This window comes from Arthrobacter paludis (genome assembly GCF_056782315.1).
Genome location: NZ_JBXAEW010000016.1, coordinates 44,681 through 94,151, shown reverse-complemented (window position 1 = coordinate 94,151; position 49,471 = coordinate 44,681). Strand labels below are relative to the sequence as shown.

44 protein-coding genes, 1 tRNA gene, 1 rRNA gene and 1 pseudogene are annotated in these 49,471 nt (G+C 73.4%); 31 read left to right on the top strand and 16 right to left on the bottom strand.

From position 1 onward, the window contains the following. Window positions 1–28 precede the first annotated feature (28 nt). The 9 genes from rrf (at window position 29) to AC1Q5D_RS14050 (ending at window position 10,785) form a co-directional block, all read left to right on the top strand. Window positions 29–145, top strand: a 5S ribosomal RNA gene (rrf, locus tag AC1Q5D_RS14090). Window positions 146–248: 103 nt separating this feature from the next. Then, window positions 249–2,660 carry a phosphoketolase family protein gene (locus AC1Q5D_RS14085; RefSeq protein WP_481739089.1) on the top strand — a complete coding sequence of 804 codons (2,412 nt, stop codon included), beginning with the start codon at window positions 249–251 and terminating at the stop codon, window positions 2,658–2,660. A 149-nt stretch (window positions 2,661–2,809) separates the two neighbouring features. Continuing rightward, window positions 2,810–4,795, top strand: a complete 1,986-nt coding sequence (locus AC1Q5D_RS14080) for a M13 family metallopeptidase (protein ID WP_481739088.1) — start codon at window positions 2,810–2,812, stop codon at window positions 4,793–4,795. Window positions 4,796–4,956: 161 nt separating this feature from the next. Then, window positions 4,957–6,471 carry a lysine--tRNA ligase gene (gene lysS / locus AC1Q5D_RS14075; protein WP_481739087.1) on the top strand — a complete coding sequence of 505 codons (1,515 nt, stop codon included), beginning with the start codon at window positions 4,957–4,959 and terminating at the stop codon, window positions 6,469–6,471. A gap of 5 nt (window positions 6,472–6,476) precedes the next feature. After that, window positions 6,477–6,794 carry a hypothetical protein gene (locus AC1Q5D_RS14070; RefSeq protein WP_481739086.1) on the top strand — a complete coding sequence of 106 codons (318 nt, stop codon included), beginning with the start codon at window positions 6,477–6,479 and terminating at the stop codon, window positions 6,792–6,794. 9 nt (window positions 6,795–6,803) lie between these two features. After that, entirely contained in the window at window positions 6,804–7,100 is a 297-nt protein-coding gene (locus tag AC1Q5D_RS14065) for a histone-like nucleoid-structuring protein Lsr2 (protein WP_481739085.1), read from the top strand. Window positions 7,101–7,188: 88 nt separating this feature from the next. Next, window positions 7,189–9,723 (top strand): ATP-dependent Clp protease ATP-binding subunit, encoded by a 2,535-nt coding sequence (locus tag AC1Q5D_RS14060; protein ID WP_481739084.1) that lies wholly within the window; start codon window positions 7,189–7,191, stop codon window positions 9,721–9,723. A 114-nt stretch (window positions 9,724–9,837) separates the two neighbouring features. Next, window positions 9,838–10,350 (top strand): amino-acid N-acetyltransferase, encoded by a 513-nt coding sequence (locus AC1Q5D_RS14055; protein WP_481739083.1) that lies wholly within the window; start codon window positions 9,838–9,840, stop codon window positions 10,348–10,350. Window positions 10,351–10,563: 213 nt separating this feature from the next. Further along, complete coding sequence (locus AC1Q5D_RS14050) at window positions 10,564–10,785, top strand: antitoxin (protein ID WP_481739082.1); 222 nt, start codon at window positions 10,564–10,566, stop codon at window positions 10,783–10,785. Between the two features lie 160 nt (window positions 10,786–10,945). Here AC1Q5D_RS14050 and AC1Q5D_RS14045 read toward each other — a convergent pair whose 3' ends face one another. After that, window positions 10,946–12,007: an HhH-GPD family protein gene (locus AC1Q5D_RS14045; protein ID WP_481739093.1), complete on the bottom strand. Its 1,062-nt coding sequence runs from the start codon at window positions 12,005–12,007 to the stop codon at window positions 10,946–10,948. A gap of 103 nt (window positions 12,008–12,110) precedes the next feature. On the opposite strand from AC1Q5D_RS14045, the gene AC1Q5D_RS14040 reads away from it, so the two are divergent. Continuing rightward, a complete protein-coding gene (locus AC1Q5D_RS14040; protein WP_481739081.1) occupies window positions 12,111–12,797 on the top strand; it encodes a hypothetical protein in 687 nt (228 codons plus the stop codon). Window positions 12,798–12,806: 9 nt separating this feature from the next. Here the strand turns inward: AC1Q5D_RS14040 and disA are convergent, their stop codons facing one another. The 3 genes from disA to AC1Q5D_RS14025 are packed head-to-tail and all read right to left on the bottom strand — an operon-like array spanning window position 12,807 to window position 16,485. Further along, window positions 12,807–13,883 carry a DNA integrity scanning diadenylate cyclase DisA gene (gene disA, locus AC1Q5D_RS14035; RefSeq protein WP_481739080.1) on the bottom strand — a complete coding sequence of 359 codons (1,077 nt, stop codon included), beginning with the start codon at window positions 13,881–13,883 and terminating at the stop codon, window positions 12,807–12,809. A gap of 43 nt (window positions 13,884–13,926) precedes the next feature. Further along, window positions 13,927–15,306, bottom strand: coding sequence for a DNA repair protein RadA (gene radA / locus AC1Q5D_RS14030; RefSeq protein ID WP_481739079.1), 1,380 nt, complete (start codon window positions 15,304–15,306; stop codon window positions 13,927–13,929). Between the two features lie 51 nt (window positions 15,307–15,357). Next, a complete protein-coding gene (locus tag AC1Q5D_RS14025; protein WP_481739078.1) occupies window positions 15,358–16,485 on the bottom strand; it encodes an FUSC family protein in 1,128 nt (375 codons plus the stop codon). Between the two features lie 282 nt (window positions 16,486–16,767). Here AC1Q5D_RS14025 and pstS point away from each other — a divergent pair, with 282 nt between their 5' ends. From pstS to pstB, 4 genes are all read left to right on the top strand, one after another. Next, entirely contained in the window at window positions 16,768–17,877 is a 1,110-nt protein-coding gene (pstS, locus tag AC1Q5D_RS14020; protein ID WP_481739077.1) for a phosphate ABC transporter substrate-binding protein PstS, read from the top strand. A 138-nt stretch (window positions 17,878–18,015) separates the two neighbouring features. Next, window positions 18,016–18,966, top strand: a complete 951-nt coding sequence (gene pstC / locus AC1Q5D_RS14015; protein WP_481739076.1) for a phosphate ABC transporter permease subunit PstC — start codon at window positions 18,016–18,018, stop codon at window positions 18,964–18,966. Further along, on the top strand, window positions 18,966–20,135 hold the full coding sequence (pstA, locus tag AC1Q5D_RS14010; protein WP_481739075.1) for a phosphate ABC transporter permease PstA: 1,170 nt from the start codon (window positions 18,966–18,968) through the stop codon (window positions 20,133–20,135). Before pstC ends, pstA begins: the two co-directional genes overlap by 1 nt. A gap of 32 nt (window positions 20,136–20,167) precedes the next feature. After that, on the top strand, window positions 20,168–20,947 hold the full coding sequence (gene pstB, locus AC1Q5D_RS14005) for a phosphate ABC transporter ATP-binding protein PstB (RefSeq protein WP_481739074.1): 780 nt from the start codon (window positions 20,168–20,170) through the stop codon (window positions 20,945–20,947). Window positions 20,948–21,103: 156 nt separating this feature from the next. Here pstB and AC1Q5D_RS14000 read toward each other — a convergent pair whose 3' ends face one another. The 3 genes from AC1Q5D_RS14000 to AC1Q5D_RS13990 all read right to left on the bottom strand — a co-directional run bounded on the left by AC1Q5D_RS14000 (window position 21,104) and on the right by AC1Q5D_RS13990 (window position 23,643). After that, entirely contained in the window at window positions 21,104–22,117 is a 1,014-nt protein-coding gene (locus AC1Q5D_RS14000) for an inorganic phosphate transporter (protein ID WP_481739073.1), read from the bottom strand. Window positions 22,118–22,125: 8 nt separating this feature from the next. Continuing rightward, on the bottom strand, window positions 22,126–22,743 hold the full coding sequence (locus AC1Q5D_RS13995) for a hypothetical protein (protein WP_481739072.1): 618 nt from the start codon (window positions 22,741–22,743) through the stop codon (window positions 22,126–22,128). A gap of 240 nt (window positions 22,744–22,983) precedes the next feature. Further along, entirely contained in the window at window positions 22,984–23,643 is a 660-nt protein-coding gene (locus AC1Q5D_RS13990; protein WP_481739071.1) for a hypothetical protein, read from the bottom strand. A 96-nt stretch (window positions 23,644–23,739) separates the two neighbouring features. Here AC1Q5D_RS13990 and AC1Q5D_RS13985 point away from each other — a divergent pair. Further along, window positions 23,740–23,812, top strand: a tRNA-Lys gene (locus tag AC1Q5D_RS13985). A 204-nt stretch (window positions 23,813–24,016) separates the two neighbouring features. Then, window positions 24,017–25,312 (top strand): endonuclease/exonuclease/phosphatase family protein, encoded by a 1,296-nt coding sequence (locus tag AC1Q5D_RS13980; RefSeq protein WP_481739070.1) that lies wholly within the window; start codon window positions 24,017–24,019, stop codon window positions 25,310–25,312. Window positions 25,313–25,339: 27 nt separating this feature from the next. Here AC1Q5D_RS13980 and AC1Q5D_RS13975 read toward each other — a convergent pair whose 3' ends face one another. Next, window positions 25,340–25,588, bottom strand: a complete 249-nt coding sequence (locus AC1Q5D_RS13975; protein ID WP_481739069.1) for a DUF6458 family protein — start codon at window positions 25,586–25,588, stop codon at window positions 25,340–25,342. 184 nt (window positions 25,589–25,772) lie between these two features. Here AC1Q5D_RS13975 and AC1Q5D_RS13970 point away from each other — a divergent pair, with 184 nt between their 5' ends. Both AC1Q5D_RS13970 and AC1Q5D_RS13965 read left to right on the top strand, forming a co-directional pair. After that, window positions 25,773–26,234, top strand: a complete 462-nt coding sequence (locus AC1Q5D_RS13970) for a DUF2871 domain-containing protein (RefSeq protein WP_481739068.1) — start codon at window positions 25,773–25,775, stop codon at window positions 26,232–26,234. Between the two features lie 133 nt (window positions 26,235–26,367). Beyond that, window positions 26,368–27,207 (top strand): hypothetical protein, encoded by an 840-nt coding sequence (locus tag AC1Q5D_RS13965; RefSeq protein ID WP_481739067.1) that lies wholly within the window; start codon window positions 26,368–26,370, stop codon window positions 27,205–27,207. A gap of 46 nt (window positions 27,208–27,253) precedes the next feature. Here the strand turns inward: AC1Q5D_RS13965 and AC1Q5D_RS13960 are convergent, their stop codons facing one another. Continuing rightward, window positions 27,254–28,534, bottom strand: coding sequence for a DUF445 domain-containing protein (locus AC1Q5D_RS13960; protein WP_481739066.1), 1,281 nt, complete (start codon window positions 28,532–28,534; stop codon window positions 27,254–27,256). 186 nt (window positions 28,535–28,720) lie between these two features. Between AC1Q5D_RS13960 and AC1Q5D_RS13955 the strand changes: the two genes are divergently transcribed. Both AC1Q5D_RS13955 and AC1Q5D_RS13950 read left to right on the top strand, forming a co-directional pair. After that, window positions 28,721–29,455, top strand: a complete 735-nt coding sequence (locus AC1Q5D_RS13955; RefSeq protein WP_481739065.1) for an AzlC family ABC transporter permease — start codon at window positions 28,721–28,723, stop codon at window positions 29,453–29,455. Continuing rightward, window positions 29,455–29,766 (top strand): AzlD domain-containing protein, encoded by a 312-nt coding sequence (locus AC1Q5D_RS13950; RefSeq protein ID WP_481739064.1) that lies wholly within the window; start codon window positions 29,455–29,457, stop codon window positions 29,764–29,766. The genes AC1Q5D_RS13955 and AC1Q5D_RS13950 overlap by 1 nt, the downstream gene beginning before the upstream one ends. A gap of 67 nt (window positions 29,767–29,833) precedes the next feature. On the opposite strand, the gene AC1Q5D_RS13945 is transcribed toward AC1Q5D_RS13950, so the two are convergent. Next, window positions 29,834–30,076, bottom strand: a complete 243-nt coding sequence (locus AC1Q5D_RS13945; protein WP_481739063.1) for a DUF2630 family protein — start codon at window positions 30,074–30,076, stop codon at window positions 29,834–29,836. A gap of 256 nt (window positions 30,077–30,332) precedes the next feature. On the opposite strand from AC1Q5D_RS13945, the gene AC1Q5D_RS13940 reads away from it, so the two are divergent. The 3 genes from AC1Q5D_RS13940 (at window position 30,333) to AC1Q5D_RS13930 (ending at window position 34,080) form a co-directional block, all read left to right on the top strand. Beyond that, window positions 30,333–32,018 carry an ABC transporter substrate-binding protein gene (locus AC1Q5D_RS13940; RefSeq protein ID WP_481739062.1) on the top strand — a complete coding sequence of 562 codons (1,686 nt, stop codon included), beginning with the start codon at window positions 30,333–30,335 and terminating at the stop codon, window positions 32,016–32,018. 74 nt (window positions 32,019–32,092) lie between these two features. After that, window positions 32,093–33,097: an ABC transporter permease gene (locus AC1Q5D_RS13935; protein ID WP_481739061.1), complete on the top strand. Its 1,005-nt coding sequence runs from the start codon at window positions 32,093–32,095 to the stop codon at window positions 33,095–33,097. Beyond that, window positions 33,094–34,080 carry an ABC transporter permease gene (locus AC1Q5D_RS13930; RefSeq protein WP_481739060.1) on the top strand — a complete coding sequence of 329 codons (987 nt, stop codon included), beginning with the start codon at window positions 33,094–33,096 and terminating at the stop codon, window positions 34,078–34,080. Before AC1Q5D_RS13935 ends, AC1Q5D_RS13930 begins: the two co-directional genes overlap by 4 nt. A gap of 91 nt (window positions 34,081–34,171) precedes the next feature. Here AC1Q5D_RS13930 and AC1Q5D_RS13925 read toward each other — a convergent pair whose 3' ends face one another. Both AC1Q5D_RS13925 and AC1Q5D_RS13920 read right to left on the bottom strand, forming a co-directional pair. Then, entirely contained in the window at window positions 34,172–34,618 is a 447-nt protein-coding gene (locus AC1Q5D_RS13925) for a hypothetical protein (RefSeq protein WP_481739059.1), read from the bottom strand. Window positions 34,619–34,631: 13 nt separating this feature from the next. Continuing rightward, the gene (locus AC1Q5D_RS13920; protein ID WP_481739092.1) at window positions 34,632–36,284 is read right to left on the bottom strand and encodes a dipeptide ABC transporter ATP-binding protein; all 1,653 of its coding nucleotides are present in this window, start codon (window positions 36,282–36,284) and stop codon (window positions 34,632–34,634) included. A 251-nt stretch (window positions 36,285–36,535) separates the two neighbouring features. Between AC1Q5D_RS13920 and AC1Q5D_RS13915 the strand changes: the two genes are divergently transcribed. Then, on the top strand, window positions 36,536–37,357 hold the full coding sequence (locus AC1Q5D_RS13915; RefSeq protein WP_481739058.1) for an aldo/keto reductase: 822 nt from the start codon (window positions 36,536–36,538) through the stop codon (window positions 37,355–37,357). Between the two features lie 197 nt (window positions 37,358–37,554). Next, a pseudogene (locus AC1Q5D_RS13910) lies at window positions 37,555–38,867 on the top strand (APC family permease). Here AC1Q5D_RS13910 and AC1Q5D_RS13905 read toward each other — a convergent pair. After that, on the bottom strand, window positions 38,864–40,027 hold the full coding sequence (locus AC1Q5D_RS13905; protein ID WP_481739057.1) for an acetate/propionate family kinase: 1,164 nt from the start codon (window positions 40,025–40,027) through the stop codon (window positions 38,864–38,866). The pseudogene AC1Q5D_RS13910 and the gene AC1Q5D_RS13905 sit on opposite strands and share 4 nt — an antisense overlap. A 116-nt stretch (window positions 40,028–40,143) precedes the next feature. After that, window positions 40,144–41,589 carry an amino acid permease gene (locus tag AC1Q5D_RS13900; protein WP_481739056.1) on the bottom strand — a complete coding sequence of 482 codons (1,446 nt, stop codon included), beginning with the start codon at window positions 41,587–41,589 and terminating at the stop codon, window positions 40,144–40,146. A 146-nt stretch (window positions 41,590–41,735) separates the two neighbouring features. On the opposite strand from AC1Q5D_RS13900, the gene AC1Q5D_RS13895 reads away from it, so the two are divergent. Genes AC1Q5D_RS13895 through AC1Q5D_RS13880 form a run of 4 tightly spaced genes read left to right on the top strand, consistent with a single transcriptional unit; the run spans window position 41,736 to window position 44,149 of the window. Continuing rightward, entirely contained in the window at window positions 41,736–42,047 is a 312-nt protein-coding gene (locus AC1Q5D_RS13895; protein ID WP_481739055.1) for a thiamine-binding protein, read from the top strand. A gap of 1 nt (window position 42,048) precedes the next feature. Then, a complete protein-coding gene (locus AC1Q5D_RS13890; protein ID WP_481739054.1) occupies window positions 42,049–42,738 on the top strand; it encodes an O-methyltransferase in 690 nt (229 codons plus the stop codon). A 45-nt stretch (window positions 42,739–42,783) separates the two neighbouring features. Then, entirely contained in the window at window positions 42,784–43,299 is a 516-nt protein-coding gene (locus tag AC1Q5D_RS13885; protein WP_481739053.1) for an N-acetyltransferase family protein, read from the top strand. A 1-nt stretch (window position 43,300) separates the two neighbouring features. Further along, window positions 43,301–44,149, top strand: a complete 849-nt coding sequence (locus tag AC1Q5D_RS13880; protein ID WP_481739052.1) for a spermidine synthase — start codon at window positions 43,301–43,303, stop codon at window positions 44,147–44,149. Window positions 44,150–44,181: 32 nt separating this feature from the next. Here the strand turns inward: AC1Q5D_RS13880 and AC1Q5D_RS13875 are convergent, their stop codons facing one another. Next, the gene (locus AC1Q5D_RS13875) at window positions 44,182–45,126 is read right to left on the bottom strand and encodes a LysR family transcriptional regulator (protein ID WP_481739091.1); all 945 of its coding nucleotides are present in this window, start codon (window positions 45,124–45,126) and stop codon (window positions 44,182–44,184) included. A gap of 212 nt (window positions 45,127–45,338) precedes the next feature. Here AC1Q5D_RS13875 and AC1Q5D_RS13870 point away from each other — a divergent pair, with 212 nt between their 5' ends. Continuing rightward, the gene (locus AC1Q5D_RS13870) at window positions 45,339–46,712 is read left to right on the top strand and encodes an MFS transporter (protein ID WP_481739051.1); all 1,374 of its coding nucleotides are present in this window, start codon (window positions 45,339–45,341) and stop codon (window positions 46,710–46,712) included. Window positions 46,713–46,806: 94 nt separating this feature from the next. On the opposite strand, the gene AC1Q5D_RS13865 is transcribed toward AC1Q5D_RS13870, so the two are convergent. Beyond that, window positions 46,807–48,255, bottom strand: coding sequence for an NCS2 family permease (locus AC1Q5D_RS13865; RefSeq protein ID WP_481739050.1), 1,449 nt, complete (start codon window positions 48,253–48,255; stop codon window positions 46,807–46,809). A 142-nt stretch (window positions 48,256–48,397) separates the two neighbouring features. Between AC1Q5D_RS13865 and AC1Q5D_RS13860 the strand changes: the two genes are divergently transcribed. Then, complete coding sequence (locus AC1Q5D_RS13860; RefSeq protein ID WP_481739049.1) at window positions 48,398–49,384, top strand: universal stress protein; 987 nt, start codon at window positions 48,398–48,400, stop codon at window positions 49,382–49,384. Window positions 49,385–49,471: the final 87 nt, after the last annotated feature.

Genomic DNA, 49,471 nt, shown 5'->3' with positions numbered 1-49,471 from the left:
GGTTGCCACGACAGGGCGGTGAAAGGGTTACGGCGGCCATAGCGTGGGGGAAACGCCCGGTCCCATACCGAACCCGGAAGCTAAGACCCACAGCGCCGATGGTACTGCACCCGGGAGGGTGTGGGAGAGTAGGACACCGCCGGACAACCATTACCAGGACCCCCAACCCCCACCAGGGTTGGGGGTCCTGACGCTTAACCACCCGGCACCCTTTCCGGCCGCGGCCGGTCCCACCTAGGGTCTGGGCCATGGACACCGCAGCGACCCCACCGGCCCGCCCCACGGCCGGACCGCTCGACACCGACGCCCTCGAGCGGTGGTGGCGGGCCGCGAACTACCTTTCGGCCGGCCAGATCTACCTGCGCGCCAACCCGCTCCTGCGCGAACCCCTCGCCCCCGAGCACATCAAAAGCCGGCTCCTCGGCCACTGGGGCACCACGCCCGGCCTCAACTTCGTCTACGCCCACCTCAACCGGGCCATCCGCGAGCGCGCCCAGCCGATGCTCCTCGTGACCGGGCCCGGCCACGGCGGCCCCGCCAACGTCGCCAACACGTACCTCGAGGGCACCTACACCGAGACGTACCCCGACATCAGCCGCGACGAGGCCGGCCTGGCCCGGCTCTTCCTGCAGTTCTCCTACCCGGGCGGGATCCCCAGCCACGCGGCGCCCGAGACGCCCGGCTCCATCAACGAGGGCGGCGAGCTCGGCTACTCCCTGGCCCACGCCTACGGCGCGGCCTTCGACAACCCGGACCTCGTCGTCGCCTGCGCCGTCGGCGACGGGGAGGCCGAGACGGGAGCCCTCAACGCGTCCTGGCACTCGACGTCCTTCGTGGACCCCGTCCACGACGGCGCGGTCCTGCCGATCCTGCACCTCAATGGCTACAAGATCGCCAACCCCACCGTGCTGGCGAGGATGCCGCGGGCCCGGCTCCGCAGCTACCTCGAGGGCGTCGGCCAGGAGCCGCACTTCGTCGACATCGAGGACCCCGACGACCACGCCGGCGCCCATGCCGCCTTCGCCCGGGCCCTGGACGCGTGCCTGGACCGGATCGCCGAGATCCAGGCCGACGCCCGCGCCGGAGCCCGGGACCCGGGACGGGCGGCCCCCGCCTGGCCCGCCCTCGTGCTCCGGTCCCCCAAGGGGTGGACCGGGCCCCGCGACGTCCACGGCAAACCCGTCGAGGGCACGTGGCGCTCCCACCAGGTCCCGCTCTCCGGGGTCCGCGACAACCCGGAGCACCTCGGGCAGCTCGAGGAGTGGCTGCGCAGCTACCGGCCGGACGAGCTGTTCGACGCGCGCGGCGCCGTCCGCCCCGCCGTCGTCGAACTCAACCCGCCGCCCGGGCTCCGGCTGGGAGCCACCCCGCACGCCAACGGCGGCCGGCTTCTCGCCGACCTCGCCCTCCCCGACCCCGCCGCCCACCTGGTCGACGTCCCCGCGCCGGGCACCGAGCGCGCCGGGGCCATGGGCCACCTTGGCGGATGGCTGCGTGAGGTCATCGAGCGGAACCCCGACACCTTCCGCCTGTTCGGGCCCGACGAGACCGCGTCCAACCGCCTGCAGGACGCCTACGAGGCGACGGACAAGGTCTGGCAGGGAAGGATCGAGCCCACCGACGAGCACCTGGCCCGGGCCGGGCGGGTCATGGAGGTCCTCAGCGAGCACCTGTGCCAGGGCTGGCTCGAGGGCTACCTCCTGACCGGAAGGCACGGCGTGTTCAACAGCTACGAGGCGTTCGTGCACGTCGTCGACTCCATGTTCAACCAGCACGCCAAGTGGCTCGAGGCCAGCCGCCGCCTCGACTGGCGCGCCCCGGTGGCGAGCCTGAACTACGTGCTCTCCTCGCACGTCTGGCAGCAGGACCACAACGGGTTCTCGCACCAGGACCCCGGCTTCCTCGACCTCGTCGCCAACAAGCGGGCCGAGGTCGTGCGCGTCTACCTCCCCGTCGACGCCAACACGCTCCTGCTCACCATGGACCACGCCCTGCGCTCCCGCGACTACGTCAACGTCGTCGTCGCCGGGAAGGCCCCGGCCCTGCAGTGGCTCGGTCCGGAGGAGGCCGCGGAGCACTGCGCGGCCGGCGTCGGCGTCTGGGACTTCGCGGGCAGCGAGGAGCCGGGGCAGGAGCCCGACGTCGTGCTCGCCTGCGCGGGCGACGTGCCGACCACGGAGACCGTCGCCGCAGCCGCCCTGCTGCGCCGCGACGCCCCGGGCCTGCGCATCCGCGTCGTCAACGTCATCGACCTGATGCGCCTCCAGGACGACCGCACCCACCCGCACGGGTTGTCCCGCGCCCGGTTCGACGAGCTGTTCACCCGCGACAAGCCCATCGTGTTCGCGTTCCACGGCTACCCGTCCCTGGTCCACAGGCTCGCCTACCGGCACACCAACCACGCGAACCTGCACGTGCACGGCTTCATCGAGGAGGGCACCACCACGACGCCCTTCGACATGGCCATGCTCAACCGGATCGACCGGTACCACCTGGCGCTCGACGTCCTGGCCCGCGTCGACGGCCTCGGGGCCCGGCACCCGGACCTGCGCGGACGCTACGAGGCGGCGCTGGACCGCGCCCGCGACCACACCCGGCGCCACGGGGACGACGCGCCGGAGATCTCGGAGTGGACGCTCGGCGCGCCCCTGGGTGAATGAACGACGGCGGCGCCCGCGCGCCGGGCGTTCGCGGTGAGGCGAACCCGCCTCGCCCCCGTGTGGGGCCGGGCCCGCGGGCAGTAGGGTGTGGTGCACAGTGCAGCGCGCGCCACACCCGCCGGCGCCCCCGAGACGAATGCGCAGGAGCCATGACCGCCGAACCCACCGCCCTGTCCTCCGGCCAGACGCCGGACCACCGCGACCACGCCGTCCGCCCGCAGGACGACCTCTACCGGCACGTCAACGGGGCCTGGCTCGCGACCGCCGAGATCCCCGCCGACCAGGGCAGCTACGGCTCGTTCATGGCGCTGCGCGACGAGTCCGAGGCCTCCGTGCGCGCGCTCATCGAGGACGCCCAGAGGGACGCGGCGGAGGGGACCGGGGACGCGCGGAAGCGCCGCATCGCCGCCCTCTACACCAGCTTCATGGACGAGGAGGCGATCGAGGCCAAGGGCATGAACCCCATCCGCGCGGACCTCGCCGACGTCTACGCCGTGGACTCCGTCGAGGGCCTCGTCCGCCTCACCGGGGCACTCCAGCGCCGCGGGGTCTCCGGCTTCTACCAGGCCGGGGCCAGCAGCGACCCCGGCGCCCCCGACCGGAACCTCCTCACGTTCCTGCAGTCCGGCCTCGGCCTGCCCGACGAGTCCTACTACCGCGAGGAGTCCTTCGCGCAGCTGCTCGGCGAGTACCGCGAGCACCTCGGCCGCCTGCTCGCCCTCGCGGAGGTCCCGGACGCGGAGGCCGCGGCGGAGGCCGTCGTCGGCCTCGAGACCGCGCTGGCCGCACACCACTGGGACCGGGTCAAGTGCCGCGACGCCCAGGCCCGCTACAACCTGCTCACCGCGGAGCAGCTGCTCGCGCTCCACCCGTCGATCGCCCTGTGGCTCGAGGGGGCGGGCATCGAAGCGAAGTACTACGCCGAGGTCGACGTCTGGCAGCCCGACTACCTCGAGGGCCTCGAGCGGGTCCTGGCCGCGCAGCCGCTCGACGCCTGGCGCCACTGGCTCGCGGTCCAGGTCGTCCGCTCCAACGCCCCCTACCTCTCCGGGGCCTTCGTCCGCGAGAACTTCTCCTTCTACTCCGCCAAGCTCGCCGGCACGACCGAGCTGCGGGAGCGCTGGAAGCGCGGGGTCGCGTTCACCGAGGGCGCCGTCGGCGAGGACATCGGCCAGCTCTACGTCGAGCGGCACTTCCCGCCGGCCCACAAGGAGCTGATGGACCGGCTGGTCGCCAACCTCATCGAGGCCTACCGCCAGTCGATCGCGGGCCTGGCCTGGATGGGGCAGGAGACCCGCGAGCGGGCGCTGGAGAAGCTGTCCATGTTCCGGCCCAAGATCGGCTACCCGGTCAAGTGGATCGACTACTCGCCGATCGAGGCGGACCCGGCGGACCTGATCGCCAACGTCGCGGCCGCCAACGCGTTCGAGTTCGCGCGGGAGCTGCAGAAGATCGACGACGGCGTCGACCGGGACCTGTGGTTCATGTACCCGCAGACGGTCAACGCCTACTACCACCCGCTGCTGAACGAGATCGCGTTCCCGGCCGCCATCCTGCGCCCCCCGTTCTTCGGCGCGGACCGCGACGCGGCCTCCAACTACGGGGCGATCGGCGCCGTGATCGGGCACGAGATCGGGCACGGGTTCGACGACCAGGGCTCCCAGTTCGACGGGACCGGCCAGCTGCGCAACTGGTGGACGGACGAGGACCGGACCGCGTTCGAGGCCCTCACGGCCCGGCTGGTGGAGCAGTACGACGCGCTGGTCCCGCCCGAGGCTCCGGAGCACCACGTCAACGGCCGGCTCACCCTTGGTGAGAACATCGGCGACCTCGGTGGCCTGGGCATCGCGTACAAGGCGTACCGGCTGGACCTGGCCTCCCGGGGCGTGGAGGAGGACCCCGTCGTCGGCGGGCTCACCGGCGACCAGCGGTTCTTCCACGCGTGGGCCGAGGTCTGGCGCACCCTGACCCGCCCGGAGACCATGGTCACCCGCATCACCACGGACCCGCACTCCCCGGGCGAGTTCCGCTGCAACCAGGTCCCGCGCAACATGGACGCCTTCCACGCGGCGTTCGGCACCAGGCCGGGCGACGGGATGTGGCTGGACCCGGCCGAGCGCGTCGCCATCTGGTAGGGCGGGCAGTCGACGGCGGCCGAAGGCCCGGACGCCGCCGTCGTCCGCTTCCGTCCGCCCCGGGCGCGCGCCCGCCCGGGACGGGCGGCGCCGGGGGGCGGCCCGTGGTCCCCGCCACCGGCAGGCCCGCGCCCGGGCCGCCACCGGTAGAATCGGATACCGTGACTGCCGATTCCCCCACCGCCACGACCACCGACACCAACGACCAGCGCCAGGTCCGCCTGGATAAGCGCGCCGAGCTGCTGGCGTCCGGACGCGAGGCGTACCCGGTCGGCGTCGAGCGCACGCACACCCTGACCGAGGTCCGCGAGCGCTGGGCCCACCTCGAGGCCGGCGAGGAGACCACCGACGAGGTCGGCGTCGTCGGCCGCATCGTCTTCCAGCGCAACACCGGCAAGCTCTGCTTCGCGACGCTGCAGGAGTCCGGCCCGCACGGCGAGGCCGTGCGCCTGCAGGCCATGCTCTCCCTGGCCAACGTCGGCGAGGAGGCGCTCGCCGACTTCAAGCGCCTCGTCGACCTGGGCGACCACGTCCACATCCGGGGCAAGGTCATCTCCTCCCGCCGCGGCGAGCTCTCCGTCATGGCGGACGAGTGGCAGATGGCGTCCAAGGCCATCCGGCCCATGCCGGTCCTGCACGCCGACCTGAACGAGGAGACCCGGGTCCGGCAGCGCTACGCCGACCTGATCGTGCGCGACGAGGCCCGCGAGATGATCTACAAGCGCGACGCCGTCACGCGCGCCGTCCGCGACACCCTCTACGGCCACGGCTACGTCGAGGTCGAGACGCCCATGCTGCAGCTGATCCACGGCGGCGCCTCCGCCCGGCCGTTCCACACGCACCTGAACGCGTTCGACCAGGACATGACCCTGCGCATCGCGACGGAGCTGTACCTCAAGCGCACCGTCGTCGGCGGCATCCCGCGCGTCTTCGAGGTGGGGCGCCTCTTCCGCAACGAGGGCGTCGATTCGACGCACTCCCCGGAATTCACGACGCTCGAGTGCTACGAGGTCTACGCCGACCAGTTCGTCATGGCCGAGCGGATCAAGGAGATCATCCTCAACGCCGCCGACGCCCTCGGCGCCGGGCGCCTGCTCGAGACGGCCAAGGGCACCATCAACCTCGACGGCGAGTGGCGCTGGCTCGGCGTCTACCCCGGGCTCTCGGAGGCCCTCGGCGAGGAGATCACGCCCGAGACCCCCGAGTCCCGCCTGCGGGAGATCGCGGACGGGCGCGGCATTAAGACGGACCCGAAGTGGAACGCCGAGAAGCTCGTCATCGAGCTGTTCGGCGAGATCGTCGAGCCCACCCTGATGGACCCGACGTTCGTCTACGACTACCCGCCGGCCGCCCAGCCGCTGGCCCGCCCGCACCGCTCCAAGCCGGGCGTCATCGAGGCGTGGGACCTGATCATCGGCGGCATGGAGCGCGGCACCGCGTTCTCCGAGCTCATCGACCCGGTCATCCAGCGCGAGCGCCTCACGGAGCAGTCGCGCCTGGCCGCCGGCGGCGACGACGAGGCCATGCAGCTCGACGAGGACTTCCTGCGCGCGCTCGAGTACGGCGCCCCGCCGATGGGCGGCATCGGCCTGGGCATCGACCGGCTGGTCATGCTCTTCACCGACGTGGGCATCCGCGAGACCATCCTGTTCCCGCTGTTGAAGCCGGAGGCCTGAGCCGGGTGGAGTACGTCGAGGTCCTGACGCCCACCATCGTCGTCGCGCTGATCTTCTGGTTCGTCGTGCGCACGCTGTTCCGCGTGGACCGGAACGAGCGGCGCGCCGAGGCGGAGGCCGAGCGGCGCGTCGCCGAGGGCGGCCAGCGCGGGCAGGGGCCCGACGGCGGCGCCGCGGCCGCGGTGCCCGGCGGGGAAGCGCCCGACGGCGGCGCCCCGGCGCGGGACCCCCACGCCGCCGAGCGGGCGGCCGAGGCCGAGAGCCGGGCCGCGGAGGAGAACCGCCGCCGCGGCGGAACCGACGGGCCCGCCCCCACCGCTTAGACTGGCGCCGTGGCACGGAAAGTCGAAATCACCTACGTCGACGACCTCGACGGCACCCCGGCGGCGGAGACCGTGCACTTCGGGCTCGACGGCAACCACTACGAGATCGACCTCTCCGAGGCCAACGCGGCGCGCCTGCGCGAGGCCCTGGCGCCCTACACGGCGGCGGCGCGGCGCTCGAACGCCTACTCCGCGGCGGAGGCCCCGGCGATCCGCGCCTGGGCCGCCGAGCACGGGTTCCACGTCAGCGAACGCGGCCGGCTCAACACGGAGGTCATCGAGGCCTACCGCGCGGCCCACCCCTGAGCCCGGGTTATCCCGACGGCGAACACGCCCCACAAGCGGGGGCGCGGTGCGTAGCATCGTCAGTACGTGCTAGCGAGGAGTGTGCCGCATGTTTGAGAGATTCACCGACCGTGCCCGTCGCGTTGTCGTGCTCGCCCAGGAGGAGGCGCGCATGCTCAACCACAACTACATCGGCACCGAGCACATCCTGCTCGGCCTGATCCACGAGGGGGAAGGCGTCGCCGCCAAGGCCCTCGAATCGCTGAGCATCTCGCTGGGCGCCGTGCGCGAGCAGGTGCAGGAGATCATCGGCCAGGGCCAGCAGGCCCCGTCCGGCCACATCCCCTTCACCCCGCGTGCGAAGAAGGTGCTGGAGCTGTCGCTGCGCGAGGCGCTGCAGCTCGGCCACAACTACATCGGCACGGAGCACATCCTGCTCGGCCTGATCCGCGAGGGCGAGGGCGTCGCCGCCCAGGTCCTCGTGAAGCTCGGCGCCGACCTGAACCGGGTGCGCCAGCAGGTCATCCAGCTGCTGTCCGGCTACCAGGGCGGCAAGGAGACGGCGGGCGCCGGCGTCAGCCAGGGCGGCCAGTCCGAGGGCACCCCGGCCGGCTCGGTCGTGCTGGACCAGTTCGGGCGCAACCTCACCCAGGCCGCCCGCGAGGGCAAGCTCGACCCCGTGATCGGGCGCGAGTTCGAGGCCGAGCGCGTGATGCAGGTGCTCTCCCGCCGCACGAAGAACAACCCCGTGCTCATCGGCGAGCCCGGCGTCGGCAAGACCGCCGTCGTCGAGGGCCTGGCCCAGGCGATCGTCCGCGGCGACGTGCCGGAGACCATCAAGGACAAGCAGCTCTACACCTTGGACCTCGGGTCCCTGGTGGCCGGGTCCCGCTACCGCGGCGACTTCGAGGAGCGCCTGAAGAAGGTCCTCAAGGAGATCCGCACGCGCGGCGACATCATCCTGTTCATCGACGAGATCCACACGCTCGTCGGGGCGGGCGCCGCGGAGGGCGCGATCGACGCCGCCAGCATCCTCAAGCCGATGCTGGCCCGCGGCGAGCTGCAGACCATCGGCGCGACGACGCTCGACGAGTACCGCAAGCACATCGAGAAGGACGCGGCGCTCGAGCGCCGCTTCCAGCCGATCCAGGTCGCCGAGCCGTCCGTGGAGCACACCACGGAGATCCTGCGCGGCCTGCGCGACCGCTACGAGGCCCACCACCGCGTCTCCATCACGGACGGCGCCCTGGCGGCCGCGGCGCAGCTCGCGCACCGCTACATCTCCGACCGCTTCCTGCCGGACAAGGCCATCGACCTGATCGACGAGGCCGGCGCGCGCCTGCGCATCCGCCGGATGACGGCCCCGCCCGCGCTGAAGCAGATGGACGAGCAGATCGCCGACGTGCGCCGCGAGAAGGAGGCCGCGATCGACTCGCAGGACTTCGAGGGCGCCGCCTCGCTGCGCGACAAGGAGCAGAAGCTCCAGGAGGAGCGCGCCGAGAAGGAGAAGGCCTGGCGCAACGGCGACATGGACGAGATCGCCGAGGTCGACGAGGACCTGATCGCCGAGGTCCTCGCGAACTCCACCGGCATCCCGGTCGTGAAGCTCAACGAGGAGGAGTCCACGCGGCTGCTCAACATGGAGGCCGAGCTGCACAAGCGGGTCATCGGCCAGGACGAGGCGATCAAGGCGATCTCCACGGCCATCCGCCGCACCCGCGCCGGCCTGAAGGACCCGAACCGCCCGGGCGGATCGTTCATCTTCGCCGGCCCCACGGGCGTGGGCAAGACCGAGCTGGCCAAGGCCCTCGCGGAGTTCCTCTTCGGCGAGGAGGACGCCCTGATCACCCTGGACATGTCGGAGTACTCGGAGAAGCACACCGTCTCCCGGCTCTTCGGCGCCCCTCCCGGGTACGTCGGCTACGAGGAGGGCGGCCAGCTCACCGAGAAGGTCCGCCGCCGCCCGTTCTCCGTGGTCCTGTTCGACGAGGTGGAGAAGGCCCACGCGGACCTGTTCAACTCGCTGCTGCAGATCCTCGAGGACGGCCGCCTGACCGACTCGCAGGGCCGCGTCGTGGACTTCAAGAACACGGTGATCATCATGACCACCAACCTCGGCACCCGCGACATCTCCAAGGGCGTCATGACGGGCTTCCAGTCCGCCTCGGACACGAAGACCGGCTACGAGCGGATGCAGGCCAAGGTCCAGGAGGAGCTGCGCCAGCACTTCCGCCCGGAGTTCCTGAACCGCGTCGACGACGTCGTCGTCTTCCCGCAGCTGTCCAAGGAGGAGATCGTCCAGATCGTCGACCTCTTCGTGGCCCGGCTGGAGAAGCGCATGGCGGAGAAGGGCATGCACGTGGTCCTCACCCGCAAGGCCAAGGAGCTGCTCGCCGAGCGGGGCTACGACCCGGCCATGGGGGCCCGGCCGCTGCGCCGGACCATCCAGCGGGAGATCGAGGACCAGCTCTCCGAGAAGATCCTCTTCGGCGACCTGGCCACCGGCCAGACCGTCACGGTCGACGTCGAGGGCGAGGACGAGCTGGCGAAGTTCACGTTCGCCGGCCACGCCACGGAGGAGGAACTCGAGGGCGAGACCCCGAAGGGCGCCATCGAGTCGCACGCCGCCCACCGGGCCGGCTGACCGTCCACACGGGCACCGGGGCCGTCCGCGCAGCAGCGCGGGCGGCCCCGCCGTGTGTCCGGGCCGCGGTCCCCGCGCCGTGGCTAGGCGGCGGGCGAGGCATAGGATGACGGGATGGAGCAGCCCTACACCATCCGCCCCGCCCGCACCGGAGACGTCGCCCGGATCCGCGAACTTGTGCGTCCCCTGGCCGACCGGCGGGTGCTCCTGGAGAAGGAGGCCGTGGCCTACTTCGAGTCGCTCCAGGAGTTCCTCGTCGCCGTCGACGGTGACGGCAACGTCGTCGGCTGCGGCGCCCTGCACGTGATGTGGGAGGACCTGGCCGAGGTGCGGACCCTGGCCACCGACGCCGGATGGCGCGGCCGAGGCGTCGGCGCGGCGCTGCTGGCCCGCCTGATGGACAACGCCCGGCAGCTCGGCGTGCGGCGCGTGTTCTGCCTGACGTTCGAGGTCGACTTCTTCAGCCGCCACGGGTTCGAGGTCATGCGCGACCAGACCGCCGTGGACCCGACCGTGTATTCCGAGCTGTTGCGTTCCACCGACGAGGGCGTCGCGGAGTTCCTCGACCTGGCCCGGGTCAAGCCGAACACGCTCGGCAACACGCGCATGATCGCGCTCGTGGACTGACCGGCCGGCCCCGCGCCGGAGGGCCGCCGCGCGCCTTCGTGACGCGTGTTTCGCCTGCGGCGCAATCCCCCGATGTTCACCCTGAAGTGGTTTACGCGGACTGTCGAATGTGCGTACCGTGGCTCCACGGGTCGCCCGCGGCGGCCCACCAGGCGCCCCGATCCCCGGACCGGGCGCCGACCGATAACAACCTCCAACGAAAGAAGGTAGGACATGGGCTTCGGAGACAACCTCGGCGGACTCGGCGACAAGGCCAACGAGTTCAAGGAACAGCACGGGGACCAGATCAACCAGGGCATCGACGACGCGCAGGAGCAGCACGGCGACAAGCTGGGCCAGCACAGCGAGGCCATCGACGGCGCGCAGGAGAACTTCCTGGGCGGCGGCCAGGGTGGCCAGGGCGGCGAGAACCCGGAGGACCAGCAGCAGCAGTAGCCTGCCAGCGCACAGGGAAGGGCCCCGTTCGGCATCCGCCGGGCGGGGCCCTTCTGGCGCCGGCCCGGGCGCGCGGAGGCGCGGCGCGGGGTTCTGCTGGCGGGCACACGGACCGGCGGCGCGGGGCTCCGCTGGCCGGCGCGCCGACCGGGGGCGCGGGTCAGTGGGGGAGCGCCACGCCGGCCGGTGACTCGTGGGCCAGGCCGTCGGCGAGCAGGCCCTCGAGGCACCGCCGCCGCTGGGCGCCCTCGGCGGGCAGCGCGCGCAGGCGGGCCAGGGCCCCCGGCGTCCCCTCGCGGGCCGCCCCCGGCGTCCCCTCGCGGGCCGCCCCCGGCGCGCCGCCGCCGTTCCCGCCGGGCCGGACCCCGGCCTCCCCCTCGGGAACCGCGCCGCCGTCGATCGCCAGCAGCACCTCCCGCGGCACCGGCCCGGGAGCCTCCCGCAGGACCGCCATGATCGCGCCGCGCACCTGCCGGTCCGTGCCCGCCCAGGCCTGCCCCTTCGGCGTGTAGTGCGGTTCCGGGCGCCCGGCGGCCACCCAGGCGCACGCGTCGAGCAGCGGGCACTCGGAGCAGCGCGGGGACCGGGCGGTGCACACGAGGGCGCCGAGTTCCATGGTCCCGGCGTTCCAGGCGTTGGCCAGTGCCCCGCCGTCGTCGTCCGCCGCGGGCATCAGGGCGTCGGCGAGCCGCCACTCGGCCGCGGTCGGGCCGCGTTCGGGCAGGGCGCGTCCCGACACGGCGCGCGCGTGGACGCGGCGGATGTTCGTGTCCACGACGGTCTCGGGGATGCCGAACGCGAAGCTTGCAACGGCCGCGGCCGTGTAGGCGCCGACGCCGGGCAGCGTCAGGAGCAGCGCGGGATCCCCGGGGACTCGGCCGCCGTGCCGCTCGACGATCGCCTGGGCGGCCGCGTGCAGGCGCAGTGCGCGGCGCGGATAGCCGAGCCGGCCCCACGCCCTGACCGCTTCGCCGGCCGGCTCGGCCGCCAAGTCGGCGGGGGAGGGCCACCGCCCCATCCACTCACGCCACACGGGCAGCACCCGCACGACGGGGGTCTGCTGGAGCATGAACTCGCTGACCAGCACGCCCCACGGCGTGCGCTCCGCGTGCCGCCACGGCAGGTCGCGCGCGTTCGCGGCGAACCAGTCCGCGACCCGGCGGTGCAGGACGGCTGCCGGTACCGGTGCGGCGTCGGCCGGGCCGGCGTCACGGGTCTCCAGGGGCACGGTCCTCCTCGGGCGGCGCGGCCCGCGGGGCCGCCATTCGGTGCGGGGCGCGGCGTGGGAACCCGGCCCCGGCGGGTGTCCTGAATAGCCTAGTCCCATGTCCACCCCACGCCCCGGTGCGGGCCGCCCCCGGCGCCCCAGTCCCGCCGTGTACCGCCGTCGGCGCATCGTGGCCGCGACGGTCCTGCTGCTCGTCCTCGCGCTGCTCGTCTGGGGCGCGGTCTCGCTCGCGGGCGCCTTCGCGGGCCCGGGCGACGGCGCCGGGACGGCGGCCCCGCCGTCGTCCTCCGCCGACGCGGGCGCCGCGCCCCCTTCCGGCGGCACCGGATCGCCCTCGTCCTCCGCGGCGTCCCCTTCGGGGTCGTCGTCGGCCTCCGCCTCTGCCGCGGCGCAGGCGCCGCGCTGCGCGGAGGCGGACCTGCGGATCACGGCGAGCACGGACCGGCCGTCGTACGGCGAGGGACAGGAGCCGGTGCTGGAGATGGGCATCGAGAACACGTCGGGTTCCCCGTGCGCGGTCGATGTCGGCACCGGAGCCCAGGAGTTCGTGGTGGTCAGCGGCTCCGACCGGATCTTCTCGTCCAAGGACTGCCTGGCGGACCCGACGACGGTGGACCTGGTCCTGCGGCCCGGCGAGCCGGAGACCGCCCGGTTCACCTGGGAGCGCAACCGCAGCGCGGAGGGGTGCGCCGACGTGCCGGCCGAGCCGCGGCCGGGCACCTACGTGTTCACGGCCCGCCTCGGCGGGGCCGAAAGCGAGCGGGCCACGTTCACGCTCCGGTAGCGCCCCGCGCTACATGAAGCGGTCCATCAGGCTGGTCTCCGCCACGCGGGAGAGCCCCTCGCGGACCGTGCGGGCGCGCTGCTCGCCGATCCCCTCGACCGCCTTCAGGTCCTCGATGTTCGCGGCCATGAGCTCCTGCAGGCCGTCGAAGCGGGACACGAGCCGCTCGGCGACGGCCCGCGGCATCGCCTTGATCCCCGCCAGGAGCCGGTGCCCCTTGGGGTGGACGACCGCCTCGAGGGAGTCCGTGCCCGGCTGGAAGCCCAGGATGGCGGCGATCCGGCCCAGATCGACCATGTCCTCCGGGGACAGGGAGCGCAGCCGCGCGGTGGCCGCATCGACCTCGGACTGCTCGGGGCCCCGCAGCGTGTAGTCCTTGACGATCATGTCCGCACCCGGCCCGAGCCCGGCGACCAGCTCGTCGAGCTGCAGGGCGGGCAGGCGCCCGTCCACGCCGAGCTCGACCACGTACTGGGAGATCTCCTCGGCGATGCGGCGGACCATCTCCTGGCGCTGGAGCACGAGGGCGACGTCGCGGACCGTCACGCTGGCTTCGATCTCCATGGCGGACAGGGCCGCCGTGACCTGGTCCAGGCGCATGCGGTACCGCTCGAGCGTGGCCAGCGCCTGGTTGGCCCGGGCCAGGACGGGCTCCGAGCCCTCGAGCACGTGGCGCACTCCCTGGGCGTAGATCGCGATGATCTGCATCGACTGGGACACCGAGACGACCGGGAAACCGGTCTGGATCGCCACCCGCTCGGCCGTGCGGTGGCGCGTCCCGGACTCGTTGGTCTCGATCGTATGGTCGGGGACCAGCTGCACCGCGGCCTTGACGATCTGGGACGCATCCCGGTCCAGGACGATCGCTCCGTCCATCTTCGCCAGTTCCCGCAACCGGGTCGGGGAGAAGGCGATGCCGATGTCGAAGCCGCCGGAGCAGATCGAGTCGACGACCCGGTCCGTGCCCAGCACGATCAGCGCGCCGGTGCGGCCGCGGAGGATCCGCTCCAGTCCCTCGCGCAGCGGGGTGCCCGGGGCGACGCGGGCCAGGGTGGTCCGCAGCGCCTCCTCGGGGCTCTTGGCCATGGGGTTCCTTCCGCTTCGTGTCGCTCCCCATCGTAGGCGTCCGCTACGTGAACATCGTCTCCAGCGCCTCGCCCAGCGTCGCGACCTCGCGCACCCGGAACCCCTCGGGCACCTCGCCCGGGCCGTTGGGGGACGCCGGGACGAGCGCGTACCGGAAACCGAGCCGTTCCGCCTCCGTGATGCGGCGGTTGATGTCCGGCACGGGACGGACCTCCCCGGCCAGGCCCACCTCACCGAAGGCCACGAACCGGGACGGGAGCGGGCGGTCCAGCTTCGCCCCGGCAATGGCCAGGGCGGTCGCCAGATCCGTGGCCGGTTCCGAGAGCCGGACCCCGCCGACCGTGGCCACATACGAGTCCAGGTTCCCGAGGTCCAGCCCCGCCCGGCTCTGCAGCACCGCCAGGACCATGGCGGTCCGCGCCGAGTCCAGGCCGCTGGTGGCGCGCCGGGGCTGGGACGTGGACGACGCGGCCAGCAGGGACTGGACCTCGGCGACCAGCGGCCGGCGGCCCTCGAGCGTGACCGTGATGCACGTCCCGGACACGGGGTCCTTCGTCCGGGTGACGAACAGCCCGCTCGGGTCCGCCAGGGACTCGATCCCGCCCTCCGTCAGGTCGAAGCAGCCGACCTCGTCGGTGGGTCCGTAGCGGTTCTTCACCGCCCGCAGCAGGCGCAGGCGGGAGTGGCGTTCGCCGTCGAACTGGCAGACGACGTCGACGAGGTGCTCGAGCAGGCGCGGACCGGCGATGGAGCCCTCCTTCGTCACGTGCCCGACCAGCAAAGTCGTCATGTGCCGGCGCTTGGCGGCCCCGATCAGCGACGCGGCGACCTCGCGGACCTGGGTCACGCCCCCTGCGGCGCCGTCGACCTCCGCGGAGGAGAGGGTCTGCACGGAGTCCACGACGAGCAGGTCTGGATCGGTGCGCTCGACCTGGCCCAGGGCGATGCCGAGGTCCGTCTCCGCCGTGAGGAACAGGGTGTCCGCGACGGCCCCGATGCGCTCGGCGCGCAGCTTGACCTGCGCCGCCGACTCCTCGCCCGTGACGTAGAGGACCCGGCGGCCGCCACCGGCCGTGCGGGCGGCCACGTCCAGCAGCAGCGTGGACTTGCCGACGCCGGGCTCCCCGGCGAGCAGGATGACGGCGCCGGGGACGAGCCCGCCGCCGAGCACGCGGTCCAGCTCGCCCACCCCGGTCTCCCGGTAGCCGGCAGGCGTCGAGTCGATCTCGGCGATCGGCCGGGCGGGTTCGGCCACGGTCGCGGCCGCCGTGGTGCGGGCCGCGGCCGGCCCGGTGGCCTCCTCGACCGTCCCCCAGGCCTGGCACTCCCCGCAACGGCCCACCCACTTCGCGGTGCTCCAGCCGCACTCCGAGCAGCGGTACGCGGGCGCGGACTTCGGGCGGGAGGCGGTCTTCTGGGCCATGGCGACCATCGTATCGGCGGCCCCCGACGCGTGGACGCCGCCGTCGCCCGCTCAGAGCCGGGGCAGGTAGGCGACGGCGTCGGGGCGGTCGATCCCGGACGCCTCCATCAGGTCCACCACGAGGGGGCGCAGCAGCAGGACCAGCCCCTCGCCCTGCAGGCCCTCGACGCCCAACTGGGCGGGAGTCAGCGACGCCGCGCACGCGGAGAGCTCGTCCCGGGCCCGGCGCTCGGCCCCGAGCCGGACCGCCTGCTGCGGGTCCGCGGCCGTGCGGGAGAGCGTGTCCACGGCGTCCGCCAGCTCGTCGAGGAACTCGGTGACGGCGGCGACGCCGTGGTCCGTCAGGGCCGCGTTGGTGATCACGGAGGCGAGACGGCGCGCGAAGACGCGCGCGTTCCGGACCGCGAGGTCCGTCTTCTCCGCGACCCGCGAGAGGCGGGCGATTTCGTCGCGCCGCCGCCGGTAGGCGGGCGAGAGCGTCGCGAGCTCGCGCGCGCTCCGCAGGGCCACCGGCAGGGCGTCCATGGTCTTCTGCGTGGCCCGGGCCCGCACGAGCGCGTGCCAGGCGAGGGTGGAGTCGCCGTCGCGCAGCGCCTTCGAGCACTCGCGGAGCACGCCGGCCAGCTCGCCGAGCAGCAGGCGCAGGTCGTTGGACGGCTCCGTCCGGGGATCGCGCGCGGCCAGGGCCGTCACCGCGATCGCGAGCAGGCCGCCGACGACGGCGTCGGCGCTGCGGGTGAAGGGCCCGCCCTCGGGCAGCGGCAGCAGGACCACGAGGAGGGCCTGCAGCCCCATCTGCGTGGTGAAGATGGCCCCGCCGTCGAGGAAGCGCGCCAGCACCAGCGACGTGAACAGGACGACGGCGGCCTGCCACAGGCCGTCCCCGAGCAGGGTCACCAGTAGGTCGCCGACGGCGATGCCGACGGTCACACCGACGGCGACCTCGAGGGTGCGGCGCACGCGCGGGTCGCGGCCGAAGCCGAGCGAGACGATGGCCGCCGTGGCGGCGAACAGGGGCTCCTCGTGCCCGAGGAGGGCCTCCGCGGCCCAGAATGCCGCGACCGCGCAGAACGTCGTCTGGAGCAACTGGAACAGCGAGGAGCGGACGCGCGCCGCGCCGGCCCGGCTGCGGGAGCGCAGGAAACCCACCACCCGGCCCCGGGCCCCGCTGCGACTCATGGGTACAGTGTGGCATGGGCACCGGGTGACCGATCTCTCACGGGCGAGGCCAATACCCCGGATGCACCCGCCAGATCAACGATCGAGGGGGTGGTTTACCGGTTGCGACCGGACCAGTTCACCGTCCGTTCACCTTGCCCGCTCCGGCGCGTTACTTGGCGCGCATACCGTCGACGGCGGAGCGCTTGGGGACTCCACCCGAGCCGCGCCGTGCGCCCGGCGCCGTTGCCGGGCCGCACACTTCTCGCGAGGTCCCCTTTCATCCCACAAAGGAAGACACACATGAAGCTCGTTCGCTTTGGCCAGACGGCCGCCGTCCTGTCCGTGGCCGCCATCGCCCTCACCGCGTGCGGCGAGGCCAACAACCCGGGGGCCGCCAACGGCGGCTCCGCCGACTCCGCGGGCAGCCTGTCCGGCACCCTTTCGGGCGGCGGCGCCTCGTCCCAGGAGGCCGCGATGACGGCTTGGATCAATGGCTTCCGCTCGGTCCAGTCCGGCATGACCGTGCAGTACAACCCGGTCGGCTCGGGCGCGGGCCGCGAGGGCTTCCTTGCCGGCCAGTACACGTTCGCCGGCTCCGACGCCGCCATGGACGAGAAGGAGCTGGAGGCCTCGAAGGAGCAGTGCGGCCCCGAGGGCGCCTTCCACGTGCCCGGCTACATCTCCCCGGTCGCCGTGGCGTTCAACCTGCCCGGCGTCGACGAGGTCAAGATGGACGCCGAGACGATCGCCGCCGTGTTCACCGGCGAGATCAAGAAGTGGAACGACCCGAAGATCGCCGAGCAGAACGAGGGCGTCGAGCTGCCCGACCTGCCGATCACGGTCGTCCACCGCTCCGACTCCTCGGGCACCACCGAGAACTTCACCGACTACCTGACCGCCGCGGCCCCGAAGGCCTGGACGCACGACGTCGTCGAGGACTGGCCGGCCGAGATCGCCGCCGACTCCGCGCAGGGCACCTCCGGCGTCGTCGGCCTGGTCTCCCAGACCGAGGGCGCGATCACGTACGCCGACGCCTCCGCGATCGGCGAGCTGGGCTCCGTGTCCGTCAAGGTCGGCGAGGAGTACGTCCCGTACTCCGCCGAGGCCGCCGCGGCCGCCGTCGAGAAGGCCAAGCCGGTCGAGGGCGGTTCCGAGAACGACATGGCCGTCGAGCTGGACCGCGAGACCACCGAGTCCGGCGTGTACCCGATCGTCCTGGTCTCGTACCACATCTACTGCAACGAGTACGAGGACCAGGAGACCGTGGACATGGTCAAGGCGTTCGGCCAGTATGTCGTCTCCGAGGAGGGCCAGAAGGTCGCCGAGGAGTCCGCCGGCAGCGCCCCGATGTCGCCGAAGCTCCGCGACGAGGCCAAGCAGGCCATCGACGCCATCGCGGTCGCGGGCTAGCCGACCGCTCCAGCCGGCCCGCCCGATCCCCCGGGCGGGCCGGTACACCGCTTCCGCCGGACCCCTCCGGCGGACGGGGCCACCGCCCCGCCCGCGCCTCCGGGCGCACCCCACCCCTCACAACCGTTCGAGGTCACTTTGACTACCACCACCGAGAACCGTCTGGCCGCCGACCCCTCGTCGGCCCGCGGCCGGGCCGGGGACAAGGTCTTTTCGGGAACGGCGCTCGGCGCCGGCATCCTGATCCTCGTCGTCCTCGCCTTCGTCGCGGCCTACCTGGTCAGCGAATCCATCCCCGCCATGACCGCGGGCGAGGGCGAGCTGACCGGCGGCAAGACCAGCTTCTGGGCCTACGTCTGGCCCATGACGGTCGGCACGCTCATCGCGTCGGCCATCGCGCTGCTCCTGGCGACCCCGGTCGCCATCGGCGTCGCGCTGTTCATCTCCCACTACGCGCCCAAGCGGCTCAGCCAGCCCATCGGCTACGTGATCGACCTGCTGGCCGCCATCCCGTCCGTCGTGTACGGGGCGTGGGGCATGACCTTCCTGGGGCCCGCCCTCGTGCCCGCCTACCGCTGGCTCAGCGAGAACGCGGCCTGGATCCCGCTCTTCGCGGGCGGGTACTCGACCACCGGGCGGACGCTGTTCACCGCGTCCGTGGTCCTGTCCGTCATGGTCCTGCCGATCATCACGTCGCTCTGCCGCGAGATCTTCGTCCAGACCCCGAAGCTCCACGAGGAGGCCGCCCTGGCCTTGGGCGCGACCCGGTGGGAGATGGCGAAGATGGCGATCTTCCCGTTCGCCCGGGCCGGCATCGTTTCCGCCGTCATGCTGGGCCTCGGCCGGGCCCTCGGCGAGACCATGGCCGTCACGCTCGTGCTCTCGCCAGGCGTGCTCACCGCGAACCTGATCAACGTCGGCAACCAGACGATCCCCGCCGAGATCGCGCTGAACTTCCCGGAGGCGTTCGGGATGCGCCAGAGCGAGCTCGTCGCGGCCGGCCTCGTGCTGTTCGTGATCACCCTCGCGGTGAACATGGTCGCGCGCTGGATCGTCAGCCGCCACAAGGAATTCTCGGGAGCGAACTGATGACCATGCCCAGCAACGCCCAAGTCGATACCCCCGCCCCGCACGGCTTCGGCCCCGAGGGGCCCGAGGGCGCGCGCCGCAACCGCTCCCGCCTGACCGCCGGTCAGAAGCCCGGCTGGCTGTGGCTGGCCTGCCTCGCGGGCTCCGCCGTCGTCGCCGCCGCCATCCTGGCCGTCCCCGGCTTCACGGTCTCCGGCTGGCTCCTGCTCACCGCGGTGCTCTACATCGCCTCCCTGTACGTGGCCACCCGCGTCCTGGAGAACAAGCGCAAGGCCACCGACGGCCTGTGGACCAACCTGGTCGCGGGCGCGTTCATCATCGCCCTGCTGCCGCTCGTGTCCGTGATCTGGACCGTGCTCGCCAACGGCGTCCCCGGCCTGCTCAACCCCGGCTTCACGGCCTCGGACATGCAGGGCGTCACCGGCGTCGTGGACCAGGCGTCGGCGAGCGAGGACACCAGCCCGCTCGGCGGCGTCAAGCACGCCCTGGTCGGGACGCTGCTGATCACGCTGGCCGCGACCGTGATCTCGGTGCCGATCGGCCTGCTGACCTCCATCTACCTGGTGGAGTACAGCCGGGGCGGCCTGCTGTCCCGGGCCATCACGTTCTTCGTGGACGTCATGACGGGCATCCCCTCCATCGTCGCCGGCCTCTTCGGCGCGGGCCTGCTGCTGCTGATCGTCGGCCCCGGCGACAACGTGATGGGGCTGACCGCGGCGATCGCGCTGTCGGTCCTGATGATCCCGGTCGTCGTCCGCTCCACGGAGGAGATGCTCCGCGTCGTCCCGAACGAGCTGCGCGAGGCCTCCTACGCGCTCGGCGTGCGCAAGTGGCGCACCATCGTCAAGGTGGTCATCCCGACCGCGATCTCCGGCATCGCCTCCGGGGTGACCCTGGCCATCGCCCGCGTGGTCGGCGAGACCGCGCCGATCCTGGTTACCGCCGGCGTCGCCGTCGGCACGAACTGGAACCTGCTCAAGGACTGGATGATGTCCCTGCCGGTCTACATCTACCGGCAGATGATGTTCCCGACCGCGCCGGCCGCGCCCGGCCCCTCCGAGGAGCGCGCCTGGGGCGCGGCCCTCCTGCTGATCATCATCGTCATGCTGCTCAACCTCGCCGCCCGCTTCATCGCCAAGGTCTTCGCGCCGAAGAAGACCGGCCGCTAGCAGCCCCCCCCAAGACTTCCCGAAGGAAAAACATGTCCAAGCGAATCGACGCGATCGACCTCAACGTCTACTACGGCAAGTTCCTGGCCGTCGAGGGCGTCAACATCAACATCGAGCCGAAGTCCGTCACGGCGTTCATCGGCCCCTCCGGCTGCGGCAAGACCACGTTCCTGCGCACGCTGAACCGCATGCACGAGGTCCTCCCCGGGGCCCGCGTGGAGGGCCGGCTCCTGCTGGACGGCGACGACATCTACGGCCCCGGCGTCGACCCGGTGACCGTGCGGACGATGGTCGGCATGGTCTTCCAGCGCCCGAACCCGTTCCCGACGATGTCCATCCGCGACAACGTCCTCGCCGGGCTGAAGCTGAACGCGAAGCGGATGTCGAAGTCCGACGCCGACGCCGTCGTGGAGAAGTCCCTGCGTGGGGCGAACCTGTGGAACGAGGTCAAGGACCGCCTCGACAAGCCCGGCTCCGGCCTGTCCGGCGGGCAGCAGCAGCGCCTCTGCATCGCCCGCACCATCGCCGTGGAGCCCGAGGTGATCCTCATGGACGAGCCCTGCTCCGCCCTGGACCCGATCTCCACGCTGGCCATCGAGGACCTGATCAACGAGATCAAGGACCAGTACACGGTCGTCATCGTCACGCACAACATGCAGCAGGCGGCGCGCGTGTCCGACAAGACGGCGTTCTTCAACATCGCCGGCACGGGCAAGCCAGGCAAACTCGTCGAGTACGCGGAGACGTCGACGATCTTCAACAACCCCGCCGAGAAGGCGACCGAGGACTACGTCTCCGGCCGCTTCGGGTAGGGGACGCACAGGGTTCCCCGCCGAGGGGCGGGGGACGGCCCCGGAGGGGGATCTCCGGGGGATCTTGAGGGGGATCGACGGCGGCGGCCGACCATGCGAACGGGTGGTCGGACCGCCGCCGTTCCGCTGTCCGAACCCTCTTGGGGCCCGCGGCTCCTAGAGGAACGCGCCGCAGGCGAGCATCAGGACGCCGCCGCCCGCGAAGCAGACCGCCGGCGTCGCCACCCAATACCCGGCCACGCCGAGCACCTTGCCCCACATGACCGTCTCGAAGCGCTGGTTCGCGCCGGCCCCGACGATGGCGCCGGTCGCTGCCTGCGTCGTCGACAGCGGCAGGTGCAGGATCAGGGAGCCGACGTAGATGAGCGCGGCGCAGACGCCGTTCGCCACGGACCCGCGCAGCGGGTCGAGCCGGACCAGGCGGTAGCCGATCGTGTGGGCGATGCGCCACCCGCCGAACAGCGCGCCGCCCGCGAGCAGGACACCCGCGGCCAGGCTGGCCCAGAGCGGCACCGTGTCGACCCGGGCCGACTGGGCGACGGCGACGGCCAGCGCGAGCATCGCCGCGCTGCGCTGGCCGTCCTGCAGGCCCAGCCCCAGCGCGACGCTGCAGGACGCGATCGCCTGGGCCGTCCGGCTCGAGCGGTTGGCGGACGACGACGTGGCGTGGCGCATCCGCCAGGTCAGCGGGATGACGAGCGCGTAGGACAGGCCGGCGGAGAGCAGCGGCGTCACGACCAGCGGAAGCAGGATCGCGGTCAGCAGCAGCAGCCACGGGTTCCCCACCCCCTCCAGGCCCAGCACGTGCCCGGCGGCGCCCGCTCCGGCGAGGCCGGCGAGCAGCGAGTGGGTGGAGGACGTCGGGATGCCCCGCCAGTAGCAGACCAGGCACCAGCCGCCCGCGATCAGGGCCGAGCACAGCAGCAGGGCCAGGCCGCCCGCGCCCGTCGGCAGCCGGAGGGCCCCGACCGACAACAGGGCGTCCCCCAGCCCGATGCCCAGCACCGTGCCGACGAGGGCGAACCCGGCCGACGTCAGCACGGCGGCCCGGGGCGCGAGGGCCCGGGTGCGGACCGCGGCCGCCGTCGCGTTGGCGACGTCCCGGAACCCGTTGAGGAAGGTGAACGCACACAGGGCCGCCAGCGTGGCGGCCAGGAGGACTGCTGCCATCGGGGGGGTCAGGACTCCTTGACGAGGACCCGGCCGAGGTGGTCGGCGAAGTCGCGCATGGCCAGACCGGAGGCGAGCAGCTGGTCGGCCACGGAGCGGTGCTTGACCATCGACGAGGTCTTCTGCAGTTCGGTGATCTCGCCCAGCCAGACGCGGTGGGTGCGTTCCACGCGGCGGGTCGCCTGGACCATCTGGAGCCACGTCTCCTCGAGCTCGTCGAGCTGGTCCATCTCGCCCAGGGCCGACTCCGCGAGCTCGGCCTGGCGCCCGAGCAGCTCCAGCTGCTCCGCGGCGCGGGCCGAGAGCCACGTGAGCCTCATCTGCACCACGAGGTCGCCGACGGCGACGAGGCGGCCGGCGGCGGCGTGGAGCAGCCGGGAGAACGCGTAGAGGTCCTCCCGCGGCAAGGGGTTCACGAAGCTGGTGCGCAGGTGCGTCAGGAGCGCATAGTGCAGGTCGGTGGCCTTCGACTCGGCGGCCGCGAGCTGGTCCACGAGTGGCGGACGGTCCTCCGGGGAGACGCCCAGCATTTCCGAGAGCGCGTCGACCTGGCGGCGCACCTGGCCGCAAAGCTCCAAAAGGAGTTCGAGGCCCCGCGTCTCCTGGGGGAAAAGGTTTAGTCTCACTGGCGCACCGTAGGCTCGATGAAGGGAACGGCTTCAGTGTACGCAGGGCGCGCCGGCGCGGGCCGGAGCGGCGGGCGTGAGATGCGCCGTCTGCCGCGGGGGATTAATGGTGCCGGACCGGGAGCGCCTCTCGGCGGAAGGCCGCTCGAAGCGGCTGCAAGTTGGAGCCCGGGGCTACCGCGGCCCGACACCGCACTCCAGTGTTCTCCCCGGACGGCGGCGCTGTCAACCGCCCCCGGTTCAGACGAGTTCGCCGCGGCGCCAGGCCTGCGCCGCGGCGTCGAGGTCCCCGGCGGTCTTCTCGAGGCGGCCGGCGTTGCGGGCCAGGCGGGCGGCGTGCCCGGCGTCGGAGGCCTGGGCCGCCTCGGCGTGGTGGGTCTGGCCGAGGGCGACGACGCGGCAGAACGCCGCGGTCCGCTCCAGGGCCACGTCGAACTCCCCGTCGAACGCGCCGGAGAGGATGGAATCGGCCATGGTGCGCAGCTCGTCCGCGCCCGGGGGCTCGGCGGCGCCGGCGACCACGTGGGACACGTGGGCGACGTGGCGGCCGTCGCGGAAGTAGGCGGACATGCGCTCCGGGTCCCTGACGATGGCAGCCCGCAGCGCGTAGAGCCTCCAGAGGGCCCCGGGCAGCGAGTGGGCCGGGCTCTCCGCCCACATCTCGGCGATGGCCTCCAGCCCCTCCTTGTCGGCGAGCTTGACCAGCCGGCGCGTCACCTCCGGGTCCTCGTTGGCGCGCCCGCGGCTGACCAGGGCCTGCGCGGCCAGATGCGCCGCCTCGGAGACGCGTGCGGGGTCGGCCCCGCCCTCGAACGGCTCGAAGTCCTCCGGCGCGAACGGCTTGGGCTTGTGGTGCCGGGGGGCGCCGGAACCGGCCCCGCCCGTGGGCTCTGCGTTCATGTCCCCAGACGATACTCCGCGGCCCGGCGCGGGGCGATGCCCCGCGGGGCGCCGCCCGGCCGTGCGATAGCATGGACCCGGCCGCACCGCGGCCGAGGGCCTTTAGCTCAGCCGGTAGAGCATCGGACTTTTAATCCGCTGGTCGCGGGTTCGATCCCCGCAGGGCCCACCCCACCCGCGTGCGCCGCACGCGGAACCCCTGGCCCGGCCGGGTTGCGATCGCGCAACGATGTCCGCGCGCGCGGACCGGGGCCCCAGGCCCGGAATGGCGCGGGTCGATCCCCGCCGAGAGGCCCTCCACAGCCCAACGGGGGCGTCCACAGGACCGGTCCGGCCCGCCCGCGGCCGTCCGGAGTCCCCTACGCTGGGCCCCATGCGACCGATCGTTCGGGCGGCCTGGGCCGCCCTCAGCGCGGCCTGCCTGGCCCTCGCCGCGGTCGCCCCTGCCCACGCGCACGGGATGCCCCGCGGCGCAAGCACCCCGGAGGCTGCGGTGAACGATGCCCTGCGGATCGACCGGGCCGACTCCGCGGACCCGTCACGGGCCGTCGGCCTGCGGGTCGCGACGTTCAACGCCTCCCTCTTCCGCGCGGAACCCGGCGCCCTCGTGGATGACCTGGAGAGCCCGAACAACTCCCAGGCCCAGGCCGTCGCCGAGATCGTCCAGCGGACCCGGCCCGACGTCCTCCTGCTCAACGAGTTCGACTACGACGAGGACCACCGGGCGGCGGCCCTGTTCCGCGAGCACTACCTGGAGCGGGGCCAGAACGGGCAAAGCCCGGTCGAGTTCCCGTACGTCTACACGGCCCCGTCCAACACGGGCCTGCCCATGGGCGCGGACCTGGACCGCGACGGGAGCGTCGGCGGCCCGGAAGACGCCTTCGGCTACGGGGAGTTCCCCGGGCAGTACGGCATGGTCCTGTATTCGAAGCACCCGATCGACGGGGACGCGGTCCGCACGTTCCAGACGTTCCGCTGGAAGGACATGCCCGGGAACCTCATGCCGGCCGACTACTACGGCCCGCTGGTCTCCAACGTCTTCCGGCTCAGCAGCAAGTCGCACTGGGACGTTCCGGTTCGGGTCGGCGGACGCACGGTGCACCTGCTGGCCTCCCACCCGACGCCCCCCGCCTTCGACGGCGCCGAGCGGCGCAACGCGCTGCGCAACCACGACGAAATCAGGTTCTGGGCGGACTACGTGGCCGGAGGGGACCGGGCCGCGTACATCTACGACGACGCCGGGGCGCGCGGCGGGCTCCGCCCCGGTGAGGACTTCGTCGTCCTCGGGGACCTGAACGCCGACCCGGAGGCGGGCGGGTCCGTCGACGGCGCCGCCCGGCAACTGCTCGAGCACCCCCGCATCACGGACCCCCGGCCCGCCTCCGCCGGCGCGTTGGGCGGCCTGGGCGGCTTCGGCGGCGCCCTGGACCCCGACGTCGCCCCGCCGGCGACCCGAGGGGCGTCGGCCCTGCGGACCGCCGACTTCGGGGACCGCGGCCCGTTGCGCGTCGACTACGTGCTGCCCGCGCGCGGCCTCGACGTGGTCGACGCGGGCGTGTTCTGGCCGCGCCGCGGCGAGGACGGGGCCGGCCTCGTGGCCATGCACCCGCCCCGCTCCAGCGACCACCGGCTCGTGTGGGTCGAGGTGCGCGTCGCCGGCGGCTCCTAGGACCCCCGCCGGGAGGAGGACGCGGCGCTAGAACCCGTCGCGCGTCTCCCGGTGCGTCCGCTCGTCCCCGAGGCCGCGGTCCCGCACGGTGTGCGACTCGGAGACGCGGCGACGCGCCCCCATGCCGACGACCAGCGACAGGATCAGGCCGAGGACGCCGGCGGCCATGAGGATGTAGCCGACGACCCCGAGCGCCACGCCCGGGACGGCGTCCCGGACGGCGAACGCCAGGATCGCGCCGAGGGCCAGCAGGAAAATGGAGAGTCCGATCCGCATGGCGAATCCCCTTCCGTCTCGCTCCGGGGCGGCGTACCCGCCCCGTGGGCCCAACCTACCCCCGGCCCAACGGAAGTCGAGGGCCCGCGGGAATCCACCGAATGGTTGATGCCGCCGGCCGCGGCGGGCGGCAGGCTGGAGGTGGGACGGGAGACTCCCGTCCGCCAACACCCGAAAGGCCCCAGTGCTCCGCCTGCTTTACACCTCGTTCGCCTTCGCCGCCGCCGGGCTGGCCTCCGGCCTCTACTACCGGGAGCTGACCCGCGCGACCGGTTTCGCCGACCGGTCGGCGTCGCAGCTGCCGCTCGCCCACACGCACTTCCTGGTCCTGGGTTTCCTGACCCTGCTCGTCGTGCTGCCCCTGGCCCGGCAGTTCCGGCTGCCCGCGGCGGCCCCGCGCCTGTTCGCCTGGTTCCACGGGACCTGGACCGCCGGCGTGGCCCTCACCGGGGGGATGATGCTCGTCAAGGGCACGCTGACCGTCCTCGGCGGGGATGCAGGGTCCAAGGCGCTGGCCGGCGCCGCGGGCCTGGGCCACATGCTCCTGACCGCCGCGACGGTCCTGCTCTTCCTGTCCCTGCGCCGGGCGATCCGGGCCACGGAACCCTCCGGCCCCGGCCGCGCGGCCGCCACCGCCGCCGCGTGAGCGCCGCGCCCTCCGCCGCGTGAGCGCCGCGCCCGCCGCCGCGTGAGCGCCGCGCCGCCCGCCCGGCCCGCGGCAGCTCCGCCGCGGCGGCAACCCTCGCAGGCCCGGGCCACCAGCCCGTAGAGTTCCCGGTATGAAGGAACAGCTCCCCGACCGGATCGTCGGCCCCGACGGCAAGCCCGTGGAGGGCGTCCAGGGCGCCATCCTCAAGGCCGTGGGCCTGCAGCGCCCCTTCGTGCTGGCCTACCTGCGGCGGCTGCGCCGCAAGCACCCGCAGGCCACCGCCGCCGAGCTCGCCTGCCTCGTCGAGCGGGACTACATGCTCGCCGTCACGGGCTCCGGCGCCGCCGTCGGCGCGACCGCCGCGGTCCCCGGCATCGGCACCGTGGCCTCGCTCGGCCTCTCGGCCGCGGCAACGGTGGGCTTCCTGGAGGCGAGCGCCCTGTACGCGCAGTCCCTGGCCGAGCTGCACGGCATCACGACCGAGGACCCGCAGAAGGCGCGGACCATGGTCATGGCCATCCTCCTCGGGGACGAGGGCTCCTCGCTGATCTCCTCCCTCACCCACCAGGTCGCCGGCCGCAGCGCCAGCCCGGTCCAGGGCTGGGGCGAGGTCTTCGGCTCCGGCTCCCAGTCGGGCCTGTGGGGCGTGGTGGGCCGGAGCATCCAGAAGCGCTTCCTGCGCCGCATGCTCGCCACGCAGGGCGCGTCCATGCTGGGGCGCGCGATCCCGTTCGGCATCGGCGCCGCCGTCGGCGGCGTCGGCAACCGGGTGCTCGGCAAGAAGGTCGTCGAGGCCGCCGCCCTGGCGTTCGGCCCGCTGCCCACGGTGATTCCCGGGGAGCTCGCCGCCACGCCGGGCGCCGCTGCCTCCGCGGAGGCGCCGGGGGACGACGGCGGCGTCCGCGAACGGGCCGCCCGCGACGTCGAGGAGGGCATCGAGGCCGAGCGCCGGCGGCGGACGGCCCCGTAGGCCGGCGGCTGGCGGGCCCGGGCCCCGGGAAGCACGCGGGCGCGGGTCAGCGCAGGAGCAGGTCGGCCACCGCGAAGATCGCCAGCCCCGCGAGCGCGCCGACGACCGTGCCATTGATGCGGATGAACTGCAGGTCGCGCCCGACCTGCAGCTCGATCTTCCGGCTGGTCTCCCGGCCGTCCCAGCGGGCGACGGTTTCCCGGATGAGCGCCGCGATCTGGTGCCGGTACGTGCGGACGAGATAGCGGACGGCGCCGGACACCCAGCCGTCCACTTTCCCGGCGAGCCGGGCGTCCGACTGCAGGCGGGACCCGAGGTCCGCGACCGCGCGGACGAAGGAGCGGCGCAGCTCCGACTCCGGGTTCTCGACGGCGTCCATCAGGGCGTGCTTGACGCTGGACCAGCTGGCCGCCGCCAGCTCCCGCAGCTGCGGGTCCCCGAGCAACGAGTGCTTCAGCCGCTCGACCTTCGCCACGGTGGCGGGGTCGGCCTGCATGTCCGCCGCGAACGCCTCGAGCCACGCGTCGATGCTGCGCCGGACCTGGTGCTGAGGGTCGCGGCGGACCGCGTCCACGAAGCCGGCCAGTTCGTGGTGCAGGCGCTCGCCGAGCAGCTGGTCGACCATGGCCGGGACCCACGAGGGGGAGCGCTCCGCCACCAGGGACACGATGGTCTCCGGGTTGTTGCGGACCCAGTCGGCCGCCCGGTCGGCCAGCAGGTCGACCAGCTGCCGGTGGTGGCCGTCCCGCACGACCGTGGCCAGGATCCGGCCCAGGGTCGAGGACCATTCGGGCGCCAGCATGTGCCGGCGGGCCAGGGCCTCCAGCAGGCGCAGCACGTCCTCGTCGTCGAGGACCTCCAGCACGCCCCGGATCGCGGCCGACCCCTCGCGGGCCACCCGCTCGGCCCCCTCCGGGCGGGACAGCCAGCCGCCGGCCGCGGCCGCGAACCGCAGGGTGCCCAGCTTCCGGGCCACGACCTCGTCGTCCAGGAAGTTCTCCTCGACGAAGTCGCCCAGGCTGGCCCCGATCTGGTCCTTCTTGCGCGGAATGATCGCCGTGTGCGGGATGGGGAGGCCCATGGGGTGGCGGAAGAGGGCGGTGACCGCGAACCAGTCGGCGAGGGCGCCGACCATCCCGCCCTCGGCCGCCGCCCGGACGTAGCCGAGCCACGGGACGGCGGGCTCGAGGGCGAACGCGACGGCGAACACCACGGCCATGCCGGCCAGCAGGCCCGTGGCCAGCGCCTTCATCCGGCGCAGCGCCTCGGCCCGTTCCGCGTCGGTGGGCAGCCTGCCGCCGGGACCGGTGGTGACCTCGATCGCCATGGGACCTCCTCGCGTGGGGGCGGCGGCGGGGCCGCGCGGAGTCCACGATAGGGCACCCGGCGGGCCGGACCGACGGGCGCCGGGGACCGCGGCCGGCCGGCTGCGGGACCGGCGGCCGGAGACGCCTAGAATCGGGGGCGTGATCCCCCAGCGCCACCCAGACGCCAGCGGCCGGTAGGACGGCCGGTGCGCTACCTCGACTCCCCGGCCGTGCGGATCGGCCTGTCCATCGCCGTCGCCACGGGCCTGTACGGCATCTCCTTCGGGGCCCTGTCCGTCGCCTCCGGGCTGAGCCTCGGCCAGACCGTGGCGCTGTCGGCCCTGATGTTCACGGGCGGCAGCCAGTTCGCGTTCATCGGCGTCGTCGGCGGTGGCGGCTCCGGGGCCGCGGCGTTCGGCGCCGCGACCCTCCTGGGCGTGCGCAACGCCGTGTACGGGATGCAGCTCAACGCCCTCGCCCGGCCCCGGGGCCTGCGCAAGGTCCTCGCCGCGCACGTGACGATCGACGAGTCGGCGGCCACCGCGGCCGGCCAGACGGACCCGGGGGAGCGGCGGCGCGGCTTCTGGACCGCCGGCGTGGGGGTCTACGTCCTGTGGAACGCGTTCACGCTGGTGGGCGCGCTCCTCGGCGACGCGCTGGGGGACCCGGCCGCCTGGGGGCTGGACGGTGCGGCCGTCGCCGCGTTCCTGGCGCTGCTGTGGCCGCGCCTGTCGGCGCGCGAACCGGTCGCGATCGCCGTCGTCGCCGCGTTCGTGACGCTGGTGGCGGCGCCCTTCGTCCCGGCGGGGCTGCCCATCCTGCTCGCCGCGCTCGTGGCTGGGCTGTGGGGCTGGTTCGGGCGGGGCCCGTCGGACGAGGGGCTCGAGCCGGACTTCGGCGAGCCGCACGGCGCGCGGCGCGGCGACGGGGAGGCGCACTGATGGGGTTGTGGGGCTGGGTCCTGATCGCCTGCGCCGTCGCGTACGCCACGAAGCTGCTCGGCTACCTGGTGCCGGCCAAGGTCCTGGACAGCCCGCGCATGACCAGGGTGGCGGGCACGCTGACCATCGGCCTGCTCGCGTCCCTCACCGCGGTCAACGCGTTCACCTCCGGGCCGCAGCTGGCCCTCGACGCCCGGGCCGGGGCGCTCGCGGCCGCCGCTGTCGCGCTGTTGCTGCGGGCGCCGTTCCTGGCGGTCGTCATCGTCGGCGCGGCGGCCGCCGCCCTGTTGCGCCTCGCCGGCTGGCGGTGACCGCCCGCCGCCCGAACCCGCCGGTGGCGGGTCCGCTGCACCGGCCCGCGGAGAGCTTGCGCCGGGCCTACTGCCGGTAGCCCTCGACCTCGTCCGCGGGGCGCGCCCGCGCCTGGTCCGGGTCCTGCCCCGCGTCCGCCCGCGCGCGGCGCTGCCGCAGCAGGTCCCAGCAGCGGTCCAGTTGGACCTCGATGTCCCGCAGCTCCGCCGTCCGCTCCTCGGAGCCGCCCTGGTCCGGGGCCGCCTCGCGGAGGGACTGTTCCCTGGCCACGAGCCGCTCGATCCGGTCGTGGATGCCGTCCTCGTCCATGCCGCGCTCCCTTCCGTCTCGGGTCCGCCGGGCCCGCGCCCGGCCGGAGCCCCCACGCTAGGCGGCCCCGCCGCGGCGGCCAAGGGCGGCCGGTGTGACGCAATCGTGACCCTCCGGCGGGGGATTCCCGGCGCCGGGGGCGTGAAACGAACGCTGAATGAGATTAGGCTCTCGAGTGGATGCGACGCACGTCACATCCGGCGCCCGCCGTCGGCAGGACCGGCCCGGGTGCGCGGACCAACCCAGGAGCCACAGCATGAAGCCCTTCGGCACCTCCAGGCGCCCCCGCCGGCGCCTCGCCGCCGCGACCTCGCTGCTGGCCGTCGGCGCGCTCGTCCTCAGCGGGTGCGCCGAGAGCCAGCGGGACAACGACGGCGGCCAGGCCGCCGAGGGCGAGGTGAACCCGACGTTCATCTTCGCCGCGTCGTCCGACCCGCAGTCCCTCGACCCCGCGTTCGCCTCCGACGGCGAGTCGTTCCGCGTCTCGCGCCAGATCTTCGAGGGCCTCGTCGGCGTGGAGCCCGGCACCGCGGACCCCGCCCCGCTGCTCGCGGAGTCGTGGGAGGCGTCCGACGACGGACTCAGCTACGACTTCACGCTCAAGGAGGGCGTCACCTTCCACGACGGCACGGAGTTCAACGCCGAGGCCGTCTGCGCCAACTTCGACCGCTGGTACAACTTCAAGGGCATCCAGCAGGCCGAGAGCGTCGGGTACTACTACAACGCCCTGTTCAAGGGCTACGCGGACAGCCCGGAGGACGCCGTCTACGAGTCCTGCGAGGCGACGTCCCCCACGCAGGCGACCGTCAACCTGGCCAAGCCGTTCGCCGGGTTCATCGCCTCCCTGTCCCTGCCCGCGTTCGCGATGCAGTCCCCGGCCGCGATGGAGAAGTACGGGGCGGACAAGATCTCGGGCACCGCCGAGGCGCCGGTCCTGTCCGAGTACGCCACCGCCCACCCCGTCGGCACCGGGCCGTTCACCTTCGACTCGTGGGAGAACGGCCAGCAGATCCAGCTCTCCGCGTACGAGGACTACTGGGGCGAGCAGGGCCAGATCCAGAAGATCATCTTCCGCGTCATCGACGACCCGGTGGCCCGGCGCCAGTCCCTGGAGGCCGGCGACATCGACGGCTACGACCTGGTGGCCCCCGCCGACACGCAGGCCCTGGAGGACGCGGGCTTCAAGATCCTGGCCCGCGACCCGTTCACGATCCTCTACCTGGGCATCAACCACGAGGTCGACGAGCTCGCCAAGCCGAAGGTGCGCCAGGCCATCGCCCACGCGATCGACAAGGACGCGCTCATCAGCCAGACGCTGCCGGAGGGCACGAAGAAGGCCACCCAGTTCATCCCCGAGTCCGTCAACGGCTACAATCCGGACGTCACCACGTACGAGTACGACCCGGAGAAGGCCAAGCAGCTGCTGGCCGAGGCCGGCTACCCGAACGGCTTCGAGGTCGACTTCAACTACCCGACCGGCGTTTCCCGGCCGTACATGCCGACCCCGGATCAGATCTTCACGAACATCAGCGCCCAGCTGAAGGAGGTCGGGATCACCGTCAACGCGCAGCCGGACAAGTGGAGCCCGGACTACCTGGACCGCATCCAGGGCGGCGCGGACCACGGGATCCACCTGCTCGGCTGGACCGGCGACTACAACGACACCGACAACTTCGTCGGCGTGTTCTTCGGCGGCGAAAAGCCCGAGTTCGGGTTCGACAACCCGGAGCTGTTCCGCAAGCTCGCCGAGGCGCGATCCACCCCGAAGCTCGAGGAGCAGACCCCGCTCTACGAGGAGATCAACGCGGACATCGCCGAGTTCGTCCCGGCCATCCCGCTGGCCCACCCGGCGCCGTCGCTCGCCTTCAGCGACCGCGTCGAGTCCTACCCGACGAGCCCGGTCAACGACGAGGTCTTCAACCAGATCGTCCTGAACCGCTAGGGCCGCGGGCGCGGCGGCGGGGCCAGCCCCCGCCGCCGCACCCGGCCGACCGCCGACCCGAGAGGGGGACCCGCGTGCTGGCCACCATCGGCAAGCGCCTGGCCCTGCTGCTGCCGACCCTGTTCGGCCTGTCCATCCTGCTGTTCCTCTGGGTGCGCAACCTTCCCGGCGGGCCCGCCACGGCCCTGCTCGGGGACAAGGCGACGCCCGAGGCGGTGGCCCGCATCAACGAGCTCTACGGGTTCGACGAGCCGATCCTCGCGCAGTACGCCACCTACATGGGCAAGCTGCTCTCCGGGGACTTCGGCGTCAGCCTGCGCACGGGCCGGCCGGTCCTGGAGGAGTTCGCCACGCGGTTCCCCGCGACGCTCGAGCTCACGGCGTTCGCGCTCGTCTTCGCCGTCGGGATCGGGATCCCGCTGGGCTACTGGGCGGCCCGGCACGTCGGGCGCTGGCAGGACCACTGGTCGGTGGTCCTGTCCCTCGGCGGGATCGTCGTGCCGGTGTTCTTCCTGGCCTTTATCCTCAAGTGGCTCTTCGCGATCCAGCTGCCCTGGTTCCCGACCGACGGGCGCCAGAACCCGCGCATCGACGCCACACACGTCACCGACTTCTACGTCCTCGACGGGATCCTGACCCGGGAATGGGACGCGTCCTGGGACGCCGTCATGCACCTCGTGCTCCCCGGCATCGCCCTCGGGACCATCCCCCTGGCCATCATCGTGCGGATCACCCGGGCTTCGGTGCTCGAGGTCGTCAACGCCGACTACGTGCGCACCGCCCGGGCCAAGGGCCTGCCGCAGGCGCAGATCCGCAACCGGTTCGTGCTGCGCAACGCCATGCTCCCCGTGACGACGACGATCGGCCTGCAGCTGGGACTGCTGATCTCCGGCGCCGTCCTGACCGAGACGGTGTTCGCCTTCAACGGGATCGGCCGGTTCCTCCGCGACGCCATCTTCACCCTGGACTACCCCGTCCTGCAGGGGTTCATCATCTTCATCGCCTTGATCTACTCGCTGATCAACCTGGCGGTGGACGTCTCCTACAGCCTCATCGACCCGAGGGTGCGTGTGCAGTGAGTACAACCCTTCCCCCCACCCCAGCCGGCGGCTTCGGCCCCGACGGCCCGGACGCGGCGGACGCCGCGGTCCCGGAGCAGGGCCGCGGCGACGGCGGCGGAGGCGCCCCCCGGGGCACCAGCGTGTGGGGCGACGCCTTCCGCCGACTGCGCCGGAACCCGGCCGCCCTCGCCGGCGCCGCCATCGTCGGCGCGTTCGTCCTCGTCGCCCTGCTGGCCCCGTGGCTGGCGCCGTACGGCGGCGAGGCCCTGCCGGGCCGCACCCACATCACGCCCACGGCCATCCCGGGGCCGGGCGACGTCGAAGGGTACCCGCTGGGGCTGGACCGCTTCGGCGGGGACGTGCTCTCCAAGCTCATCTGGGGCGCGCGCGCCTCGCTGACCATCGGCGTCGTCTCCACGGCCATGGGGCTGGTCGGGGGCATGCTGCTGGGGCTGCTCGCCGGCGGCATCGGGGGCTGGGTCGACAACGTGATCATGCGCTTCGTCGACATCCTGCTCTCCGTGCCGAACCTGCTGCTCGCGGTCTCCATCGCCGCCGTCCTGGGCCAGGGCCAGTACGCGGTGATGATCGCCATCGGCGTCTCCGCCGTGCCGATCTTCGCCCGGCTCCTGCGCTCCTCGATGCTGGCGCAGAAGGAGTCCGACTACATCCTGGCCGCGCAGACCCTGGGCCTGAGCACACGCAAGATCACCATGAGCCACCTGCTGCCCAACTCCGTGGGGCCCGTGATCGTGCAGGCGACGCTCACCCTGGCCACCGCCGTCATCGACGCCGCGGCCCTCTCCTTCCTCGGCCTGGGCGGGGGCGTGCCGCAGACCGCGGAGTGGGGGCGGATGCTCACCTACGCGCAGGCCGAACTCGGGATCGCGCCGCAGCTCGCGTTCCTGCCCGGCGCCTGCATCGCCATCACGGCCCTCGGGTTCACGCTGCTGGGGGAGTCCCTCCGCGAGTCGCTGGACCCGAAGTCGCGGGCCCGCTGAGCGCGGGCCCGGGCCCCGCGGTCTGGCCCGCCGGCCCGGCCGGGGACCGCGCGATGCCGGCTGCCGGGCCCTCGCCCGTCCGGGGTTCCGGCTACCGGCCCCGCGCCTGCCCGCGCAGCGCCAGGAACGCGCCGATGAACCCGGCCTCCAGGACCGCGAGCACGGCCACGGCCCACCAGTCCCCGGCCTGGGCCGCCAGGTAGGCGCCCATCAGCAGCAGCAGGGTGGCGATCACGAGCAGGAACACGGCGATGCCAACGGCGACGGCGTGGCTGCGCACGCCGGTCCGCAGCCCGAAGCCCTCCGGCCGCGGCGGGGGCGGTTCCGGCGCGCGCTCGCCGTAGGCGGGCTCGTGCTCCCCGCGGGGCTCCCGGTCGCGCGCCCCGGGCTCGGGCCCCTGCCCGTGGCGACCGGAGGCCGGCCCGTGGTCCGGGTGGAGGTCGGGGAAGCGCCACTCGGCGGGGTCCGGCCCGTCGCCACCGTCCGGCGGTCCGGGATCCCCGGGAAGTGACGGGTTCCGCGGTCCTGCGGCGTCCATGGCGCGTCCCTCCTTAGGCGGCGTCGGGGTCCAACTCGATCCGCAGTTCGTTGCCGGGGATCGAGGCCAGCAGCCGGCGCGTGTACGGGTGGCGGGGGTTCGTGAAGATCTCCTCCGACGTCGCGGCCTCCACGAGCTCCCCGTCCTTCATCACGCACACGAAGTCGGAGACCAGGCGCACGACAGCGAGGTCGTGGCTGATGAACAGGTAGCTCAGCCCCAGCTCGGTCTGCAGGTCGCCGAGCAGCTTGAGGATCTGGTCCTGCACGAGCACGTCGAGCGCGGAGACGGGCTCGTCGCACACGAGCAGCTCCGGCTTCAGGGCCAGGGCCCGCGCGATCGCCACGCGCTGCCGCTGCCCGCCGGAGAGCTCGGTCGGGTAGCGGCGCAACATCGACTGGGGCAGGGCGACCTGGTCCATCAGCTCCGCCACCCGGGCCCGCCGCTCCCGCGCCCCGCCGCGCCGGTACTCCACCAGGGGCTCCTCGACGATCCGCCCCACCGTGAACATGGGGTTCAGCGACGAATACGGGTCCTGGAAGACCGGCTGCACGCGCTGCCGGAAGTCGCGCAGCTCGGCCTTGGACAGGGAGCCCAGGTCGCGGCCGTCGAAGAGCATGGACCCGCTGGTCGGCTCGACGACCTTGAGCAGCATCCGGGCGGTGGTGGTTTTCCCGGACCCGGACTCGCCGACGAGCGCCACGGTGGAGCCGCGCGGGACCTGCAGGCTGACGTTCCGGACGGCGTGGAAGTCCTCGGCGGAGCCCCGCCGGCGGTACGTCTTCGTCAGGTCGCGCAGCTCGACGATGTTCTCCGTGGCGGCGGCCCCGCCCCCGGCGCCGCCGCCGTCGTCCGCCACCAGCGCCGCGGCCGCGGCGCGGCGCCGCTGCGCGTCCCCGGCGAGGGCGGCCGGCTGCAGCCGCACGGCCGCCACCGAGGGAGCGGCCCCCACCAGGGAGCGCGTGTAGGGGTGCTGCGGGTCCTCCAGCAGCCGCTTCGCCGGGCCGGACTCGACGACCCGCCCGCGGTGCATGACCACCAGGTCCTCGGCCCGCTCGGCCGCGAGGCCCAGGTCGTGGGTGATGAGCAGGACCGCGGTCCCCAGCTCCGAGGTCATGGCGTCGAGCTGGTCCAGGATGGTGCGCTGCACGGTGACGTCGAGCGCCGACGTCGGCTCGTCGGCGATCAGCAGCCGCGGACGGCAGGCCAGCCCGATGGCGATCAGGGCGCGCTGGCGCAGGCCGCCGGAGAGCTCGTGCGGGTACTGGCGGGCGCGGTCGCCGGCGTTCGGGATGCCGGCGGCCTCGAGCGTGGCCACGACCTTCTCGCCGACGTCCCTGCGGCTGGCCATCCCGTGCGCCAGCAGCGTCTCCGCCACCTGCTGGCCGATCCGCGACACCGGGTTGAGGTTGGACATCGGATCCTGCGGCACCAGGCCGATCTGGCCCCCGCGGATGCGCTGCATCCGGGCCTCGGGCAGGCCCACCAGCTCCTGGCCGTCGAACGTGATGCTCCCTCCGGCGACGCGCCCGTTGCCGGCCAGCAGGCCGATGACGGCCATCGCCGTCGTCGACTTGCCGGACCCGGACTCGCCCACGATCGCCAGCGTCCGGCCGGCGTCCAGGCGCAGGGAGGCGTCGTGGACGCCGTGGACCGTCCCGTCCATCGTCTCGAAGTCGATGGCCAGGGACTCCACCCGGAGCAGGGGGCCGCCGTCGTCGGGTCCGTGGCCGCCCCGGCGGGGTTCCGCGCCCCCGCGGCGGGCGGCCGGCCCGTCCGTGTACTCGCGCTCGTCGTCGGCCGGTGTGGCGTGCGTCATACTCCCATCCTGCACCATGCCGCGCCGATCCGCAGTCCGTGCCCCCGCTTGGGTAGGGTCGGGTGCAGTCACACGCACAACACCGGGGGTTGGCAGGCATGAAGCACCTTGAGCTGGCGGGCACGCGCGTGCCGGCCCTGGGCCAGGGGACGTGGTTCCTCGGCGACGACCGCACCACGCGCCAGACGGAGATCGAGGCGCTGCGCACGGGACTGGACCTGGGGCTGACGCTCATCGACACGGCGGAGATGTACGGGGACGGGCGCAGCGAGGAGCTGGTCGGGGAGGCGATCGCCGGCCGCAGGGACGAGGTGTTCCTCGTGAGCAAGGTCCTGCCCGGAAACGCGAGCGCGTCCGGCACGGTCGCGGCCTGCCGCGCCTCCCTGGAGCGGCTGGGCACCGACCGCCTGGACCTCTACCTGCTGCACTGGCCGGGTCCGCACCCGCTCGAGGAGACCGTGGCCGGGTTCGAGTCGCTGGTCGCGGAGGGCCTGATCGGGGCGTGGGGCGTGAGCAACTTCGACACCGGGGACCTGGCCGGCCTGCCGGCCGGGGCCGTCCCCGCGGCGAACCAGATCCTCTACAACCCCGCGCGGCGCGGCCCGGAGCACGAACTGCTGCCGGCCCTGCGCCGGCAGTCGATCGTGCCCATGGCGTACTCGCCGATCGAGCAGGGACGCCTGCTCGGGGACGCGGTCCTGCGCGAGGTCGCGCACGCGCGCGGCGCGACGCCCGCCCAGGTGGCGCTCGCGTGGGTGCTGCGCGACGGCGGGGTCCTCGCCATCCCCAAGGCGGCCAACCCGGACCACACGCGGCTGAACGCGGCCGCCGCCGGGCTCGAGCTGGCGCCCGACGAGCTGGCCGCCATCGAGGCGCGGTTCCCGCCGCCCGCACCCGGCGCGCCGCTGGAGATGCTCTAGGGGACACCCCTCCTCCCGCGGGCCCGGCCGGTTCACCTGCGGCGGCGGCCCCGGTCGTCTTGACACGGAAGGCCCGCCGGCAAGACACTCCCGTGGCAAGGGCCGGGGAACGGCAGCGGGTCGTGTGGTCTTCCCGGGCGCCGCGCGTGGACCCGGGGCGGGCGTCGCCCCGGCGGAGCTACACCGAGCGAGGACGCATGAAGGCTTCTCCGAACATCCCCCCGCAGGACGGTTCCCTGCTCAAGGTCCTGGGCAACTGGGACGCCCTGGCCCTGGGCTTTGGCGCCATGATCGGATTCGGGTGGGTGGTCCTCACCGGCGATTGGATCTCGTCCGCCGGCACGTGGGGGGCAGTCCTCGCCATGGTCGCGGGCGGCGTCATCATGGGCGTCGTGGGACTGACCTACGCCGAACTCACCGCGGCCATGCCGAAAGCGGGCGGCGAGCACAACTTCCTGCTCCGCGGCATGGGCCCGCGCTGGTCGTTCATCGGGTCCTGGGGAATCACCGGCGGGTACATCACCATCGTCGCCTTCGAGGCCGTGGCGCTTCCCCGCACCGCGGAATACCTCTTTCCCGGGCTGAGCCAGATCCCGCTGTGGGAGGTGGCCGGATCCCAGGTCCACCTGACGTGGGCCCTGGTCGGGGCCCTGGCCGCAGTGGTGATCACCGCGATCAACATCCTCGGCGTCAAGCTGGCGGGTGCAGCCCAAACCTTCGTGGTGCTCTTCCTCCTGGCCATCGGACTCACGCTCGTCTTCGGGAGGAGGTCAAGATCCCGGCCCGCCAGATCGGCAAGCTGGTCGTCGTCGCCGTCCTGCTGGCCACCATCTGGTACGCCATGACGGTGCTGACCACGTCCTCCGCGATGCCTCCCGGCGAGATCGCCCAAGCGGACATCGCGACGGCCGACGCCATGGGCGCGCTGTTCGGCAGCGACCTCATGGCCAAGGTCCTCATCGCCGGGGGGATCGCGGGCATCCTGACCTCCTGGAACTCACTGCTGCTGGGCGCCTCCCGGCTGATGTTCTCGATGGCGCGTTCCGGGATGCTCCCGGCCTGGTTCGGGAGGCTGCACCCCAGGTACCGGACCCCCGTGAACTCCCTCCTGTTCATCGGCGCGCTCTCGTTCCTGGCCCCGTTCTTCGGGGAGGCCATGCTGGTGTGGCTCGTCGACTCGGGCGCTCCCAGCATCGTCATCGCCTACATCCTGGTGGCCCTCGTGTTCGTCGTCCTGCGCCGCCGGGAGCCGCGGATGGACCGCCCCCTGCGCGTCGGCGGGAGCGGCAACGCCGGCGTCGTCATCGGCGTCGCCGCCGTGGTCCTGTGCGTGGGTCTCCTGAGCCTGTACCTGCCCGGCATGCCGGCCGCCCTCACCCCGCCACCCTGGATCCTCTTCGGCCTGTGGTGGGTCCTGGGTCTCGTCCTCCTGATCCGCATCCCCGCCGGCGTCGCGCCCGGCGCGGCCGCGGAGGAGGAGCTCCTCGAGCAGATCAGGCAGCGCCGCTAGCGGACCGACGGCGGCGCCCCGGCGCCCGTCCCGTCCGCGGCGAGGAGCTCCGCCGTGCGCCGGGCGATGACCTCCTCCTCGTCGGTCGGCACGACGAGCAGGGCCACCGGGGAGTGCGCCGCCGAGATGGCGGCCACCCGGTCCCGGACGGACCCGGCGGCGGCGTTGGCCTCCGGGTCCAGGACCGCGCCGAGGGGTCCGAGCTGCGCGGCGACGCGGTGCCGGAAGTCGGGGGAGTTCTCGCCGATCCCGCCGCTGAAGACGACGGCGGCGGCCCCGCCGACGGCGACGTGGTAGGCGCCGACGTACTTCGCGAGCCGGTACGCGGCGAGGTCCAGGGCCACGAGCGCGTCGGCCTCGCCGCGGTCCGCGCGGTCCAGGACGGCGCGCAGGTCCGCGTCCCCGGCGACCCCGAGCAGCCCGGAGCCGGAGTTGAGGAGCCGCTCCAGTTCCGTGGCCGTGTAGTGTCCGGCGGCGACGAGGCGCAGGGCCGCGGCGGGGTCGAGGTCCCCCGACCGGGTGCCCATGACCAGGCCCTCCAGGGGCGTGTAGCCCATCGACGTGTCGACGCTGGCCCCGCCGCGGACGGCGGTGGCGGACGCGCCGTTGCCGAGGTGGCACAGGACCGCGTTGAGTTCCGTCCGGGGGACGCCCAGGTGCGCGGCGGCGGCGCCGGTGACGGACTCGTGGCTGGAGCCGTGGAACCCGTACCGGCGGATCCCGTGCCCGTCGGACAGCTCGGGCGGGAGGGCGTAGCGCCGGGCCCGCTCCGGGAGCGTGCGGTGGAAGTCGGTGTCGAACACCGCGGCCTGGGGCAGGCCCGGCCAGCGGGCGCGCGTGGCACGGATCCCCGCCGCGTTGGCCGGGTGGTGCAGCGGGGCGAGCGGGGCCAGCTCCTCGATGGCGTCCGCCGTGGCCGGGGTGATCCGCGTGGGGCCGGCGAACCGGCCCCCGCCGTGGACGACCCGGTGGCCCACGGCCTCGATGCGCCGGGCGTCCGGCCCGAGGTCGTCCAGGGCCCGCGCCAGGGCAGTGGCGTGGTCGGCTGCGCCGTCGCCGCCGACTTCGACCTTCCCGCCGGCCAGGCGCGAGCCGTCAGCCGTGTCGCGGAGCTGGTACTTCAGTGACGAGGAGCCGGCGTTGACGACGAGCACGAGCACGGGCGCATCCTCCTGTGGTGGCGTTGCCGCCCACGGTAGCGCCGGGGCCCGGCGCGTGTCCCGGGCCCCGGGAAAAGGGGCGGAACGCGCGCCGGGCCCCGGCGTCGTCGTCGGACCTAGCGGCCCGCCCCCGGGGCGTCGCCGGCGGCGGCGCTGACGGCCAGCTCGGCCGGGCGCCGGCCGGACGGGCCGACCACGAAGCGGTAGGCGACGAGCAGCAGCCCGATCCAGACCGCGCCGACGACCAGCGCCGTGCGCCCCGCGGGCGTGAACAGCAGGATCAGGGCGATGGCCGCCATGAACCCGAGCGCCAGGAAGTTGAGCACGGGCCACGCCGGCAGCGCGTACCCGCCCGGGCGCTCGCCGGCGGCGGCCAGCTCGCGGCGCATCCGGTGGTGGGCCAGGAGGATCGAGGACCAGGTGAACACGGTCGCGAACGTCGCGATGGACGCGACGACGAGGAACAGCTGGTCCGGGATCCAGAAGAACAGGCCGAGCCCGGCGACCAGGCACGCGCCGATGATCGCGACCGGCCAGACCGGCACGCCGAAGCGCGAGACGCGGGTGAAGGAGGCCGGCGCGTGTCCCTGCTCGGCGAGCCCGTACATGGTGCGGGTCGCGGCGTAGAAAATCGCGTTCATGGCGGAGAGCGCCGCCGTGAGGACCACGGCGTTGATGATGTGCTCGGCGCCGGGGATGCCCAGGCCGGCGAAGACCTGCACGAACGGGCTGCCCTGCGAGCCGATCCGATCCCACGGGAACAGGCAGAGCATGATGCCCAGGGACAGGACGTAGAAGATCAGGACGCGGAACGGGACGGTGTTCACGGCCTTGGGGATCGCGCGGGCGGGGTCGTCGGACTCGCCGGCGGTCATGCCGAGCGTCTCGATGCCGCCGAAGGAGAAGACCACGATCCCGAGGCTCATGACGATGCCCCAGACGCCGAACGGGGCGAACCCGCCGTGGTCGACGAGGTGGTGGACGCCGGGCTCGTAGCCGCCCGTGCTGACGCCGAAGACGATCAGCCACAGGCCGCCGCCGATCATCGCGATGATGGTGGAGATCTTGATGAGGGTGAACCAGAACTCCAGCTCGCCGAACACGCCGGCGTGCAGGAGGTTCAGGCCGCCGATCAGGAGCATGGCGGCCAGCATCCAGACCCAGCCGGGGGTGTCGGGGAACCAGAGCCCCATGTACTTGCCGGCCGCGGTCATGTCGGCGATCGCGACGATGATCATTTCGAACGCGAACGTCCAGCCGGTCAGGAACCCGGCCCGGGGCCCGATGTAGCGGCTGGCGTACTGGGCGAAGGACCCGGCAACGGGGTGCCGGACGGCGAGCTCGCCGAGGGCCCGCATGACGACGTAGACGGCGCAGCCGGCCACGAGGTAGGCGATGAGGACGGCGGGTCCCGCGGCCTGGATCGTCTCGGACGAGCCGTAGAACAGGCCCGTGCCGATGGCCGAGCCGAGGGCGATGAAGCGGATGTGGCGCAGCGAGAGCGAGCGGCGCAGGGAGCCGTCCGCGGGGGCTGCGGGACGGGTGGTCGTGCTGGTCTGCATGGTCCTGCCTGGGGTGTCGGCGGCATGGGTTGGGGTGGCGCCCGGATTCGGGCACGCCGACCAGTATCTCACATCGTGGACCCCACTTGTGACCCAGGCCACCGCCGTGCCGTGACAACCCGACCCCCACATGGGACGCTGGGCCCATGATCGTCGCGTTCTCCGTCGCCCCCTCCACCACCAATCCGGACGGCTCCGTCCACGAGGCCGTCGCCGCCGCGGTGCGGATCGTGCAGGACTCCGGCTTGCCCCACCGCACGTCCTCGATGTTCACCGAGATCGAGGGCGACTGGGACGAGGTGATGGACGTCGTCAAGCGGGCCACCGAGGCTGCCGGCCAGGGCGCCTCCCGGGTGTCCCTGGTGCTGAAGGCCGACATCCGGCCGGGCCGCACCGGTGAGCTGACCGGGAAGATCGACCGCCTGCAGAAGGCGCTCGAGACCCAGGGCGAGGCCTAGCATGGACGCCCCGGACACCGACGCGACCCCGGAGGCCGTCGACGCCTACCTCACGGAGACGGTCGTGGGCGAGGACGCGGCCCTCGCGGAGGGCCGCCGGGCCGCGGAGGAGGCCGGCCTGCCGCACATCGAGGTCACGCCCGGGTCCGGCAAGCTGCTGCACCTGCTGGCCCGCCTCGTCGGTGCCCGCCGGATCCTGGAGATCGGCACGCTCGGCGGGTACTCCACGACGTGGCTCGCCCGGGCCCTTCCCGCCGGCGGGCGGGTCGTCACGTGCGAGTACGAGCCCCGGCACGCCGACGTCGCCCGCGCCAACCTCGAGGCCGCCGGCGTCGCCGACCGGGTCGAGATCCGCGTCGGCGCCGCCCTGGACACGCTGGCCGCCCTCGCCGCGGAGGGCGGGGACCCGTTCGACCTGGTCTTCATCGACGCGGACAAGGAGAACAACGCCGCCTACGCGGAGCAGGCCATCGGGCTGGCCCGCAGCGGCGCCGTGATCGTGCTGGACAACGTGGTCCGCGGCGGCAGCGTGCTGACCGCGGGCGACTCGGAGACCCCCGAGGGGCGGGACGTCGCCGGGACGCGCGCCGCCCTGGAGCTGCTGGGACAGGACCCGCGGGTCGATGCGACGGCCCTGCAGACCACGGGCGCCAAGGGCTGGGACGGGTTCGCGCTCGCCGTCGTGCGGTAGGGCGCCGGTTCGCGCCCCGCGCGGGACGTCGGGGAGGATGGGCCCATGGAGTACGCCCCCGCGATCCGCCGCGCCACCGTCGCCGACGTCCCCGCCACCCTGGCCATGAAGCTCGCCGCCTGGCGGGAGACCTACGCGGGCCAGCGTCCCGAGTCGTTCTTCGCCGCCGAGGAGGCCCGCCGCGAGCGGCAGGCGGACTGGTGGACGCGCGGGCTCGAGGCCGGGGCCGAGCTGTTGATCGCGGAAGACGCCGCCGGGCGGATCCTGGGGTGCGCGGGCGGCGCCCCCGTGATCGACGACGACGCCGACGCCGGCGTCCCCAACGAACTGCAGATGCTCTACGTGCTCGCCGCGCACCACGGGACGGGCCTCGGGCTGCGGCTCATGGACGCGGCGATCGGTCCCGGCCCGGCCCTGCTCTGGGTGCTCGAGGACAACCCCCGCGCCCACGCGTTCTACCGCAAGCACGGCTTCGGGCCCGACGGCCGCCGCGAGCCGATGGTCGGCCCCTGGGAGGGCCTGCACGAGATCCGCATGGTCCGCCGCGGGCCGGGGGCCTGACGTGGCCGGCCGCTCCGGCGGGCGGCCCCGGGGCGGGCGCCGCGACGACCGCGCGGCCGGCGGCCCCGCGCCCGGCGACTACCCGATCGACACCGGCACGGCGACCCTGGAGCGCGACCCCTACTCCGACACCTCCTGGATCCTGCGCGTCAACGGCGTCCCGTCCTCGCACGTCGACCTCGCCGACCCGGCGCGGCTCGACTTCGAGTACATGCGCTGGATGGCCGCGCTGCTGCGCGAGCGGTTCCCGGCGGGGGAGTACGACGGCGGCGCGCGCCGGCTGCGGGTCCTGCACCTCGGCGGGGGCGGGTGCTCGATGGCCCGCTGGGTCGCGGCCGGGTACCGGGACGCGCGGCAGACCGTGGTCGAGCTGGACGGGCGCCTGGCCGAGCTGGTGCGCGACTGGTTCGGGCTGCCGCGGGCGCCGCTGCTGCGGCTGCGCGTCGGGGAGGCCGGCGCCGTGCTGGCCTCGCTCACGGACGGGACGCGCGACGTCGTCGTCCGCGACGTGTTCGCCGGCGACCGCACCCCCGAGGAGCTCACGACGGCGGCGTTCACCGCCCACGCGCGCCGCGTCCTGGCCCCCGACGGGCTGTACCTGGCCAACTGCGGCGACACGCCCAGGCTCGAGCGGGCCCGCCGCGAGGCCCGCGTCGTCGCCTCCGTCTTCCGGCACGCGGCCATCGTCGCCGACCCCGCGATGCTCAAGGGCCGGCGCCACGGCAACGTGGTCATCGCCGGCTCGGACGCCCCGATCCCGGCCGGGCCGTCCCTGCTGCGCGAGCTGCTCGGCGGCGGCGTCCCGGCGCAGCACTGGGACGATGCCCGCGTGCGCGCCTTCGCCCGCTAGGGGCCCTGCCCCCGGCGTCCGCCCGCGGGCGGCTACCCCAGGAACGGGGAGGGCGCGGTGCCCAGGAGGAAGTCCCGCGCCTCCACCATGCCCGCGCGCAGGGCTTCCACCACGGCCGCCGGCGCCGGTTGGCGCAGGGTCTCCGGGCGGGCGACCAGCCAGTACGGCAGCTGCTCGTGCACCTCCGGCAGGATCCGGACCAGGTCCGGGTGCTCACCGGCCATGAAACAGGGCAGCAGCCCGATCCCGGCGCCCGCGCGCGTCGCGTGGACGTGCACGAACACGTTCGTGGAGGACACGGAGTCGCGCATGCCCGGCAGCAGCCGCCGCGGCGTGTCCAGGGCGTCCACCTGGAGCATGGAGTCGATGAAGTACACGAGCGGGTGCCGCACGACCTCCGCCAGCGACCCCGGCGCCCCGTGCCGGTCCAGCCAGCGCCGCGACGCGTAGAGGCCCAGCCGGTAGTCGCCCAGGTGCACGGCCTTGGCGCGGTGGGCCTGCGGCCGCCCGACGACGACCTCGAGGTCCATGCCGGAGCGGATCTGGGAGGCGCGGCGCGTCGCGGCCACCAGTTCGACGCGCAGGCCCGGGTTGTCCTCGCGCAGCCGGGCGACGACGGGGGAGACCACGTAGGCGCCGATCCCGTCCGTCGAGCTCATCCGGACCACACCGGAGACGCCCGGGACCGCGGCCGGCCGCGCCGCGAGGGCCGCCAGCGCCTCGGCCACGCCGTCGGCCGCCTCCACGGCCCGCCGGCCCAGGTCGGTCAGCTCCCACCCGCCGGCCGTGCGGAGCAACACGCGCGCGCCGAGGTCCCGCTCCAGCGCGGCGATCCGGCGGGACACCGTCGTGTGGTTCACCCCCAACTGCTCCGCGGCGGTGCCGAAGCGGCCCGTCTGGGCGACCGAGCGCAGGACGAGCAGGTCGTCCGCGTTCGGCTGGCGCCCCGGAACGCCGCCGCCGTCGGCCGCATGCAGTCCGTCCCGCGGCGCACCGCCCTCCGCGGGGGACCACCCCGCGGGGGCCCCGCCGTCGTCCTCCCCCACCGGTCCCACGGCGCCCCCTTCCACGTGCGAAATTGCAGGTCCGGCCTGCATCCTTTGTCATTGTCGTGCAGAGATCAAGAGAACATACTCGGGATGAGCCCCAGTGGCACGCATCACACCCGCGCATCACCCCAAGGAGCATCATGGCCGATCCCAGTCCCGAGGCCCGCCCGCAGTCCGGCCTGAAGAAGATCGTCGGCGCCTCGATGGCCGGAACCGTCGTCGAGTGGTACGACTTCTTCCTCTACGCGTCGGCGGCCGCCCTCGTCTTCGGCACCCAGTTCTTCCCGACCACCGGCAACCCGCTCGACGGCGTCATCGCCGCGTTCCTGACCTACGCCGTCGGCTTCGTCGCGCGCCCGCTCGGCGGCATCGTCTTCGGCCACATCGGCGACAAGCTCGGCCGCAAGTACACGCTGCAGCTGACGATCGTGCTGATCGGCGTCGCGACCGTCCTCATGGGCTGCCTGCCGACGATCCAGCAGATCGGCTACACGGCGCCCGTCCTGCTGGTGCTCCTGCGCTTCATCCAGGGCCTCGCGCTCGGCGGGGAGTGGGGAGGGGCGGTGCTGCTCGTCGCCGAGCACTCGCCGGACCACTCCCGCGGCTTCTGGGCGTCGTGGCCGCAGGCCGCCGTCCCGGTCGGGAACCTGCTCGCCACGGTGGTCCTGTGGGTCATGTCCTCGGTCCTGAGCCAGGCGGCGTTCCTCGCCTGGGGCTGGCGCGTGGCGTTCTGGCTCTCCGCCGTCGTGGTCGTCGTCGGCTACGTGATCCGCCGGCACATCGACGAGGCCCCGATCTTCAAGGAGGCCAAGGAGGAGGTCGCCCGCACGAAGGAGGTCTCCTACGGCGTCGGCGAGGTCGTCCGCCGCTATCCGCGCGGCATCCTCACCGCCATGGGCCTGCGCGTCGCCGAGAACATCCTCTACTACATCGTGGTCAGCTTCTCGATCGTCTACCTCGGCCACATCGGCGTGGAGACCGCGTCCATCCTGGGCCTGCTCGCGGTGGCGCACGTCATCCACTTCGTCGCCGTGCCGCTGGCCGGGCGGCTCTCGGACCGCGTGGGCCGCCGGCCCGTCTACCTGGCCGGGGCCCTGCTCGGGGCGACGTGGGGCTTCTTCGCCTTCCCGATGTTCGACACGGGCAGCGTCCCCGTCATCCTGGCCGCGGTCGCGGTGGGCCTGGTCTTCCACTCCCTGATGTACGCGGGGCAGCCGGCCCTCATGGCGGAGATGTTCCCGACGCGCATGCGCTACTCCGGCGTCTCGCTCGGCTACCAGGTGACGTCGATCTTCGCGGGCTCGCTCGCGCCGATCATCGCGACCCAGATCCTCAAGACCACGGGCGGGTACCTGGGCGTGAACATCTACCTGCTCGTGGCGTGCGGGATCACCGTGGTGGCCGTCCTGGCCCTGCGCGAGACCCGCGGTTCCTCCCTCCACGCCCTCGACGCCGAGGACCGGGCCCGCCGCGCGGAGTCCGGCGAGTCGGTGGCGCGGCCCACCGGCCGGTAGGGGCCGTCCCGGCGGGGATTCCCCGGAGCGTGCGGGCTGGGCAGGGGGTGCGGCCCCCGCCCAGCCCGCACGCGCACGCCCGGCGGGGCGGCGGCTAGACGCCGACGACCTGCTCGATGACGCCGACGCCGAAGAAGAGCACGAACGCGGCCGCGACGACCCACATTAGCGGGTGGATCTCCCGCGACCGGCCCTGCAGCGCCCGCAGGAACACGTAGGAGACGAACCCGGCGCCGATGCCGTTGGCGATCGAGTACGTGAAGGGCATGACGGTGAACGTCAGGAACGCGGGGATGGCCACGCCCCAATCGGTCCAGTCGATGCGGCCGACCTGGGTCGTCATCATGAAGCCCACGACGACGAGCGCGGGGGCCACCGCCTCGAAGGGCACGAGGTAGATCAGCGGGGTCAGGAACATCGCGGCGATGAGCAGCAGCCCGGTGACGATGGCCGAGAAGCCGGTCCGGGCGCCCTCGCCGATGCCCGCCCCGGACTCGACGAAGATCTGGTTGGAGGACACGGAGGAACCGCCGCCGGCGACCGCGCCGAACGCGTCGACGAGCAGCACGCGGTCCACGTTCGGGATGTTCCCGTGCTCGTCCACGGTCCCCGCCTCGTTCGCCAGGCCGACCATGGTGCCCATCGCGTCGAAGAAGATCGACAGCAGGATCACGAAGGACAGGAGCAGCGCCGCCATCACCCCGAGCTGGGCGAACGCGCCGAACAGGTCCGCCTCGCCGATGAGGCTCAGGTCCGGAAGCCCCCAGGACGGCAGCGACGGGACGACCAGGGCCCAGCCCTGCGGATTCGCCTCGCCGGTGGCGGCGTCGAAGCTGGGGCCGATGTCGAACACGGCCTCGAGCGCGTTGGCGAGGACCGCGGAGGCGATGATGCCGATGAGGATCGCGCCGCGGGTGCGGCGGACCACCAGCGCGGCCGTGAGCAGCAGGCCGAACACGAACACCAGCGTCGGCCAGCCGAGCAGCTCGCCGCCCACGCCGAGGCCCACGGGAACGGTGGTGCCGGCGGCGTCCGGGACGCGGCGCACGAAGCCGGCATTGACGAGTCCGATCAGGGCGATGAACAGGCCGATGCCGATGACGATCGCGGTCTTCAGGCTCGGCGGCACGGCATTGAACACGGCCGTCCGGAAGCCCGTGAGGACCAGGACCATCATCGTCGCGCCGGCCAGGACCACGAGGCCCATCATCTGCGCCCAGGACAGTCCCGGGTTCGTGGCGACCGTGATCGCGACGAACGCGTTGACGCCCAGGCCGGTGGCCAGCGCGAACGGGTGCTTCGCCCACGCGCCCATCAGGATGGTCAGGACACCGGCGGCGAAGGCGGTGGCCGCGGCGACGCGGTCGAGGCCGAGGGTCGTGCCCGCGGAGTCGGCCCCGGAGAGGATCAGGGGGTTGAGCACCACGATGTAGCTCATGGCGAAGAAGGTGGCGAAGCCGCCGCGGATCTCCCGGGAGAACGTGGAGCCGCGTTCGGTGATCAGGAAGTAGCGGTCAAGTGCCTTGAGGCGCTGAGGGGACATGGGGAAATCCTACTGGCGGAGGGCGCGGGGGAATCGCCGGAAAAGCGACGGTTTGCGCAGGTCGGACCGTGATGGACCCCACGCTGGGTAGGGTGAACAATGGGAGTAGGCCCACAGTCCAGCGAGACGAGGAGCGAGGACGATGAGCGCGGAACGAGTCGACGATCGGGCCCTGGAGCCGGCGGACGGTGTCGTCGTCGGGGTGGACGGCTCGGAGGCGGGCCGTTGCGCCCTGGAGTGGGCGGCGGCCGAGGCGCGGCGGCGCGGCGTCCCGCTCAACATCATCACGGCGTACACCATCCCGGTCTTCGCGGCCTCCAGCATGGACGCCGGGTACGCGACCCTGGACGACCAGGTCATCCGGGACGGGGCCGAGCAGGTCCTCCGCCAGGCGCGGGAATCCGTGGATGCGGCCGGGATCGAGGTCCGGGCCCGGGTGGAGTCCGGGGACGCCGCCGGGGTCCTGCTGGACCTCAGCGAGCAGGCCGACGTCGTCGTCGTCGGCACGCGGGGCCGCGGCGGCTTCGTCGGTCGCCTGCTCGGGTCCGTCTCCAGCGCCCTGCCCGCGCACTCCAAGTGCCCCACGGTCGTCGTGCCCGTGTGCGTGAAGGACCGGCCGGCGGACGCGCCCGCGATGCGGGACACCGTCGTCGTCGGCGTCGACGGCTCCGAACGCGCCCGCCTGGCCGTGCTCGTCGCCGCCGAACAGGCGGTCGCGCGCGGGCTGCGCCTGCGCGTCGTCTGCGCGCTGCCGCCCATCAGCGGCTCCGTGGCCTGGATGCCGGCCACGGTGGACCAGGAGGCGCTGACCGCGGATGTCCGCGAGCAGCTCGGCAACGGGGTCCGCTGGCTCAAGAGCCACTTCCCGGACCTCGAGGTGGAAACGGACGTGATCGACGGGTCGCCGATCGAGGTCCTGATCCAGGAGTCCACGAGCGCCCCGCTGGTCGTCACCGGGTCCCGGGGGCGCGGCGGCTTCGCCGGCATGCTGCTTGGTTCCACGAGCCAGGGCGTGCTCCACCACGCGCGCGGACCGGTCATGGTCGTGCCGGACGGCGACGACCCGCGCTTGGCGGACCGGGCCTCCTTCGACGAGCCGGAGGGGCTCGCCGGCCCGGGGGAGTCCTAGCCGGGAACGACGGCGGCGGGGCGGCGCGGTGGGTCACCGTGCCGCCCCCCCTCCCGTCCACGGCCATCCATGACCGGCCGCATAACT

Bases quoted from the DNA above. Each gene is read 5' to 3' on its own strand.
- AC1Q5D_RS14085 (WP_481739089.1), top strand. From the start codon at position 249: ATGGACACCGCAGCGACCCCACCGGCCCGCCCCACGGCCGGACCGCTC.
- AC1Q5D_RS14080 (WP_481739088.1), top strand. From the start codon at position 2,810: ATGACCGCCGAACCCACCGCCCTGTCCTCCGGCCAGACGCCGGACCAC.
- AC1Q5D_RS14060 (WP_481739084.1), top strand. From the start codon at position 7,189: ATGTTTGAGAGATTCACCGACCGTGCCCGTCGCGTTGTCGTGCTCGCC.
- AC1Q5D_RS14055 (WP_481739083.1), top strand. From the start codon at position 9,838: ATGGAGCAGCCCTACACCATCCGCCCCGCCCGCACCGGAGACGTCGCC.
- AC1Q5D_RS14050 (WP_481739082.1), top strand. From the start codon at position 10,564: ATGGGCTTCGGAGACAACCTCGGCGGACTCGGCGACAAGGCCAACGAG.
- AC1Q5D_RS14040 (WP_481739081.1), top strand. From the start codon at position 12,111: ATGTCCACCCCACGCCCCGGTGCGGGCCGCCCCCGGCGCCCCAGTCCC.
- disA (WP_481739080.1), bottom strand. From the start codon at position 13,883: ATGGCCAAGAGCCCCGAGGAGGCGCTGCGGACCACCCTGGCCCGCGTC.
- radA (WP_481739079.1), bottom strand. From the start codon at position 15,306: ATGGCCCAGAAGACCGCCTCCCGCCCGAAGTCCGCGCCCGCGTACCGC.
- AC1Q5D_RS14025 (WP_481739078.1), bottom strand. From the start codon at position 16,485: ATGAGTCGCAGCGGGGCCCGGGGCCGGGTGGTGGGTTTCCTGCGCTCC.
- pstS (WP_481739077.1), top strand. From the start codon at position 16,768: ATGAAGCTCGTTCGCTTTGGCCAGACGGCCGCCGTCCTGTCCGTGGCC.
- pstA (WP_481739075.1), top strand. From the start codon at position 18,966: ATGACCATGCCCAGCAACGCCCAAGTCGATACCCCCGCCCCGCACGGC.
- pstB (WP_481739074.1), top strand. From the start codon at position 20,168: ATGTCCAAGCGAATCGACGCGATCGACCTCAACGTCTACTACGGCAAG.
- AC1Q5D_RS14000 (WP_481739073.1), bottom strand. From the start codon at position 22,117: ATGGCAGCAGTCCTCCTGGCCGCCACGCTGGCGGCCCTGTGTGCGTTC.
- AC1Q5D_RS13990 (WP_481739071.1), bottom strand. From the start codon at position 23,643: ATGAACGCAGAGCCCACGGGCGGGGCCGGTTCCGGCGCCCCCCGGCAC.
- AC1Q5D_RS13980 (WP_481739070.1), top strand. From the start codon at position 24,017: ATGCGACCGATCGTTCGGGCGGCCTGGGCCGCCCTCAGCGCGGCCTGC.
- AC1Q5D_RS13975 (WP_481739069.1), bottom strand. From the start codon at position 25,588: ATGCGGATCGGACTCTCCATTTTCCTGCTGGCCCTCGGCGCGATCCTG.
- AC1Q5D_RS13965 (WP_481739067.1), top strand. From the start codon at position 26,368: ATGAAGGAACAGCTCCCCGACCGGATCGTCGGCCCCGACGGCAAGCCC.
- AC1Q5D_RS13960 (WP_481739066.1), bottom strand. From the start codon at position 28,534: ATGGCGATCGAGGTCACCACCGGTCCCGGCGGCAGGCTGCCCACCGAC.
- AC1Q5D_RS13950 (WP_481739064.1), top strand. From the start codon at position 29,455: ATGGGGTTGTGGGGCTGGGTCCTGATCGCCTGCGCCGTCGCGTACGCC.
- AC1Q5D_RS13945 (WP_481739063.1), bottom strand. From the start codon at position 30,076: ATGGACGAGGACGGCATCCACGACCGGATCGAGCGGCTCGTGGCCAGG.
- AC1Q5D_RS13940 (WP_481739062.1), top strand. From the start codon at position 30,333: ATGAAGCCCTTCGGCACCTCCAGGCGCCCCCGCCGGCGCCTCGCCGCC.
- AC1Q5D_RS13925 (WP_481739059.1), bottom strand. From the start codon at position 34,618: ATGGACGCCGCAGGACCGCGGAACCCGTCACTTCCCGGGGATCCCGGA.
- AC1Q5D_RS13920 (WP_481739092.1), bottom strand. From the start codon at position 36,284: ATGGACGGGACGGTCCACGGCGTCCACGACGCCTCCCTGCGCCTGGAC.
- AC1Q5D_RS13915 (WP_481739058.1), top strand. From the start codon at position 36,536: ATGAAGCACCTTGAGCTGGCGGGCACGCGCGTGCCGGCCCTGGGCCAG.
- AC1Q5D_RS13900 (WP_481739056.1), bottom strand. From the start codon at position 41,589: ATGCAGACCAGCACGACCACCCGTCCCGCAGCCCCCGCGGACGGCTCC.
- AC1Q5D_RS13895 (WP_481739055.1), top strand. From the start codon at position 41,736: ATGATCGTCGCGTTCTCCGTCGCCCCCTCCACCACCAATCCGGACGGC.
- AC1Q5D_RS13890 (WP_481739054.1), top strand. From the start codon at position 42,049: ATGGACGCCCCGGACACCGACGCGACCCCGGAGGCCGTCGACGCCTAC.
- AC1Q5D_RS13885 (WP_481739053.1), top strand. From the start codon at position 42,784: ATGGAGTACGCCCCCGCGATCCGCCGCGCCACCGTCGCCGACGTCCCC.
- AC1Q5D_RS13870 (WP_481739051.1), top strand. From the start codon at position 45,339: ATGGCCGATCCCAGTCCCGAGGCCCGCCCGCAGTCCGGCCTGAAGAAG.
- AC1Q5D_RS13865 (WP_481739050.1), bottom strand. From the start codon at position 48,255: ATGTCCCCTCAGCGCCTCAAGGCACTTGACCGCTACTTCCTGATCACC.
- AC1Q5D_RS13860 (WP_481739049.1), top strand. From the start codon at position 48,398: ATGAGCGCGGAACGAGTCGACGATCGGGCCCTGGAGCCGGCGGACGGT.